Here is a 44128-nt window from a genome sequence, read left to right as displayed (position 1 = left end):
TTGAGATTGACGGTGAAAAAGTAAGTTCCGCCGACCTGTCGCCAACGACGATATTCGGGCATCGAATCATTCTACGCCTCGCGTGGCGGGTCCGCTGCGCTTGACCCACCCTACTTCGCTCGGTGTCGGTCCAGTTGCCGACGAGGTCGAGGTTGTAGCTGCGCGACGTGTCGGCCCCGCGGAGCTTGATTTCGTCGCCGGTGGGGATGGTGATCGTCGAAGGCGGCGACATGCCGGGGTCGAGCTTGCCGCGCTTCACTTCGAGCAGGCGGTTGGCCGAATCGTACTGATCGGCCGGATACAGATGGCTGAAGAGCGGATTATGCAGATGCCGCTCAAACAGCCGGTTCGACGCCTTGTCGTAACCCGCCGTGAAGCCGAGGAGGAGTTGGTTGGGGTTGGGTAAGCTCATGTATTTGTGTCAAAATCAGTGATGACTCTCGATATATTGCTAAAGTATAATGATTGTCGAGACTCGGTTCTTCAGGTTATTTCTGTTTTTATTTCAACTCCTCAGGGAAGATGGAGTTGTATCCATCATCGCGTTTCTCATTTGCGAGGCGATACCTGTAGTATTCGGTTGTCTGGTATAGATATTTTTTAATTGCATATTGCAGTTGGGAGGAAAGCCTTGTTAGCGAAGAAACCGGCGCCTCTCGCAAATAGATATATGCAGAAGTTATCTTGTCAAAAATGGTAGCTTGATCATTATCGACAATGTTGTCAATCGCCTTAGAAATCTCTAGGACTTCGTCGTTTATCGCAATTTGACGAATATCCAATACAATTTTGTACAATTGATTCTCGGAATTTGAAAAATCTACGATTCTCATGATGCAATTCCAATCATTATTCACCCGGACGGGGCACTCGTAATCGATAAAAAGGCTCGACTCCATACTCTTCTGTTACTACTTCGAATTCGCCACCCGTATTGCCACCAATTGGTGGCGCTCGACGAATAACAAACGGCGCATTCGGGCGTACTCTTCCGGCAAGTATCCAATCAATTCGATCCGTCGCAGCGCCATAGCCCTTCAAGAATCCAGGCTCAATCGGGCACCTAAGACCCCAATGTTGTCCTGCGGCACCTTCTACAGTAAATCCATAAGAACCCGCTCGCCATACTACGGCGCCACGTTGAATTGCGGTTCTCAACCCCACCGGAGCATCACAGGGCAAAAACATTTCTTGGACAATTAATTCATGCTTTGTCACAACAAATGGAAGTCCTAAACCCAATTCTTGACCTCCAACCGCAGGGATGCGTAACGCCTCCCACCCCACGGCGATCCCTTCAGCGGCGAGAGAGAGCAAGGAGACAAGCCCGAGCGCGTTCGTCATCCCTTCAATTTGTAAGGCGAGTGCTTTGGCAATATGATTTGTACGATTGTCATATAAACCTGCAAATAAAGGTTGATTGAAGTCTGTGGCAATTCGACTCTCGTGCATGGAACTGCTCCAAAGTACCTGGGGCATCATTCCAAAAATCGCGGTAAGTCTCGGGATTTCACCAGCATAGGCATGTGCACCTCTGTATTCGGGATTTGGAAGAAGGTACCCAGTTTTCGGATCAGTTATAAAGGCGGGCTCGCCCGGAACCAGATGTGGCAATCCGCCCTTAGCATAGAGAGTTGAGTAATGTGATATATCCGTGTTCCACACTGATCCAATATCTGTTGCCTCCAGTTTCAGAGCATCGTAAGCAGCCGCAGCTCCGGGTCCTGATGAGTTTGCTTCATGTTGAAGGTGTGCTATCCAAGGATCACGTTCCTTACCACGTGGATCAGTGTAAATCAGTGGATTTCCGCCTGTGTACCCATACAACCCCATCCCCGAGGTATACCCCCTCGGATCACGGCTGATGAAGGTTCCGAGGGTGGGGTGGTAGTATCGGGCGCGGTAGTAGTAGAGGGCGGGGCGGGGGTCTTCGCCGCGGAGGGCGGTTTCGGGGTCGTAGCGGCGGCCGGTGTAGATGTAGGGGCAGAGGGGGAGGTATTTGCGGCAGTTGCCGGCGAGGTCGTAGAAGAGCTGGGTCTGGCCGTAGGCGTCGGTGTCGTAGGCTTCGACGAGGCAGCCGGCGGAGCAGGTCAGGGCGACGGAGCGGTAGTGCAGGTCGGCGAGCTGATAATAGTCGTCGTAGATGTCGAGGTCTTCGGCGTCGGGATAGTCGCGCTGCTGAATGAGTTCGTCGATGTAGCCCCCGGAATCGCCCCAGACGTACTGTCGGGCGGGGTTGCCTTCTTTGTCGCGTTCCTCGGCGACCTGGTTCTGGTCGCCGGTGGAGAAGTAGGGGAAGTCGGTGACGACGTCGGAGGAGCCGGGGGAGCCGGAGAAAGTGGCGGAGGGGTCGGGGCGGCGTAATGACCTGCTGCACACCATGATGCGTCATGGTAGGCAGGGGTGGTGCCTGCGGCGTCGAACCTCACCCGCGTTAATGGTCGTACGGTGCACGCTCATCGAATAAAAAAACCCCGCCATGATGACGGGGTTTACAAGCGGAGCGGGTGGGATTCGAACCCACGGTACGGTTACCCGTACACACGATTTCCAGTCGTGTTCCTTCAGCCACTCGGACACCGCTCCGGGGGGTTGGCCGGCTGGGGCGATCGGGGGGATCGTGGACCGATATGGTATGCCATACAATCGGGATGTAAAGGAGCGACGATTGAAATATCGAACGCATGATCTGCATGGTTTAATCGTGATCGACAAGCCGGTGGGGGCCAGTTCGATGGCGGTGGTGCGGCGTGTGCGTCGGGCGGGGGGGCATTGCAAGACGGGTCATGCCGGGACGCTGGACCCTTTGGCGACGGGCGTCTTGATCTGCTGCCTCGGCGACGCGACCCGGGCGGTCGAGCGGCTCATGGGGCTCACGAAGGTGTACGAAACGACGATCGACCTGTCGGCGTTCACGAACACGGACGATGCGGAAGGCGAACGGGAGGAAGTCCGCGTTGACACGCCGCCGGATCGCGATGCGGTGCGGGCGGCGCTCGATGCACTGACGGGGACGATCGACCAGACGCCCCCGGCTTACTCGGCGATCAAGATCGACGGGCAGCGGGCGTACAAGATGGCCCGGCGCGGCGAGGAAGTGCAGCTCGCGCCCCGGCCGGTGCGGATCGATCGGATCGAACTTGTCGACTACGACTGGCCGCGGCTCACGCTGATCATCACCTGCGGGCGCGGGACGTACATCCGTTCGCTCGCAAGGCAGATCGGCGATACGCTTTACACGGGCGGACATCTGACCGCGCTGCGTCGCACGGCCATCGGGCCGTACACGATTGAGCGCGCGGTGACGCTCGATGATCTGCCGGAACCGTTGACGAATGAACACCTGCTTCCACCCCCGTAACCGCCGCCGACGGACCCCGTTTAGCGACGCCGCACCTTGCCGTGAGCGCGTCGAACGGGCGGCGTGCTTTTCCTCTCATCAGGATGACACCCATGCAACACCTTCTGCCCGCCTTACTCGTTCTTCTTCTCGTCGCGCTCGCCTTCGCCGGGCCGGATGACGTCAACTATGACGAATCGAAGATTCCGCCGTACACGCTGCCCGAGGCGCTGACGATGGCGGACGGGACGAAAGTCACCGACGCCGCCATGTGGCGCGGCAAGCGGCGGGCGGAGGTGTTCGAACTCTTCGCCGATCAGATGTACGGTCATTCCTTTCCGCGCCCCGATCATCTGCGCACGCAGGTGCTCGAGGAGGACAAGGCGGCGCTGAGCGGCAAGGCGACGCGGCGGCAGGTGCGCGTGTTTTTCTCCGACGGCGACGAGCCGCATGTCGATGTGCTGATGTATCTGCCGAACAAGGCGTCGGGCCCCGTGCCGGCGTTCGTGGCCCTGAATTTTCAGGGGAATCACACGATTTGCGATGACCCGGCAATTCTCAAGACGCCGCGCGATGCGGACGAGGCGACGCGCGCCAAGGCGGAGCACCGCTGGCCGGTCGAGGCGATCGTCGACCGGGGGTATGCGCTGGCGACGGCGTGGTACAAGGACATCGTGCCGGATGCCAACGACTTTTCGACGGGGCTGTACACGATCTTCTACAAGCCCGGGCAGAACCGGCCGGGCGACGGTCAATGGGGCGCGATCGGGGCATGGGCATACGGTATGAGCTGTATTGCCGACGTGCTGCGCACCGACCGAGCGATCGATGCGAATCGCATCATCGCCATGGGCCATTCGCGCCTGGGCAAGACGGCGCTGTGGGCGGGCGCGTCCGATGAGCGCTTCGCGCTGGTGATCTCCAACTGCTCCGGCTGCGGCGGGGCGGCGCTCTCACGCCGGCGCATCGGTGAAACGGTCGCTCGCATCAACAAGTCGTTTCCGCATTGGTTCTGCGGCAATTTCAAGAAGTACAGCGACAACGAAGACGCCCTGCCGATCGATCAGCATGAGTTGATCGCGCTCATCGCGCCGCGGCCGGTTTTGATCTGCAGCGCGGAGGAAGACCACTGGGCCGACCCGCGCGGCGAGTTTCTGAGCGGGCGGAACGCCGACCCCGTGTATGCGCTTTTCGGGCTCAAGGGCATCGGCGCCGATGACATGCCGCCGGTCAACACGATCGTCGGCGACGCCATCGGCTATCGCATCCGCCCGGGCAAACACGATGTGCTGCCCACCGACTGGCAGGCGTACATGGATTTCGCCGATCGGCATCTCGGCGCTTCGCGCTGACTACAATGCAGTGACGGACACAATTCTTGAGCCCTTGAACATGGGAGTCGTTCATGGATCGTTTGCGCGTCGCTTCGCTTCAGTATTGGATTCGGCCGGTCGAGTCGTTTGAACAGTTCAAGAATCAGGTGGAGGGGCTGATCTGCACGGCTCACGACTACAACTGCAAATTGATCGTTTTCCCCGAGTATTTCACGGTTCAATTGCTGACGCTCGAAAGCATCGAAGGCCCGGTGCCCCAGCATGTGCGCAAGCTCTCGAAGCGCACGCCGCAGTTCGTGGAGATGATGACGGGCTTCGCCAAACAGTACAACATTTACATCGTCGCGGGGACGATTCCCGTCATGGACAATGGCAGCGGCGAGGCGGTGTACAACGAATCGTTCTTCTTCGCTCCGAGCGGGAATGTCGCCAAGCAGGGGAAGCTGCACATGACGCGGTGGGAGACGGAGGACTGGCTCGTCTCGCCGCGCAACAAGCTGCGCGTTTTCGAGACTCAGATCGGCAAACTGGCGATCGCCATCTGTTACGACGTGGAGTTCCCGGAGATCGCGCGGACGGCGGCGCGGCTCGGTGTGGACATTCTCGTCGTGCCAAGCTGCACGGACGATCGGCAGGGATTCTTGCGCGTACGCTACTGCGCCCAGGCGCGGTGCATCGAGAATCAGATTTACGTGATTCACTCCTCGACCGTCGGCTCGCTGCCGATGGTCCCGGCGGTGTCGCTCAACTATGGGCAGGCGTCGATTCTGACGCCCAGCGATTTCCCCTTCTCGCGCGACGGGATTTTGGCGGAGGGGCTGCCCAATCAGGAGACGATGGTCATCGGTGAACTGAACATGGAGATCATTCACCACAGTCGCACGAGCGGCACGGTCCTGCCGCTCAACGACAGCGTGCACACCGCCAAACTCATCGCGGACCCGGAGATCGTCAGTTTATGAGTGCCAAGGCCGCCCCGGTCATTGTGCGCAACACACGTCACGCCGACTTCGACGGCATCATCGCGCTGAGCCGGCGGGTTTACCCTGAAATTCTGCCGTGGGGCAAGGACCAGCTCAGCTCGCATTTGCGCATGTTCCCCGATGGGCAGTTCGTGGCGATCGACATCGCAAGCGGGCGCGTCGTCGGCGTGTCGGGGAGTCTGATCGTGCTCTGGGATGACTATCACATGCACACGAACTGGGTCGATCTGACTGATCACGGGATGTTCACCAATCACGATCCGGAGCATGGGCATACGCTCTATGCCGCGGAAGTCATGGTCGATCCCGACATGCAGGGGCGCGGCATCGGTAAGAAGCTCTACAAGGCCCGGCGCGAAGTGTGCCGGCGGCTCGGATTGCTGCGCATCCGGGCCGGGGCGCGACTCCGTCACTATCACAAGTACGCCGACAAACTCACGCCGGAGGAATATGTGCTCCAGGTCGTGCGCGGCGACATCGGCGACCCGACGCTCAGCTTCCAACTCAAACAGGGCTTCCGTGTCATCGGCGTGGCGAACCAGTACCTCCGCCACGACCCCGAAAGTCTCGGCCACGCCGCGGTCATCGAATGGGTGAATCACAAAGTCGCCAACCGCCCCGACTTCGCCGGGCGCGATCCGAAGTATGGAAAACCACGTAAAAAGCCGTCGTCGTTCTGAGCCGATGGATGTTATGGGGCCTGCGCCGAGGTCCCGCCGCGGCAAGTAAAGTCGCCCTCCGATTCCTTCGATAACGGTTGTAACGCCTGTGACGATCGGGCGGCTTTTACCGTATGGAGTTCCGACATGGCGCGTCAGCCCCGCATCAGTGTGATCATGCCGAGTTTCAATCATGCGCCGTTCATCGAGCGGGCGATCTGCAGCGTGCTGGATCAGGGGTATGACAACCTCGAGCTGGTCATCGCGGACGGCGGGTCGGCGGACGGGTCGCTGGCGCTGATCGATCGGTATGCGGACGAGTTGGAATGGTGGACGAGCGTGCCGGACGAGAGCCCGGCGGCGGCGGTGAACCGGGCGCTAAGGAACATCACGGGCGAGCTGGTCACGATCGTACACGCCAATGATGTGCTGTTGCCGTTCGCGCTGCATCGGGTGGCGGACTTCTGCCGGTCGATGCGGATGCCGACGTGGATCGCCGGGGGCGCGACGCTGATCGATGCGTCGGACCGGGTGATCGAGCGCATCGAGGCGCAGGAGCCGGTGTCGCTGGCCAATTATGTCATGGGCGGCGACTACCTGATTCCGGCGACGGCGAGCTTCTACCGGGCGGACGCGTTCGAGCAGTACGGTGTGTTCGACGCATCGCTGCTGCATGCGTATCGCTATGACTTTCACTGCCGCCTGTTGAGCGGCGGGGCGGAGCCGATGATTCTCAGCGCGGCCCTGGCGGGCCAGCGCCGCCACAGCGGTTCGCTCTCATCGCTCGACGGTGTCGGCTGCGGCCGCGAACGGCAGCGCGTGACGATGCAGTACGCCGCGTCGACGGTCATGGCGGCCAGCGGACGCGAGCGCCGCGCGGCGTGAATGTAGTGATGGAGAAGTGCTAAGCCGCGAGCGGCTTCAGCGGGAAGCGCGGCGCTGGGCGGCCTGGGCGTGGCGGATGTGTTTGGGGGGGATGACCTTCTTGGCCAGGCCGAGCCACTTCAAGACGACGATGTGGTAGTACGTCGGATCGATCTGCCACCAGCGATGCTGATTGGACGCGCTGGCCTGATCGTGATGATGATTGTTGTGCCAGCCCTCGCCGGCGGCGAGGAGGCCGACGAGCCAGTTGTTGCGGCTGTTGTCGGAAGTGTCGTAAAGCCGCTTGCCCCACAGATGGGTGATCGAGTTGACGGACCAGGTGATGTGCCACACCGCGACCGTCCGCAGCAGGACGCCCCACACCACGAGACTCAACCCCATGCGGAGCGCTTCGAGCATGGTTCCATCCGCGAGGTACCCGATGACGCCGCCGGCGAGAAAAAACAACAAGGCGTGAATCATGTAAATTCCGGGGGCGAGCCAGAGGTTTTTCTCAAGCCGCATGTAGAACCGGTCGGCGAGAATATCCTTGGCGTAACGGTGATAGGCGGTCATCGTGCGCGTGTCGAAGTTGTGGTAGGTGAGCCATTGAAAATGGCTCCAGAAGAAATTGACGAGCGGGCTGTGCGGGTCCTCCTGCTCGTCGGAGAACTTGTGGTGGTGCCGATGGGCGGTGACCCATTTGCAGGGCGTGTCCTCCATGCAGCACAGGGCGATGATCACCCAGAAATGCTCGATCCAGGCCGGCACGATGAGCGAGCGGTGCGTCAGCAGGCGGTGATAGCAGAAGTTGATGCCCTGTCCGAAGAAGAAGATCCCCACGGCGAAGGCGACGAAGCCGGTCCAACTGAAAAGCCACGGAATCGCCGCGGCGCTGGCCAGCACGTGCATCCCGATCAGACTCACGGCGTAGACCCACAGATACGTGCGAAGCTCGACGGCACTGGGCTTGGGCAAACGCGCCAATCCATCGGCGGGCACAGCCATCTCCGGCGACATCGAATTCGTTTCGGGCGGTTTCAGCGTCGGTTCACATGTGCAAAAGGTCACGCGACATCAGACCGCAGGTTGCGACCTGAGCAGCCATTATACGTCAGGATCGATCCCGCACCATCAAAGGGTGCACTTTTTTCATGGGGGATTGCCCGCAACCGGTTCCCCTTCGTTCTCGTTCCTCGTTCTCGTTCTCGAAATCGCGAGAACGAGAACGAGGAACGAGCACGAGGACGATTCAAAGATCCATCTCCGCCTTGACGGCGCTGAAGGCGTCCATCGCGAAGTGCAGGTCGGCTTCGCTGTGGGCGGCGGAGACCTGGACGCGGATGCGGGCTTTGCCCTTGGGGACGACGGGGAAGAAGAAGCCCACGACGTAGACGCCCTTGGCGAGCATCCGCTCGGCGAACTGAGCGGCGACAGTGGCCTCGCCCAACATGATCGGCGTGATCGGATGCACGCCCGGCACGATATCAAAGCCGCGCTCGGTCATGCCGGCACGGAAGAGTTTCGTGTTCGACTCGAGCTTATCGCGCAGGTCCGTCGACTTGGTCAATAGGTCGATCGCGGCGATGGAGGCGCCGGCGATCATCGGGGCGACGGTGTTGGAGAAGAGGTACGGGCGGGAGCGCTGGCGGAGCAGGTCGATGATTTCGCGCCGGCCGCTGGTGTACCCGCCGCTGGCGCCGCCGAGGGCTTTGCCCAAGGTGCCGGTGATGACGTCGATGCGGCCCATGACATCGTGATGCTCATGCGTGCCGCGCCCGTGCCTGCCCATGAACCCGACGGCGTGCGAGTCATCGACCATGACCAGCGCATCGTACTTGTCGGCGAGATCGCAGATGGCGGGCAGGTTCGCGATGGTGCCGTCCATCGAGAACACGCCGTCGGTGGCGATCATGCGGAATCGCGCGGACGCCGCTTCTTCGAGTTTGGCTTCCAGGTCCGCCATATCGTTGTTGCGATAGCGGAAGCGCTGGGCTTTGCAGAGTCGGACGCCGTCGATGATGGAGGCGTGGTTGAGTTCATCGGAGATGATGGCGTCCTCCGGGCCGAGCAGGGTTTCGAAGAGCCCGCCGTTGGCGTCGAAACAGCTTGTGTAGAGAATCGTGTCTTCCGTCTTGAGGAAGTCGGTGATTTTGGTTTCGAGTTGTTTGTGAAGCTGCTGCGTACCGCAGATGAAGCGGACGCTGGCCAGGCCGTAGCCCCATTGGTCGAGGGACTTTTGCGCGGCGGCGGCGACAGCGGGGTGATCGGCGAGGCCGAGGTAATTGTTGGCGCACATGTTGAGCACATCGGGGCGCTGGGTCGTGGCGATGTGCGCTTTCTGGTGGCTCGTGATGACGCGCTCGGACTTGTAGAGACCGGCGGATCGGATGTCGGCGAGCTGTGCGGCGAGGTGTTGTTTGTAGTTGTCGTACATGGCTGATCCAAGTGGTGAAATGGTGATATGGCGAAGTGGTGATTTTTCACATCACCATTTCACCACATCGCAATATCGCGATATTCATCCCTCGTTCCAGGTGAGCACGACTTTGCCGCTCATGCCCGAGCGCATGACGTCGAAGCCCTTCTGGAAATCTTCGAAGCCGTAGCGGTGGGTGATGACGGGGCTGATGTCCAGTCCGCTCTGAAGCATGACGGTCATTTTGTACCACGTCTCGTACATTTCGCGGCCGTAGATGCCTTTGATGGTGAGCATGTTGAAGACGACGGCGTTCCAGTCGATGGGCATTTCCTTTTCGGGGATGCCGAGCATGGCGATCTTTCCGCCGTGCGCCATGTTGGCGATCATGTCGCGGAACGCATGCGGATTGCCGCTCATTTCGAGTCCGACGTCAAAGCCCTCCGCCATGCCCAGTTGCTTCTGCACCTCGGCGAGCGTCGTCGAGCGCACGTCGACGGCGAGCGTCACGCCCATCTTTTTCGCCAGGTCGAGGCGATACGGATTCACATCGGTGATGACGACGTAGCGAGCGCCGGCATGTTTGGCGACGGCGGCGGCCATGATGCCGATCGGTCCCGCGCCGGTGACGAGCACGTCTTCGCCGAGCAGATCGAAACTCAGGGCGGTGTGCACGGCATTGCCGAACGGATCGAAGATCGACTGCACATCGCGATCGATGCCCGAGTCGTGATACCACACGTTCGTCTGCGGCAGGGAAAGGAACTCGGCGAACGCGCCGGGGCGATTGACGCCGACGCCCTTGGTGTGGGCACAGAGGTGACGCCGGCCGGCCATGCAGTTGCGGCAATGACCGCAGACGACGTGGCCCTCGCCGCTGACGATGTCGCCGACTTCAAAGTCGTGCACGTTGGAGCCGATCTCGACGATGCGTCCGACGAATTCGTGACCGACGACCATCGGGACGGGGATCGTCTTCTGAGCCCACGCGTCCCAGTTGTAGATATGCACATCCGTGCCGCAGATGCCGGTGCGCAGCACCTGGATCAGCACATCGTTGATGCCCACTTCGGGAATCGCCACCTCTTCGAGCCACAGCCCGGGCTCACGCTTGGCCTTGACCAGTGCCTTCATCGTCTTCATGAAAACGTCTTTCGCAGGTTCGGCGGGGATGAAAGCTTAAGCCTGTCGCCGGGCGGAAGCAAGACGCGCGATCGCCACGATAGGGACTCTCACGAAGACAGGGTGTCAGAGCCCTCCCCCGTTGAGGGGGAGGGTTGGGTGGGGGTGAATCACATCAGCCCAACATCCCGTCCGTATCGACATTCATTTCTGATACACGAGCCGCCGCGCGCCACATCACCCATACGGATGCGCCTCACCCGCCCCCAGCCCCGCCCTCAAGGGCGGGGGGTCAATGCATTACGCCCGGGTGCCCTCGGCCATGGCGGCGCGCTGGCTGGCGGCGCGCTGGCGGAGGGTGTCGAGCATTTCGCGGACTTCCTTGGCCATCATGGAGTTGGGGAACTCCTTGATGATCTGTTCGCCGACGACGACGCCGTCGATCCAGTCGCGGTCCTGCACCGCCATCTTGAACCGCACGCCGAGGTTCTGCCGCTTCTTACCCACGACGCCGCGGGCGGTTTCCAGGAACGGCGCCGCCTCTTCGGGCGTCAGGTAGCGGTCCAGTTCCTTGAGCAGCTCCATCGCGCGGTCGTTGTCATCGCGCTCCGCCGCTTCGAGGAATTCGCGCTCCAGTTCGAGCTTGTGCTTGTTGCGGGCCTTCTCGACGCGGTTGGGCAGTTCGAGGATGGACTGAAAATCGGGGTACATCCGCTGGAGCCGGCCCACTTCGTGCCGCGCCAGATCCCAATCCCGCCGCTCGCAGATTTCATCAATCTTCGCGATGGCCTTCTGAATCATCACCTCGCGCTTCTTGGCCTGCACATCCAGAATCTGCTGGCGGAACTGCTCGGCTTCCTCGCGGTATCCGTACGTGTCCGCCATCTCGTTGACGAGCGCCATCGCCGCGTCGTAGTCCTCGAGCCGCAGGTCTTCGATGATCGCTTCGCGCAGGGCGTCGCGGTCCTTCTGACGGAAGGCGATGCGCTTGGCCTGATCGCTGATGAGCATGCGGTCGTTGATCGCGCGCAGGAGGCGGTTCTGCTCCATGACATGAGCCAGCAAATCCGCATTGCCCGAGTCCCGGCCGGACAGGGCGAAAAGCGAAGCGGGCACCACCACGCAAAGCAGCCCCAGCCCCATCGTGACAAACTGCTTGGCCGTCACCGCTTCGTACACGCCCAACAGCAAAAGCGCCAGACCCGCCAGCAGCAGCAGCGTGAAGAGGATCGTCAGCCACACGTCGCGCGATTTGGAGCCGTCTTGCATGTTGGTCCGTCCCACAAATTCAGGAATTTAGAAATGCCCGCAGCACAACCCACTACGCCCGATTATAGCCCTCGCGGCGGCGGGGTGACAAGTGGTGACGGGGCGATGGGGTGATATCGTGAAGTGGTGATGTGAACAGAACCAGCCGACGGGTTGGCTGACATCACCAGATCGCCGCATCGCCAGATCGCCCCTTCCCGCCTCGCCGCTTGTCTTGCGGGGTTGTCGGCGTTAACCTTAGTGTCTACTTCGCCAATGCAACCCGGTGCGCCAATTCGCCCACCGTCATGGAGTCGGTTACCACATGTCCACCGCAAGCTCTGATCTGTCGTCGATGACCTCGCCCGCATCGCCGTCGCCCGCCGCCGCCGAACACTACAAGCACGCCCGCGCCGCCGAGTCGCAGCTCGATCGATGGAACACCATCGTGCATCTGGAGCGCGCTTTCGAAGCGTCGCCGGACGATCCGCATGTGTGCTTCCGTCTCGCATACCACCTCGACCTCGTCGGCGAGGACGGCGAAGCGCTGCATCTGTACGAGCAGGCCTGCGCGACCGGCCCCGCGGCGATCAACGCCCTCGTCAACCTCGCCGTCATGTACGAAGACAACGGCGACTACGCCAAGGCCGAACGCTGCCTCAAGATGGTCCTCGACACCGACCCCAACCACACGCGCGCCCGGCTCTACATGAAGGACGTGCAGGCCTCGCGCAGTATGTACTACGACGAAGACATGCAACGCCTCCGCGACAAGCACGGCTCGCTTCTGGAAACCCCCGTCACCGACTTCGAGCTTTCCGTCCGCGCCCGCAATTGCCTTAAGAAGATGAACATCCGCACGCTCGGCGACCTCCTCCGCGTCTCCGAAGCCGAGCTGATGGCCTACAAAAACTTCGGCGAAACCACGCTCTCGGAAATCAAGACCATGCTCGCCACCAAGGGCCTCCGCCTCGGCGCCGCCCTCGAACAGCAGCGCCACGCCGTCCGGCAGGAAGTTTACGAGCAGCTCAAGGACGCCGGCGACGAGGCGATGAACGTCCTGGACAAGTCCGTTGACGAACTGGAACTATCCGTCCGTGCCCGCAAGGCGCTGGACCTGCTGAACATCAACACGATCGGCGACCTGATCGCCCGCACCGAGGCCGAGCTTTTGGGCATCAAGAACTTCGGCGCGACGAGCTTGGACGAAATCAAGGCCAAGCTCGCGTCGATGGGCCTGGGCCTCCGTACGCTCGACGCCGACTGATCCGCCGCCCGCTTCACCCACGATTGACACCCCATGCTTCGCACCCGCCCGAACGCGCCAAGGATGGCTGGGCCCCGGCACAACACGCCGGTGCCCGCATCGGGCCTCCCGCTTCATTCACTGCGTCCGATAGTTTCAGCGATGCGCTGCGCGATGGGCGTCGCGCTGGCGCTTTGCATCGTCGCATTGCACGGCTGCGAAAAATCCTCCTCCAGCGCCCCCGCCCCCGTCATCACCGCCGAGCGGAAACTGCCCGGCGAGCCGATCATTCGCGTCCGCATCTTGCGCGATGCCGACTCCGTCACCTTCACGAGTCCGACGAAGATTCAGGTCTATCCGCTCACCGACCCGACGCGCAAACAGCTTGTCTCCACGCCGCTGACCGTCAAGCTCAGCGTCGGGCAGTGGGCCGGGGACACGGTCAGCGCGTTCCCGCGCAACTCGGTGCTGGTGATCGATCCGTTGGGGCCTTCGCCTTTGGGCGTGGGCAAGTCGCGCTATCCGGGCGCGCTGCGGCTCTACCCCGGCGCGGCCGGCAATACCTTCGACGTCATCAACCACGTTCGCCTCGAAGCGTATCTGCCGGGCGTACTCGAGCATGAACTGTACGATCACTGGGCCCCCGCGACGTATCTGGCCCAGGCCATCGCCGCCCGCTCCTACGCCATCAGCCGCATGATGGACGACGGCCCCGGCCGATACTACGACGTCGAATCCACGCAGGCCTCCCAGGCCTACGCCGGCGCCGCCACGACCGCCATCTGCACCCAGGCCGTCGCCGACACCATGGGCCTCGTCCTCACCTACCGCGGACAAGTCCTCACCGCCTACTACTCCAGCACGTGCGGCGGCACCGGGCAGAGCGAAGCCGACGCCTTCGGCGCCGCCACGCCCCTCGCCCCCCTCGCCCCCAGGCGCGTCCGATCATGGTGCAGCGCCTCACGCTACTACGAATGGGGCCCGATCACGCGCGACCGCATCGAACTCTCCCGCCGCATCGGAGCATGGGGACAGGCCTACGGGCTCACCATCGGCCAGCTCGGCAACATCCTGCACATCAACACCACCGCGCGCAACGAACTGGGCCGCCCCGTGCAGTTCGAAATCGTCGATGACCGCGGTCACGCCTACAAGCTCCGCGGCGAAAGCTTCCGGATCGCCTGCAACTACGCCAACGCCGACCTGAAGCTCCCGCCCACCGGCTCCGACCGACTCCTCAGCTCGCACGTCGACGTCGAAGTCCGCGGCGAAAAAGTCGTCTTCGCCAACGGCCACGGATTCGGACACGGCGTGGGCCTCTGCCAGTACGGCGCCGAAGGCATGGCCCGCGCCGGCTTCAACCCGCTTCAAATCCTCGATGAGTATTACCCCGGCGCAAAAGTCGAACGCGCCTACTAGTGCGGTTTGAATCAATGTGTCGCCACGCATCCTAACGAGCCGCGCGCGTCAGCAAGCGGTCGAGCCCGCATCCAATCGCGTTCCTTGACCGCTCCCTCACGGTCGCGGCTCGTTGAGAACGCTATTTGATTTGTCAAACCGCTCTAAAGCGACCAAGCACCACGTGACGAACATCGACAACATTCTCACATTCTTGAGAATATGAGAATGTTGTCAGACGCCCAGCGCGACCGGTTGAGGCCGCTGGATCACATGCGCCAGTCGGTCATTGATTCACTTAATCCGCTTCGACCCACGCGATCGCCGCCTGTTCCTCCGAACGGTCGAAGTAGCGGACCTTCGCCTTCGTGAACGGCTTGCAGAACGCCGCCATGCCGTGCTCCCACGCCTTCTCGCCCACCATCGCGATGCGCTCGATGTCATTGAAGTGCCGGAACCCGAACTTCATGTCCTCCCACATCGCCGCCATGTTCCATCCGTGAAAGTCATGCATGTCGAACAGAATCCGCACGGCTCCGTGATCGCGGATGATCGCTTCGATGCGCGGAACGAACTGGGCGTAATCCTCCTTCGTAAGCTTGCCGCTGACGTGAACGTGCAGCACATTGCTCGTCGTCGCCATTTCGGTTTGAACGGTCATGTCGCACCTGGCCTTTCTTGAAACAGGGAGAATGTCACCATTTGATCCTACGTCCCTGCGGCGCGTCGGTTCCACCGGTTTTTCCCGCATATCATGGGCGCATGGAAAATATGACCCCGCAGCAGATTGTCGCTGAACTCGATCGGTTCATCATCGGGCAAAGCGCCGCGAAGCGCGCCGTCGCCGTGGCGATCCGCAATCGCTGGCGGCGACAGCAGCTTGACCCCGCGACGGCGCGCGAAGTCAATCCGAAAAACATCATCATGGTCGGCCCGACCGGCGTGGGCAAAACCGAAATCGCCCGACGCATCGCCCAGATGACCAGCGCCCCGTTCATCAAGGTCGAGGCCTCCAAATTCACCGAAGTCGGCTACCACGGGCGCGATGTCGAATCGATGATCCGCGATCTGCTCGAACAGGGCATCCAGCTTGTCCGCGTCGAATTCGCCGATAAAGTCCGCGAAAAAGCCGAGGCGGCCGTCGAAGAGCGGCTCCTCGATCTGCTCCTGCCCAAAGGGTCGATGATGGTGCATGCCGGCTCCGGCGGCGGCGGCACGGTCGATACCGACGACTCCGTCGAGCGGCGCGAGCAGGCGCGGGCGCGGCTCCTCGAACAGCTTCGCGCGGGCAAGCTCGAAGACCGCCCCGTCACCGTCACGATTCACAGCAAGTCCGTCCCCGTGGCGATGTTCTCGAACATGGGCCTCGATCAGATGGACCCGCAGATGAGCAAGATGTTCGAGAACCTCATCCCCGACCAGACCCAGTCGCGCCGCATGCCCATCGCCGAAGCCCGGCAGGTGCTGCTCAATCAGGAAACCGAGTCGATGATCGACCGCGAGAAGCTCACCGAGGAAGCGATCGCGCGCACGGAGCAGCAGGGCATCATTTTCCTCGATGAAATCGACAAGATCGCCACCGCCGAGGGCTCCGGCAAAGGCGGGCCCGACGTGTCGCGCCAGGGCGTGCAGCGCGATCTGTTGCCGATCGTCGAGGGCTCGGCCGTGACGACCCGGCACGGCATCGTCAACACCGATCACATTCTCTTCATCGCCGCCGGCGCTTTTCACTCCGCGGCCGTCAGCGACCTGATGCCCGAGCTTCAGGGGCGGTTCCCGATCCGCGTGGAGCTGGACGCGCTGACGAAGGCGGACTTCGTGCGCATCCTGCGCGAGCCGCACAATGCACTGACGCGCCAGCAGCAGGCGCTGCTCAACACTGAGGGCCTGGAAGTCGTCTTCGAAGACGGCGCGATCGAAGCGATGGCGGAGCTGGCGGCGCAGGCCAATGAGCAGATGGAGAACATCGGCGCCCGCCGGCTGATGACGATCATGGAACGCCTCTTTGAGGACACGAACTTCGACGCCCCCGACATGGTCGCCCGCGGCGTCACCAAGCTGACCATCACCCCCGACCACGTCCGCCGCTCCCTCGCCTCGATCATCAAGGACGAGGATCTCTCGCGCTTCGTGCTCTGATTCCCACCCCTCGCAGCGGCTTGAACGCGGGCGGTCGATATTGCGGGAGATGAAAATGTGGGAAGTGATCAGGTGTATTTGCGTCGCAAAGCGCACGGGGGCGGCGCGTTTGGCGCATGGGGATGACGCTGCTGCGCGCGGTGTGCGCCGGGGGTCGATGTAAGTCGTTAAAACGCGTCGCACAGGGATGACGGTGTTGCCGCGGCGGTGCGCACGGACCGGCATATGCGCGCGGGGGCGAGCAATTGTGCGGCGAAATCAGGGATTTTGCGGTGAAAACGCGGGGCGCACGGGGACGGCGAAAATTGGGTTGGAGTGCGCGCCGGTGCGCGAGGCGAAGAGCACGCCGCCCGTTCGGCAAGCTCACGGCAAGAAGCGGCGTCGCTAACCGAGGGAAAGGGGGATTACTTTTTGGATTTATTGAGGAGGTGGTCGGCGTGTTCGATCCACTTGTCGGCCCCGCCGGGTTTGTAGCCGGTGGAGGCGAGGACTTTGCCTTCGGCGTCGAGGAACAGGACGCTGGGCAGGCCCTGCACATCGTACTTGTCCTTCAAGCGCATGTTCTGCTTCTTGAGGTCGTCGGACTGTTTTTTCGTGCGGGGGAAATCGATCTTCAGGAGGACGACATGCTCGTCGGCCCACGACTTGAAGGTTTCGGTTTCGAAGACTTGCTGATCGAGTTTGGCGCACCATTCGCACCAGTCGGAGCCGGTGAAGAACGCGAGGATGGGCTTGCCGGTGGATTTGCTTGCGGCGGCGGCGGCGTCGTACTGTTCGAGCCAGGGCAGACTCACATCATTGTCCGCAATGGCACTGCGCACGATCGCCACGGAGAAGCCCAGCGTGTAAAGCGCGATGAGCAAGAGCAGGGGGGACGAACGCATGGATGCCTCCGAACGTGGGAATCCAGCCATGGCGATGGGGCCGTTGCGGCCGCAGTGTGCATCCGTGCAGCAGATATCATATGAAATCACGGCGGGCCAAGTCCACCGTGGGCAAACCCGCAGCGGGGGCGATCACGGGGCGGCGTCGGCGGAGGCGGTCGCGGCGGCGTGCACCTGATGCAGAGCGTCGGCGGTTTCGTCGAGGGGGTTGGACTGGTAATAGTAGCGCTGCGTGTAGAAGTCGCGGCTCATGTTGGCGTCGGCCTGCCAGTCGAGCAGGGCGCTGAGGCGACGGGTCGCGCCGGGGTTGGAGAGCGTGGTGTTGCAGGCGGGCAGCGACGCGAGAAGCGCGAAGGCGGCGGCGCGGCGGAGGGATGGGGCGAAGCGGCGATGCATGAAATTACAGTACGGCTGGCGGGGCATGCTGGCAAGCCCTAACCGTTGTGATTTGCCTGTGATGCGAATTGGCCGCATAATAGGGGGACGGTTTCGGCGCGGCTCAGCGACGAGGCCGGGAGAACCCGCCCATCTGGAGTTGATATGGCAAGAAGTCGCAAGAAAATCGGCGAATACCTGTTGCGCTGGGGCATCATCACGGAGCAGAAGCTCGAAGAGGCGCTGAAGGTCGCCGCCGGTTCACGCAAACGCATCGGCGAAGTGCTCGTGGAGCTCAATTACGCGTCGGAAGACGACGTGGCGCGGGCGCTGGCCAGCCAGTTCGGGCTCGAGTACATCGACCTGGACACCGGGGCGGCGGTCACCAAGGAAAACCTTGAGCTGATGCCGAAGGACATCATGAAAAAGTACCTGGTGCTGCCGCTTGAAAAAGCGAACGGGCGGCTCAAGGTGCTGGTGCATGATCCGTTGAATCTGGACCTGCTGGACACATTGCGATTCCGCATGAACTGCGAAATCGACGTGGCGCTCGGCGCCCGCAACAAGATCAAGGAATACATCGAGCGATTCGTCAAGGACATCCAGTCGTCCATCGACGAAGTGCGCGACAAGTCGATCGACTCGGCGACGTTCCAGCTCGAAGGCGGCGAGGAGCAGAAGCTCACGCTCGAAGAGCAGGAGGACAAGGAAGCGGGCGGCAAGGACGAGGCGGACGACTCGCCGATCGTTCGGCTCGTGCACCGGCTGATCGGCGAAGCGGTGCTCGCCCGCGCGTCGGATATTCACATCGAGCCGATGGCGGACCGCGTGCGACTGCGCTACCGGATCGACGGCGTGTGTCATCAGCGTGACAACATCCCCAAAAGAACGCAGGCCCCGATTCTCACACGCCTGAAGATCATGGCGGGCATGAAGATCGACGAACGCCGCATTCCGCAGGACGGCCGCATCAAGCTGCGCATCGGCGGCAAGCAGGTGGACTTCCGCGTGGCGTGCTGCCCGTCGTATCACGGCGAGTCGATCGTCATGCGTATTCTGCGCCCGGACTCGGTCAAAATCGGTCTGCCCAATCTCGGCTTCGAGCCGGACACGCTTGATCGTTTTAATCAGGCCATCCGCCGCCCCAACGGTATTTTCCTCGTCACCGGGCCGACCGGCTCGGGTAAGACGACGACGCTGTATTCGGCGCTGGACGTGCTCAATCGACCCGACCGCAAGATCATCACGGCCGAGGATCCCGTCGAATACAACTTCGCCGGCATCAATCAGTGTCAGGTCCGCGAGGACATCGGCCTGAGCTTCCCGATCATTCTCAAAGCCATGCTCCGTCAGGCGCCGAACATCATCCTCGTGGGTGAAATTCGAGACAAGGACGTGGCGGACGTGGCGATTCAGGCGGCGTTGACGGGTCACCTGGTGTTCTCGACGCTGCATACCAACGACGCGCCGTCGGCGATTACGCGACTCATCGACATGGGCGTCAAGCCGTTCCTTGTGGCCAGCTCGATTCAGGCGGTCATGGCGCAGCGGCTCATCCGCGTGCTGTGCAAGGAATGCAAGGAACCGGACCCGGAGCCCAATCCGTTCCACCTCAAGCTCATCGGCATCACGCGTCAGGACATGGAAGGCAAGAACGTGTGCCGCCCGGTGGGCTGCCCGGCGTGCGGGAACACGGGGTACCGCGGACGAAAGGGCATCTACGAATGGATGACGATGAACGCGCAGTTGCGCGAACTGGCGTTCGCCCGGGCGTCGGCATCGCAGCTTCGTGCGGCGGCGGTGGCGGGGGGCATGCGGACGCTGGTGTCCGACGGCCGCATCAAGGTGCTCAACGGCGTCACCAGTGCTGACGAAATCGCCCGCGTGGCGCAGGTCGAAGGACTGGTCACCATGGACGACGAAACCGAGTCGCCTTCCGGCGGCGAGGCGGCGGCCTGATCGAATCCGAATCCTTGAATCATCGTTTGTGAAGGGATTGGCTCTATGTCCACAGCCGGCTCCAATACCGGTCCCACCGTCCAGATCGACCGCCTGCTCGAAACCATGGTCAAGCAGGGGGGCTCCGACCTCCACCTGACCGTCGGCAAGCCCCCGACCATCCGCCTGCACGGCCATCTGCGCGAGCTGAAGACCAAGATCCTCGAACCCGATGACACCGTCGCGCTGATGAAGTCCATCTCCCCCGAACGCTCCCAGCAGGAGCTTCAGGAACTGGGCGGCTGCGACTTCGGGTTCGCCTTCGGCGACAAGGCCCGCTTCCGTGTCGCCATCTTCCGCCAGCGCGGCAATCTCGCCCTCGTCCTGCGCCAAATTCCCAATAAGCTCCTTGGGCTGGACCAGATCGGCCTGCCCAAAATCTGCCGCGATCTGATCCGCCGGCCGCGCGGTCTGTTCCTCGTCACCGGGCCGACCGGCTCCGGGAAATCGACCTCGCTGGCCGCCATGATCAACAACGTCAACGAGACCCTCGACCGGCACATCATCACCGTCGAGGACCCGATCGAATACTACCACCCGCACAAAATGTCCATTGTCAACCAGCGCGAAGTCGGGGCGGATGTCCCCAGTTTTTCGGAAGCCCTGCGTCGCGCCCTGCGTCAGGACCCCGATGTGATCCTCGTGGGTGAAATGCGTGACCTTGAGACGATTGAGGCGGCTATTCGAGCGGCGGAAACGGGACACCTTGTATTCGGGACGCTTCATACTAATTCGGCCGGTGGCACCATCAACCGCGTCATCGACGCTTTTCCGACGAACCAGCAGGCGCAGATTCGTGTGCAGCTTTCGACGAGTCTGATGGCGGTGATCAGCCAGGCCCTGATGCCGCGCTGCGACACGGCGGGCATGGTCGCCGCGTACGAGTTCATGCTTGTGACCCCCGCGATCGCCAATCTGATACGTGAAGGCAAGCCCGTCACTTATATCGACTCCGCCATCCAGACCGGCCGCAAGTTCGGCATGCAGCTCCTCGATGACCATCTCTGGAAGCTGTATACCGAAGGCAAGATTTCAGCGGAGGATATGATCGACAAGGCCCGCGAGCCGGGGTCGCTGGTCGATAAAGTCCACCGGGCGGGCGGAACCATCAACCGCGCTGAGCTCGATGAAGAAGCGGGCGGGGCGGATTAAACTGACAAATTGACTGTGTAAAACATGATCACCCGCGCGCCGACGTTCGCGGGCGATTTATTATTTTGAATGCATATCATGGCAATATATGAACCGAAAAATAAATGTCTACCTTGTTTTTGGGTCAAAATGGGTATTGTGTGAGGGCTGCAATCTGTTAATAATGGGTTGTGGGAATCGAGAGGGTGGGAACGAGATTTGCGTGGCCGGCCGGATCCCCTGCGGCCGGCGGCGCGTGAAACCTGAGCGGCGAAGCGTCCAACCGATGAGAGGTCGTCGCCCCAATCGCCAGTTGCGAGAAGGCGGATCGGGCACGAAGTCGGAGAGGTGGTTGGACGCGAGGGCGCTTGACTCAGGCAGCGGCCCCAGCGGACGTCGGCCAGGGAAGACCGACCTTCGCGGGGCCGACCCGGCGAATTTTGACCCGCTCCAGGAGTGGGTGAAATTCCCCAGGTCGGCGCCGCGGAAATCCGACTGCGGGCGGCGGGAAACGATCCACCGGTTGGGCCTGAGCGCAGGCCCGATCGAAGCCGCGGCCGTGTGAAGGAGTTCCCGATGGCGGAAGAAACCAAATCCCCCAAGCCCCAGGCGGCCGCACCGGCCGCCGGTGGTAAAGCCCCCAAACCCGGCATCGACGAGCTGCGCGGGCGGAAGATCGGCCGCATCTTGATCAAGATGGGCAAGGTCACGCGCGAGCAGGTCCACGAAGCGCTGGGCATTCAGGGCCAGCGTCAGCGTCTGCCGCTCGGGCAGCTTCTGGTCGAACTCGGGTACGTGACCGCCGAGGACGTCAACGCCGCGCTCGCCTCGCAGGCGGGCATGGAGACGCTCAACCTCGACAATCTGGAAATTCCCGCGTCGGTGCTCGAGCTTCTGCCGGCCGAGACCGCCCGGGTGTATCACGTCGTTCCGCTCAAGTACGACGAGACGACCAAGACGATCACCATCGCGATGAAGTCCGCGGACAACTTCCGCGCGGTCGACGACCTGCGCCTGCTCATGGGCTTCAAGAACGTCAACACCGTCGTCGCGCCCGTCAAGCAGATCGACGACTACATCGCCCGCCATTACGGTCAGGACAGCGAATCGATCGCCGGGCTGATCAGCCAGATGTCCGGCACGCTGACGGAACTGGAAGGCCGCGGCGAGTCGATCGACCTGGAGACGCTCATTGCCGCCGCCGAAGACAACATGGTCAAGCGGCTCGTCAACCTCGTGCTGCTTCAGGCGATCAAGGACAAGGCGTCGGACGTTCACTTTGAGCCGTTCGAGCACGAGTTCAAGATGCGATACCGCGTGGACGGCGTGCTGTACGAGATGATTCCGCCGCCGCGGCATCTGTCGATGGCGATCACGTCGCGCATCAAGGTCATGTCGAACCTGGACATTTCCGAGCGGCGCATGCCGCAGGACGGGCGCATCGAGCTGGTCGTGCAGGATCAGCCGGTCGATCTGCGTGTGAGCGTGTTGCCGACGATCTTCGGCGAAAGCGTCGTGATGCGCGTGCTGGACCGGTCCAACGTGCAGCTGGATCTGGAGCGCGTGGGACTGCGCGAAGACGATCTGGAGCGCTTCCGGCAGCTCATGGGCAAGCCCAACGGGATCGTGATCGTCACCGGGCCGACCGGTTCGGGCAAGACGACGACGCTCTACGCCGCGCTGAACGAACTCAACGACATCGAAACGAAGATCCTCACCTGCGAAGACCCCGTTGAATACGACATCGACGGCCTGGTGCAGGTGCAGGTCAACGTCGATCAGGGGATGACGTTCGCCAAGGCGCTGCGAAGCTTCCTGCGACTGGACCCGGACATCATCCTCGTGGGCGAAATGCGCGACCTGGAGACGGCGCAGATCGCCGTGCAGGCCTCGCTGACCGGTCACCTGGTGTTCTCGACGTTGCATACCAATGACGCGCCGTCGTCGATCGCGCGGCTTTTGGATCTGGGGCTCGAGCCGTTCCTTGTGACGGCGACGCTCGAAGGCGTGGTGGCGCAGCGGCTGGTGCGGCGCGTGTGCGTGCGTTGCCGCGAGGAGTATCACCCGACGGAAGAGCAGCTCATGGAGCTTCAGCTTTCGCCGGAGGACATCGCGGGCAAGACGTTCTACCGCGGCAAGGGCTGCGAATACTGCAATCAGACCGGCTACCGGGGCCGCCTGGCGATCTTCGAGATCATGGTGCTCGATGACGAGGTCAAGGAACTGGTCATGGAGCATGCCTCGACGAACGTGCTGCGCGCCGAGTCGCGCAAGCGCGGCATGCGGACGCTGCGCCAGTCGGGCCTCATGGGCATCTTTGAAGGATTGACCACGATCGAGGAGGTCGTGCGTGAGACCGTGATGGAAGAGGAATGACGCGTTGGTCCCGCCGGGACCGCTTGGCGACGCCGCTCGCGGCGTGTTTTTTGGAGCACACCCATGCCTTCCTATCAGTTCGAAGCACTCGATCAGACCGGCAAGCCGCAGAAGGGCACCGTCGACGCCCCCAGCAGCGAAGATGCGATCAACCGCATCAAGGCGCAGGGCTTCTTCCCCACCAGCGTGCGCGAAAAGAAAGTCCGCAAGCGCAAAGGCGGCGCCCCGGCTCCCAGCGGCGCCGCGGAAAAGGCCGGCAAGAAAAAAGCCACCGAAATCACGATCACGATCGGCGGCGTCTCCAAGAAAGTCCTCACGCAGTTCACGCGCCAGCTTTCGACCCTTCAGGACGCCGGCCTGCCGATTCTCCGCTCCCTGCAGATCCTCACCGATCAGCAGAAGCCCGGCAAACTCAAGAACACCCTCTTCGACATTCAGGGCGAAGTCGAAGGCGGCTCGTCGCTGTCGGAGTCGATGGCCAAGCATCCGAAGGTCTTCGATCGGCTCTACTCCAAGATGATCGCCGCCGGTGAAGTCGGCGGCGTGCTGGACATCATCCTCCAGCGCCTGGCCGACTTCATGGAAAAGGCCCAGCGCTTGAAGCGCAAGATCATCGGCGCCATGATCTACCCCTCCGTGGTCATCACCGTCGCCGTGCTGATCCTCATCGGCATCATGATCATGGTCGTGCCCAAGTTCCAGGAAATCTTCAAGGACTTCGACACGGAACTGCCCGCGCCGACGCAGTTCCTGATCAACCTCTCCAACTGGATCGCCGGGTCCAACGAGGGGCAGTTGATCCCGGGTTGGGCATGGATCATCTGCTCGCCCGTCATCTTCCTGTTCATCACGAAGATGATGCGCAAGACCAAGGCGGGCAACGCCATCCTCGACATTTCGATGATGCGCATCCCCGTCATCGGCAACCTGATCCGCCTCACCGCCATCGCCCGCTTCACCCGAACGCTCGGCACGCTCATCAGCGCCGGCGTGCCGATCCTCGAAGCGATCCTCATCGCCCGCGACACGGTCGGCAACTGGGTCTTCGAGCAGGCGCTTCAGAAAGTGCACGACTCAATCCGCGAGGGTGAATCGTTCGCCGCGCCGCTGCGCGAGGCCCGCGTGTGCGACTCGATCGTGGTGAACATGATCGACGTCGGCGAAGAGACCGGCGACCTGGACAAGATGCTCATGAAGATCGCCGACAACTACGACGACGAAGTCGATACCGCCGTCGGCGCGCTGATCAGTCTGCTCGAACCGATGATGGTCGTGTTCCTGGGCGGATCGGTCGGCTTCATCGTCGTCGCGCTCTTCCTGCCGCTCGTCAAGCTGATTCAGTCGGTGTCGAGCTGAGACAAAGGAACGAACCCATGGAATGCGGAATGTGGAATGTGGAATGCGGAGTGAAGAAGGACGGCGGACGCGGCGTGCGCGGAGCGGCATGGTCTTCCTTCCGCACTCCCCGCTCCAAACTCCGCACGGGCTTCACGCTCGTCGAAATGCTCGTCGTCATCGCCATCATTCTGCTCCTGCTCGGGCTGGTCGTCGGCGCGGTCGGGCAGTTCTCCAAGCAGGGCGTGATCACGGCGACCAACTCGTTTCTGAACGCCATCGCTATCGCCGCCAGTGCCTACGAACGCGACTGCAAGGGCTACCCGCCCAGCGACTACACGCAGATCACCGGCAGCGCCAACGCCACGACGTTCGGCTCCGCCAAGGGCAACTACGCCAACTGGAACGGCGGCGAGCTGCTCACGCAGGCGATCCTCGGCTCGATGACCGCCGGCAAACCGTCCGCGGCGTACGACGACGGCAAGCCCGGCGCCGGATTCAAGATCGGCACCGTGACCTATGGTCCCTACCTGAAAATCAACAACGATCAGACGGTGCAGGCGCGCTTCGACGCCGACGCCAGCGGCGGGCAGACGAGCGGTGAAGTCTACAACACCTCGACCTTCCCCAAACGCGACGGGGCCTACGTGTTGACCATGCCGTCCAGCGGCGTGCACGCGCCGATTCTCTACTACCGCAAGAGTCTGACCGGCAAGCTCGGCCTGCTCAACGACAGCACCGAAGCGAACCGCATCTGGGGTACCGCCGGGGCGTTTAATCGCACTGAAAACGACACGCTCATCAACGTCGCCATCGACACCTCCGACAACGCGTCGACGCCCTCCCCGCGCATCGAAAACAATCCGAGCATCATCATCGAGGGCTATTGGGCGCTGGCCAACTCCAGCGGTGGTCCGACGACCGGCGCGGTCGAGGGATTGACGTTGAGCATGCGCACCGCGGAATTCATCCTCGTCGCCGCGGGACCGGATGACAAATTCGGCACGGCCGACGACATCGTCTGGCCCGGCCCCTGACCGGATCGCAAGAGAGCAGGGCATGATTCATGTGACTTGGACAACCCGCCGGCAAACCGCATCGCATCGGATGCATCCGATGCGCCGCGTCGCCGGCATGACGCTGCTGGAGCTCGTCGCGGCCGTGGTGGTCATCACGCTCGTGCTCGGCGTGCTGGTGGGCGTGTCCGATGCGCTCGTCAATGACTCGGCGCAGCGACAGACGCTCGCTACGCTCCGCACGCTCAATCGGTGCATTGAAGTGTTCCATCAGGCGCACGGCGAATACCCCGGCCTCGGCGAGCCGCGCCACATCAAAACCGCCATGGGCCGCTGCATCGCCGACCTGCGATCGAGCCCGACGACCGGGTCGCTGGTGGCGGACCTGCCGGGGCTGACCTACGGCGCGGACGGCTGGTTCACCGTCGTCGACGGCTTCGGCCAGCCGCTCCTGTACGTCGATCCCAACGCCGCCGACCCCGACGCCGCGGCGACCGTCAAACGCTTTCAGACTTCCCCGAACCTGCGGCCGTTCGTCGTCTCCGCCGGACCCGACGGGCAGTTCGGCAACCTCGACTCGAACGATCCGCAGCAGCGCACCCTGTCCGCGGACAACCTCTACAGCTTCGATCTGGAGAGCTCCAAATGAAAACGAAAAACAAATTGGGAATGTGGAGTTCGGAGTGTGGAGTGAAAACCGATCGGAAGCGTTCCGCGGGCGTGGAAGCTGCATCTGCACTCCCCACGCCGCACTCCCCACGCCGCACTTCCCGTGCCGCGTTCTCGCTCGTTGAGATCCTCGTGGTCATCGTGATCATCATGATCCTGCTGGGCATCGGCATCGCCTACGGCCCCGGCACGATCCAGCCCGCCGAGAAAAACCAGACCCGCACGACACTCAACGCGCTCGAAGGCGTTAACGCGGAGTTTGAACGCCTCACCGGCAGCCCCGTGGACATCAGCGGCAACAGCACAACGTACGTCTCCTCCGCCCCGCCCATCGGCGGCGCCAACAGCGCGCTGACGATCAATAACGCTAGCACCTGGGAGTCGTACACCATTCTTCGGTTCGTCTCTGTGATCGTGTCGTCCGGCAGCAGCAGCGCGCCTGCCAAGTTGCTCTCGAGCTTGAGCGAGAAGGTGTATCGCGTCAACAGTAGCCCGAACTGGCTGGAAGTTGATGATGCATGGGGCAAACGCATCGTCTATGTGCAGACCGGCGTGAGCTATTCGGGCACGCCTGAAGCCGTCATGCCCAAGAAGCCCTTCTCATACTTCGCCTCCGCCGGTCCCGATGGCAGCTTCGGCGATTATCGGCAGCTCGCGCTTCAGATGCAGGGTAATACGCTGACCGCAGCCAACGCCGCGCTGGCCAAAGCCGCGGCGGACAACATCTACAGCTATGAAGGGGCCAGCAAGTGAACACGAGTCGCCGCTCCATCATGAAAACCGATCGCCGCCGCGCTTTCTCGCTGGCGGAACTGTTGATCGTCATCTCGATCATCGTCCTGCTATTGGCGATCGCCACGCCGAACCTCAAGTCGCTGACCGGCAGCGGGCAGGTCGCCGTCGGCGTCAACGCGCTCTCCGCCGCCGTGTCCAGCGCCCGCAGCTTCACCGGTAACACGCCTGTGTTCGCCGGTGGAACATACGACGGAGTCGCCGTGCTGGTCACGCCGCAGGGCGAATTGCGCATCATCGAAAACGTCGACCCGACCACGATCAGCGGTTTCAACGTGGCGCGGCATCCGTACAAGGATGTCGTCGGCCGACCCTACGGATACCTGCCGCGCGGCGTCGGCGCGGTGGGCATCATCCGCGGCGGCGGCGCCATCGGCAGCGGGACCGTCAAGCTCCTCTCCCCGCCGTTCTGCCTCCGCTTTGATCGTAACGGTGAAATGGTCGTCCGCAACACCGGCTCCACGATGAGCAGCGAGCTGCGGGCCGTGTACTACGATGCCAATGGCGACAACGCCTATCAGGTCAGCAGCAGCCGCACCAGCACCATCAGCGGCAACCCCTATTACGCGGACGCCTACGAGCCCACCAGCCCGATGTTCGTCAAAAGCAACTTCGACTCGACCAATCAGAAATATCGTGCTGGCGACTTCGACAATATCGAGACTGTGGCGGGCGTGATTCTCTACAACATCGAAACATTCCGGCAGGTCTTCGCGAGCATCTCCACCGGCTCGCCCCTCGCCGCAGAGAACAACTCCACCACGTCCAACACCTTCGCGGCCAACTCGCAGGGTGACTGGCTCATCAACAACGGAACGACGATTTACTTCAATCGTTACACCGGGGCGGTGATCCCACAGTGAACAGACACACTCAACATCCCGGCTTCACTCTGCTTGAGATCATGTTCAGCGTGATGATCCTCGGCGTGGGGCTCATCGCGCTCTCGAGTCTCTTCCCCGTCGCCTCGGCCGTGCAGAAGTCGACGTTCGACGAACTGATGGCCCAGCAACTCACCACCGCCGTCGACGCCACCCTCCGCGCCCGCGGCGTGTCCAAGGCCGACCTCATCGCCACGCCCAGCTACAACGACGGCGCCGTGCATCGCCTGCCTGACCCGACCGCGTCGCCCTACACGCAGGGGACCAATATCCCCTGGATTCTCAACGACCGCAGTTACCCCGCGAGCAAGCCGCGGACCTATTCATATGGCGGCGCGCTCGGCAACGCAGAGAACCGCGACTTTTACTGGGAAATATTCTTTCGTCGCGATTCGACGACCGGCGACTGGCAGATCTTCGTGATCGTCATGAAGCGCGTGCCCAATCCGGCGGCTCCGGCGGTGCCGCCGCAGACGATCTCCGACGCGAACCTCTCGCTGGGCGAGCCGGGCATCAACGCCGCCACCGGCGCGATCGTCGTCAAGGGCACCGCCGCGCTGACCGGCAACTACTTCCATGGCGCCCCGATCAACAACACCGTCACGACCGCCCGCATTCTCCAGTTCGGCAACGAGGTGGTGCGATGAACAAGCGACGCGGACAAGCCGCTTTCACCATGATCGAGATGCTCGTGGCGATGGCCGTCGCGACCATCATGATTCTTTTCGTCAACCAGATCTTCAACACAGCCCGCAGCGCCGTCAGCTCGGGACTGGGCGTGAGCAAGATCATTCAGCACGCCCGCATCGCCAACGACCAGATCGACCGCGATGCCGAGGAAATGGTCGGTCCGACCGCCGGCGGCATGCTCATCATCGGCAACAAGACGATCACCGGCGTCAAGCTCAAGTCGTCGGACATCCAGACCCCGCCGACGCGCAACATCGATCAGCTCATGTTCATCCGTTACAAGAACGACATCGAGCCGGTCTGCCCCAGCAATGACAACTCCGTCGCCAACACCTCCGGCGCGCCGTTCGTGAAAATCTGGTACGGGCAGTGCCAGCGGACCACCGCGGCGGGTACGGACGATGGCGCGCTCGGTGCCGCCGGAACGTCCAATCAGTACGCCCTGAACTGGATCCTCGGCCGGCAGGCGATGTTCCTGGAAGGCGGATCGGTGTCGGGCAACTCCTGCACCGATGCGACGGAGACGTCGAACGTCGGCGGGGCGGCGGCAGGGTTCTACACCGGCGGCGTGACGAAGCAGGCGTACACGGCCCTGGCCGACGTGTGCAAATGGTCGCTGGGCGACATAAACAAGAACGCCACTTCCGATACCGTCGCACTGACCTACACCTACGGCACGCAGCGCCTGCGCGTCAACGCGACCTCCCCCGGCGGCGCGCCCTCCGGTTCGCAGCTTGCACAGATGCATCCGCTCTTTGTCCCCAATGTGAGCGAATTGCAGATCGAGTTCGCAGGCGACTACGCCACCGGCACGACCAACAGCGCCCCGCCCGATGGGGCCGTCGACACCGATGCGTCGGGCAATATTAAGTGGTACGGCATCTCGCTTTCGCCTCCCGGTGTGACAGCGCTGACGGCGACGAACATCGCCAAGGGCTGGGTCTTCCGCAAGACCAACGCCGCGATGTGGCCCTACATGATCCGCATCCGCTACCGCATGCACGACGACAAGGGCGTGGTGCCCGGGTCCGACAATCAGCCGGGCCGGTGGTTTGAACAGGTCATCCGCGTCAATCGCAGCTAGGCGTCAACGAAACGGCTTCGAGAGAGGACATGGTCATGAACAGTTCTGAACATCGGCAAACCCTGGCGCTCCGCAGCGCCGCCGCGCATCGTCGCGGGTCGATTCTGCTGCTGGTGGCGGCGGTGCTGGTGCTGATCTTTCTGATCGGGTTGGCGCTGTTGGATGTGACGCGGCGGGACCAGGTGGCGACGACGCAGATTCGCAAGGTGCGCGACATGGACGAAGTGTCGCGCGCCGTGATCGGACAGATTCGTGAAGTGCTCCGCCGATCGCTGGGCATCAACGACAACGGCACGCCCAACAATTTTACCGACGACCGCTTCTTCACCGGATCGGCGAAATACTACGACTACGCCGGCGCGAGTAGTCCCTGGCTCGCTTCGACGGAGCCCAACGCCTCGGGCGTGTTCGATCAGATTTCCAACATCGTCGACAATACGCAGATTCTCGGTTCGACCGCCGATGCCGATGCGTCCGGCGACGGGATCAACGACGCCAAGTGGAAGCCGGCGATCATCCCTTCGCTTCAGAACCTCAACTACTGGATGGCCGTGCGCATCATCGACAACTCGGCGATGATCAACATGAACGTGGCGACGAGTCTGCTCAAGGCCGACGGCACGTACAGCGCGGCGGCGGACGCGCCGCGGGCGTGGTACCCGACGGACATCGACCTGGGGACGTTTTTCCTGAGTTTCGCCGGCGTCGATGTGACGGAACTCAACAATACCTTGAGCTATCGCCTCGGCAAGACGATCAACGTCTCCGCCGCCCCGGTGACGTTCGCGGATCGCGGGCTTTTCTGGCTTAACGGCGCGTCGATGTACAACAACTACCCGGCGAACTATCCCGCCGCCTCGCCCAATAACTACAAGAAGTACGACATGGGCGTTGAAATGGCGCTGCGCTATCGCAACGGCCTGAAAAATCCGACGACGGAGACGGAGCTTGAATTCAACGGCAACGGCATGCTCAAGTTCACGCGCAATCTGAATCTCAGCGGCACGACGCCCAACAACTACACGCTGACGACCAAGCCCATCGAGACCAAATACGCCGACGCGATGAAAAACATCAACGCGGTCAACAGCACATCGTACGGCTCCACCATCGCCGACTACTATGCCTACGAGCCGCGTCACCAGATGACGACGATCAGTGGTCATGCCTGCTGGGGCATGCCGATGACGGCGGACACGAATCTCGTGCGCCAGCGCGATATCAACAAGCTGCTGGCCAACGACGCCAAGCGGATCGAGCTGGCGACCGAGATCGCCAAGGTGCTCAACGAGGGCGGCACGTTCGCGCTGCCGACGGGTTTCGCGTCGGTCAACGACTACGCCTCTCAGCTCGCCGCGGCGATCAACGATTATGCCGATTCGGACAACGCGCTGACAAGCGTCAACGGGCGCTTCGGCATGGAGGCCCTGCCGTTTGTCACAGAGGTGTACGCGCAGCGGTACTACATGGTGACGGCGTCGACGGAGAATCCGGTGGGCAGCGGCAACTGGGACGTGACATGGACGCAGCAGGCGACGGCCGGTTACGCCGTCGAAATCAAAAATCCCTTCCGAAAGCCGGCCGACGTGCGGAACGTGCAGCTTTGGGTCAACGGCGTGAACGTCGGGGCGCTGACGGCGCTGGGCGCGCCGGCGTCGATGGCGCCGGATGAGACGATCGTGCTGTACGTCAACTCCGGCGATGCGGGCGGCAGTCAGGATGTCAGCGCCCTTGTGGCTGGCACGGCGACGAAGACCGTCATCGCCACTCCCTTCGCCTGGCCGGCGGTGGATGGGAACATCACCGTCGAACTCCGCGCTCCGGCTCAGGCGGGCGGGAACTGCACGTGGGGCTACAGCAAGACGACGAACGCCGGCGGCATGCCCGATACGTATGACGAGAACGGCGTCGCGTCGGCGGGCGATCCCAAGAACACGCTGACCGGCTACAAACAGATCACCTCGATCGGCAATTCCGAGAAGCTCAACGTCATCACCGTGGCGTCGGGCGGATTCGTGCAGCGCTCGCACGGTGCGTCGATCGCCGCCTATGACACGACGCTCGAAAACCTCGGCGACTCGCCCAAGCCCAACGGCGCGGCCGGCGCGATCGCCGCCGGCAGTCTCATCAATAATCAGTTGCTCTTTTCCGACACCGGGTCGATCGTGCACATCGGCGATCTGGCGATGATCGCCGTGCTTCCGCTCGACGGGACCAAGAGCGTCGGCGATGCATGGGGCGCCGCCACGACAGCCGGGGCGCATATGCTCAATATCTCCCCCAGTGCCGCGCTCGCCAACGCCACCGCCACCAACGACCGCGCCTTGCCGCATTCGCAACTGCTCCTTGATCGTTTCACCACGCTCAGCCCGTACGAAGACGGGTTCGACAACGACGGCGACGGCGTCATTGATAATCCCGAAGAGCAGCTCATCGTCGGCACAGTCAATCTCAACACCGCCTCCAAGGCCTTCCTCAATAAGGTCCTGCCCATCCCCGATGCGACGATCCGCTCGACGATCGTCGACAACATCGTCGCCTATCGCGACGGCGCCCGTCCCGCCGGATTCCGCAGCGCCAAGGGCATCGCCTCCATCGGTGAACTTCTGAACATTATCACGCCCCTCGAAAGCGATGCGGCTGACAACTATCAGACGACCGCCGGCACCCCGATCGACTTCGACTCCAACCCCTCGACCACCGCTCCGTCGGCCGACGGCATCGTTGACGACCGCGAGGAAACGACGCTTTTCGCCCGTTGGCTCATGCAGGTCTGCTCCACCCGCAGTGATGTATACACCGCCTACATCAACATCCGCGCCACGACCGGCAACAGCGCCACCGCCAACATCGTCGGCGAACGTCACATTGTCGTCGTGTTCGATCGCTCCAATCTCACCTACGCCACCGGCACCGTCCGCATCCTCGGCATGCTTCAGTACTGAGCATTTCTCCCAACGAACTCTCCCCCGGCCCGCCCCGCTTCAGCGGGGCGGGGTCTTTTATCATGAGTGATGCACATCACCGAAGCGCAGTCATCACCGCGCGACGAGCGCATCATGAAAGATGCACAACCGCGATGCTCGATGGTTACTGCTTTTCGCTCAGCACGGCGTTGGCGTGTTTGGCGAACAGGCCGCGCAGGTCGGTGGCGTACGATTCGAGAATCTTGCGGGCGATGCCGTCCTGATCGCCGCAGCGGTAGAGCGCTCGGGCGAGGATGATCTCGCGCAGCGGCTCGGAGCGCATCTCCTGACGCGTGTACTCGGAGTCGGCCTTGACTTCGTGAATCGAAAAGCCCGTCATGCCCGGCTTGGAAAGCATCTCCGCCAGCACCGGCGCGGCGGCCGGGTCCTTGAGCGCCTCCAGCGCCATCGCCACCGCACGGTAGTGCGAGAAGGCCATCGACGGCTCGAGCGATCGGGCCTTGGCGATGAGCACGGGCAGGGCGGTGGAGTGATCGCCGCTGCGGCCCAAAGCGATGATCTGCGAGTCGAGCGGCGAGATCGACCCGCCGAACTGCCCCATGCCCCGGAAGTTCCAGCCCTCGTCCCACTTCGCCGACTGCACATGCGCCGCGAGCGTCGCAGCGCCTGCTGCATCGCCGAGCATGCCCAGCACGTTGGCGTACACGAGCTTTTTCGCCGGATCGTCCGTCTTGGCATGCGCCTCGCGCAGCATCGGAATCGCCTTCGCCGGCTCGGCCATGAGCAGCGCCAGCCCCTTGTAATCATCCGTCACCGTCTTTACCGCCTCAGCGATCCGCTTGTCGGAAATCGGATACGAATCCTTCGCGCCGATGACTTCCTGCGGCAGCGAGCCGATGGCGACAAGATGTTTCTGCAACGCTTCGAGGTCGATGTCGCGCGTCGCCTTGTCATACTTGGCGGACATCGCCGCGGCGCATCCGGCGGCGTAGCCCTGATTCTGAATGCACGCCTGCATGCGCAGGATCGGCATGGCGTCGCGATGAGCGCTGATGCCCAGGCCCGTCACGAGAATGCGATCCAGTCCCTTCGGCAGCAGCGCGCGGTAGGGGACGTTCGCCTCCATCTCCTTCTTGTCCGGGAAGTCGATGAGGAAAAACGGATGCACGGTGTAGCCGTGCGTATCGAAGTTGCTCTTGTGGATGGCGATCGTGTCGGGGTAGGTGCGCTGATTGATCAGGTCGAGGGGCGTGATGTAAAAATCGCCGACGATGCGTCGCCGCTCGCGCGAGTCGATGAACGGTGAAAGATCATAAGCCCCCGCGAATTTCCGCCGTGCATTGACGATCATGCGCCACTGGTCCACCGGGTCCGACTCGTCGGAGAACGAGTAGTCGGTGTTGGTGTAGCCGGCCCCGAGATTGACCGGGCCGAGGCCCGTGCCCTGCATGGCGATGTTGTCGGCGTCGACGGTCATCGTCTGCGCTCCGGCGGCGGCGGCGATGTCCGTGTTGCCCGTCGAGTCGACGACGCAGCCCGTGAGCACCACGCCGCGGCCCATCGGCGTCGTGACGATCACGCCCTTAACCACGCCGTCCTTGACCAGCGCCCCGCAACCGAGCGTCGAGAACCACACATCGCCGCCCGCCTTGCGAATCTCGCGGCGCCACCATTCGGTCTTCGCCTCGATGTTCCATCCATTGAACTTCGGACCGCCCATCGCTTGCACGCCCGCGTCGACTTCGGAGGTGAACCCGTGGCGATAGCCGTGATAGTAGATGCTGACCATGCCCAGCGTGCCGACGCCGCCGAGTCCGTCCTGGTATTCGACGACGAGCGTGCGGGCGCCCTGACGGGCCGCGCCGATCCCGGCCGGGGCGCCGCCAGTCCCGCCGCCGACGACCACCACGTCATACTCGCCCAGCACCGGCAGCGCCCGCGCCGGCGATGGCAGCGTCGTCTTGTCGCGATCAGTCGGGCGGACGCCATTGAGAAATTCGCCCACTTCGCCCATGTTGTCGCTCGGGGCGTCGATCGTGACCAGCTTGATCTTCTGAGCGTCGGCAGTCGGCGCTTTGGCGGCCAACTCCGCTGCGGTGTGACCGACGCGCTTGCCCAGTCGGATCAACGAGAGCGGGCGCATCAACTGCGCCGCCGCCTCGCGCGACACGTCGGCGTAACCGTCCAGCACGAAGAACCGGCTCGAACCCTTCGGCTGTAGCGACGCCAGATCCAGCGACGCCGCATCGAAATTCGCGGCCGGGGCGCCGGCGTTGGAAATCAGCGGATTCGTCGGTAAAAAGTACAGCGTGTCCGATGCGTCCGACTCATCGACCCGAAACGTCAGATCGCGCGCGACCTGCTCGGCTTTTTCGAAGGAGACGATGTCGTCGGCTTTCATGTCGATGTTGAGCGTGTACTCATAGACGGGCATCGGGCCTTGCTTGGTATTGAAGCGCTCGCCGATGTCGCGGCGCGTGACGTTGTCGGGGAGCTTCGCGTCGTCGGGTTTGACTTCAGGGTGAACGATGACGCGCGTGAACCGCATCGGGCCGGGCGTGAAGTCGCGCAGTTTCGCTCCGGCGAGGCGGGCGACGGTGGCGTGCGGCGTGGCGTCGATAATGACCTTTGCACGAACGACCTGCCGCCCCGAGCGATTGACCATCACGATCCCCGCCGGATTCCCGTCCGCATCGACCAGTACATCCGTCGGCATGCATCCATACAGGAACGTCACTCCCGATGAGATCAGCGCCGTATCCAACGCCTGCTTGACATGCATCGGCGTCGGCAGCGGCAGGGCCTCCTTCTTCTTGGGCGCTTCGACCGCACCCGCTGGCGCGTCCTCCGCGATCACCAGTTCGCCCAGCAGAATGCGCTTGGCCCCCTTGCTGGGCGTTACCGTCACCTTCATGTAACGCGCCTTGTGAAACACATCCATGTCGATCGCGAACGAGTTTTCCTCAAAGACGCCTTCGGACAGATGCTTGTTGGCCATCGTGCCGACTTCTCGCCAAATCTCTCCCGTCGCGCTGGACCAGACCTTGATCTCGCCCACTTCAAAATCATTCGGGCGCTGATAGGCGAGCAGATGAATGCTGCGAATCTTGCGGCTCGAACCCAGATCCGCCTCGATCGTGACCGGCCCGTCGAACTGCACCGAATCCTTGGCGGAATTGAGCCATTTGCCGTCGGTCAGTCGATCGTGCTTGGGAGTCTCGCCATGCGCCGCCGCCGGTTTGACGTCGGTCTTGTACGTGAACGGGACGCTGCCTTCGATGCCCTGCTTTTCCTGACGGGGCACGACGAACAGCGCCTTCTCCAGATCGCCCGTCGGCTCCTCGCCTTCGTTGAGCCAGAGGCGCAGCGTCCCCGTCACATCCTCCCCGAGATACGGGCGCGGCGCCGCCAGAAAGACTTTCGCGCCGCTCGCCGCCGCTTCGCACGCCGCCGACACCGCCCCCGTCGATCCCCCGATCACCACCACATCGACGTCATACGCCACGGGCAACTGACGCGCCGATTCCGTCACATACGTCGCCGCCGCGGCCGGACCCAGCAGCGCGAACATCATCATGGCCGCGCAGAATCCCGCCGTCCAAAGTTGCCGCATTTGCATGACAAATCTCCGTGAATTGCAGCGCGATGGCGCCCTTCGTCCGAGTTGCCGTCGCATCGGTGTTCGATACCGCCTCAGCCCGCGATGTCGCGGGGCATCTGAACTGAAAATTGTACACACTCGCTCCTCGCCGACCAAGCGGCGTCGTGCGCGATGCGCGGGTGCATGCAACGACGACGACCCGCCATCGGGTCAGACGGCAACGGCCCGGACGAATCACGATGGCGGAATATGCGATAGGTTTGTCGCATATCGAAAGTACCCCCGCAGGCCGCACCGCGGCGCGACCGCTATGCTTTGCCATGGTGTCGCAGGACGCAATCGTTCGCCACTTGATTGGGCCGACCGCGGCGTGGACAGGCGGTCACGCCAGCACGACGTCACGACTTCAGAGGCCTCATTCATGAGACATGCACCAGTCCGAATCGGCGGCTTCGACAGCGTCGTCCTTGCCGTCGTCTGCGCCCTGGCGATGACCAGCGCAGCGCGGGCGGAGGAACAGATCAACCTCTGGCCAGACAACTCGGCGGAACTTGTGGGCGTGGATGCCAAACATGTGCCGACGCTTCATCTATTTCCGGGGCCGACGGTCGAAGGGAAGAAACCCGTCGTGCTGATCTGCCCGGCGGGCGGATACAAGGCGCACTCCGATTCGCATCGGCAGGTCGAATGGCTCAACAGCTTGAGGATCGCGGCGTATGTTGTGATGTATCGTCTGCCTGGCGATGGCTACAAACATCCCGCGCCGCTGCACGACGCCCAGCGCGCCATGCGCATCATTCGACAGAACGCCGACGCATGGCATCTGGATGTCAGACGAATCGGCGTGCTCGGCGGGTCGTCCGGCGGGCATGTGGCGACGACGCTGGCGACGCACTACGACTCGGGGAACCTCCCTGGTCAAAACAGATTTCATAACCACTCTCTCTTTGTCGCGCAAGAGAATGATGTAAAGCATGAATTGTCAGCAGATTGGGCGATTCGGGGTGACGGGTCGAAAGTTCGCGATTCAGCAGAGGCATCTGATCGAAACAGATTTCAAAGCTCTTCAGCTCTCTAATTCTGTCAACCCCCAGGTACCAGTTCCGAAGCGGTACACGCGGGTACGCGCGGTTAACACGATGCGCGTTTTTTTCAGTGCCACCGCACTCCCACAGCGCCAATACATAGCGCCAACGATCCGGTGCAAGTGACTTGCCATCTCGGGCCGGAGTTGGCTTAATCTGGTCGACACCACATTCAAGACAGATTGGAGATGGCATGACAGAAAAGCACGAGTCCGAACCCACAGCCGACGAACAGAAACGACTTGAGTCAATTTGCGAATTGCTCGCAAAAGGCATTCTTCGTCTTTCCGCTGATCGAAAGCGAGGTCGTGCCGTCGATACAGCGTCGACATCACACAGCGTTGCAACCCGCAACTGATCATGACGAAGACTTCCGAGGCGTCTGGGTCGGCAGACTCGGCAGTTCATCGGGCATGACACGAATGATCTGACCGTCACGCCAGAGCAACAGCGGTTGGTGGTGTTGCCTGGCCAATTCTGCGGCGCGACGTGCAGCACGAATCATCGCGACGCGACTACCCTCAAAATCACGAGGTGATGCCGGTTGCTGAATCATGGGTTCACTCCCTCATCGAGGAGAATCGGCGGCCACTGGCCGGCATCGAACACCTGCCAGGCATTGACGATGTACCTGTATCGCTTCTGAAAATTCTCAAGCCCACGATTGAAACGGCGACGGATATCGGTTTCAGGAACATCATGACCGCCTTGTGCGACGCGCTGACGAACGCGCTCGATTGCGAGTTCAACGGACGGCAATTGGAGGAACAGGAGTTCGACTCGATATCCTATCGACCGCCAGTTGCGAATCAGATTTGCATAGGTCCGCCCGGCCAGTGTGGATTCGACGGCGAAATCCTGACGCTCAGCGACACATTCTCGGATTCGTTCGGCCATCAACCGCATCGCGGTGATATTAGCGCTCTCCGGCGCGAACGGCGACAGGCCGGCGGCAATCAGATCGGCGTTGATGAACGTCGGACAGTGGCCTTCAGCAGGCAGGAACTCGCGTGCAAAGGTGGTCTTGCCCGCGCCGTTGGGCCCGGCGATGATCAGGGCACGCGGGACCGGACTGGTCACGGATTGGCTCATGCGGCTGTTGTTCCGCGAACGCCGACGGTCGTCCACGAGCGAGTCCAATCCCGACGCAACGCCGCCATTTCTGATAAACTCACATCGTCAGCGGTGTTCAAAATCATTGTCTATTCCATGGTATTCCAGTAGTTGCGAGCATAACACAGATGACGGCATTGTTCCATCGGTTGCTGTTGGTGCTGGCCCAGTTTGGGCGGGATGAACTGGTCAAGCAGATCGAGTACCTCAAGATCGAGAACGAGATTCTGCGGAGCCGGTTGCCGAAGCACATCCGAACGACGCCGGCCGAGCGGGCCGGGCTGCTTGAGTACGGCAAACGTCTCGGCGACTCGATCAAGGAACTGATCACAATCGTCACACCGCACACGTTCATGCGGTGGGTGCAGGATGAGGACAAGGTGGTGCCCAAGCGAGTCAGGAAGGGTGGTCGCTCGCCTATCCCGGACACGATCCGTGAACTGGTGGTTCGCATTGCCCACGAGTCGGGCGTGGGTTATTCGAAGATCCTGGGCGAGTTGAAGAAACTGGGTATCCGCATCAGCCGAACCTTCATCCATAACATCCTCAAGGAAGAAGGTATCCATCCGGACTCGAGGCGAGTGACCGGGACGTGGGACCATTTCCTCAAGCGTCATGCGAAGACGCTTTGGGCCACAGATTTTGCCGTGAAGAAAGTCTGGACCGTCACCGGCCTGATCGACTACTACATTCTCTTCTTCATCCACGTCGAAACCCGTCGTGTTATCGTCTGTCCGGTGACGGCTCACCCGGATACCGAATGGATGAAGCAGTAGGCCCGCAACTTTTTCGTCGAGCTAGCGGACCTGGGCCTGTCGATCACACGCCTGCTGCATGACTGGGACACCAAGTACATGCGGGCGTTCGACGCGATCTTCGAATCCGAGGGCGTGATCGTGAAAAAGGTCGGCCCGTTGGCGCCCAATATGAACGCCTATGCCGAACGATGGGTACAGTCGTTGAAACACGAGTGCCTGAACCACTTCGTCGTATTCGGCGAGCGGCATCTTCAACGCCTGGTCGACGAGTACGTCGCATATTACCAGGAACTGCGCCCGCACCAGGCCATCGGCAATGTCGTGCTTGATCCGAATTCATCCTCGCCGCTGGCGTACAACGACGAGACGGTGGATTCCCAAGACATTCTCGGAGGGCTCATCAAGCACTACTACCGCAAGGCAGCGTGAAACTGGCATCGACAGCTTGGGCCTCGTTCAACGTCGGCGCGATTACTGCGCGACGCGGGTGAGGCAGGCCGAGTTCCAGCCGATCTCATTGGATCAGCTGCCTGAATCTTCACTTTTCAAAGAGCTACGGGCTCGATCTTATCGAGCGCCAATCAATTTGAACAGCGCGGCGACATGTTTGGCATCCGATCGGCGCAAGAAAAAAGCCCGCATCGCGCTCGATACGGGCTTAAAGCTCCCCGAGTCGAACGGATTTCAAACAATGGCTACGCGATAAACTATTGAGAGAGCTTTGGTTGCGATTTTGACAAGTAGCGAGCACGGGCTCTCGCCCTGAACGACCAAATTGCGAACACGTCGGCGCTCTCGCAACCGGCCGGTTAACACGCCGATGTCAGCGAAAACTTGCCACGGCAGCCCCGCGCGGCTAAACTTTGTACGGTGATTGACCGTACATATGGGTAGCAGGAGAACACCCATGGCCACGCAGCATTCGACAACCCGAGATGCCCGCCTGGATTTCCGCCTCAGCCACGAGCACAAGCGGGTCATTGAGCAGGCGGCCACCGTGACAGGCCAGTCGCTGTCCGATTTCGCTGTCGCCAACCTGGTGCAGGCGGCGCAGCGGACGATCGATGAAGCCACGGTCACCCGGCTGTCAATCCGCGATCGCGACACGTTTCTGAAGCTCATCGCATCCGATGCCAAGCCCAACAAGGCGCTGAAGGCCGCCGCCGAGCGGTACAGGAAGCGCCGTGCCTGACGCATCGTCGTGGGTTATCGAGAAGCTCCACAAGCGCCACGATCGTGCCGCGTTTTCCTGTGGCGTCGTCGAGCTCGATGATTACCTGCACCGCTTCGCGGGTCAGAACGAAAAGACGGGAATCAGTCAGCACTTTGTCGCGGTGGCCACCGCCGGCGACAGCAGGATTCTCGGGTACTATGCGCTCTCGGCCGGCTCCGTCGCTTTCGATCTGGTACCGGATGAACTGAGGAAGCGCCTGCCGCGCTACCCGATCCCGGTGGCGCACATCGGCCGACTGGCTGTTGATCAGTCGATGCAGGGCCAGGGTCTCGGCGAAGACCTGCTGATCGACGCCCTGGTGCGTATCGTCCGTATCGCCGACGAACTGGGCATTCACGCTGTCGAGGTCGTCGCGATCAACGACAGCGCCCAACGGTTCTACCTGAAATACGGCTTTACCCCGTTGGCCGATGATGAGCGGCACCTGTATCTGCCGTTGTCGGCGGCTCGGAAGCTCGACTTTGGCTGAGAATCGAACCGATGGCACACGATTTCGACAAGCTGCGGAACAGAATGACCCCTGAGCGTCGGGAATGTATTGATCGCATGGCTCAGGAAATGTTCGCGGCAACGATCAACGGCCGGGACGAGTACCTCGATGCGGTTCGACGTTTGGCGGAAGCGAATGCGCGCATCGCGCAGCGAGAGAAGGAGCTCGAAGAGACGGGCCTCTCACCCGACGAGATCAAGCGCGTGCTCGACCCGATACGGTCGTTCTACCTGCAGCTCGGGGAAGAGATCGAGCGGTACAAGGGGCGAGGATAGCTTTACGATTCGGACATCCGTCGGGCTTGAGCGACTATCGGCCAGATGCGGTCGCGGATGCCCGCCACGACCTCGGCGAACTCGCCGGCTGCATCCTCGATCTGTAGTCGGCGAAGAAACTCGCGCCACAGGCGCTGCGTCCCGGGATCGTTGCCGAACTCATCCGAAAGCCCCGGCGGCACGTCGGCCGGCAGCGCCGTCTGCCTGCGCTCAAATGTCGCTGCGATGGCCCTGGCCACGGCTTCGTCGGCGAGCTCGTAGGTACGGAAGATCACGAGCAGGTCGTAGAAGTCCTTCATCCGGCTGTTGGTCATGCCCAGTGTGACAGCCGCTTCGAGCTTTTCAGCGACGACAGTCTCGGGCGGATACATCCGCACCCGTGGCGCGTCCATGCCCAAGAGCGTCGGATAGGGATGAACTTCCGCGTCGGGCGTGATCGCATCGCCGAAGCCCACATCGATCTGCATCGGAATCCGGGCGCTACCCAGCATGGCCACGAGTTTGACGCGGATGCCGCCGTATTCCTGCTCCTCGCGAATCTCGGCGGCCACCACGGCGTCGGGGTCGAAGGTCAGCCCATCGTCCGGCACCGGCGCAACGAGAATATAACGCACCGCGTCGGCAACAGCGTCCGGGGTCGGCGCTCCGCGACCGAGCAGATCGACGTCTTTGGTGGGGCGGTGCATCGCTCCAGACCAGACACGGAACAGCATCGCGCCCTTGAGGACGAAGCGGTCAGCCAGGTCGGACTTCGACAGCCGGTACAGAAACCGCTCGATGGCGTACTGCATCAGCAGCGCGTTGTAATCTTCGCCACTGGACTGCCGGAGATTCAGCAGCCGCTGACGCACCGACGCCGCCATGTTCGTCGTGGGCTTGTCGGTCATGTCAGCGCCTCGAGGTATGGTCTCACCGACTTCGCCACGCGATCGATCTTCGCCATTTCATATATCCGGCTCGGTGTGGCCTTGCGCTGACGCAGGCAATCGCGCAGCGCCTCGATGGCCACATCGTGGCCGACATGATCGCGATACTTGAAGCAGTCCGCCACTGTCTTGGCGGGATCGGTGATCGGCACCCGGACACCCTCGATCTGGTGGGTTACGACGCCGGCGGTCAGCGACTCACCCGACGCATATACGATCTCGATCGGCGGGTGGTCGATCTTCGGCGGCCGCGCCTTGCGATCGATCATGATCCACACAGCGTGGGCGATCTGCGTCGTCAGCTCGTGAAAGTCCAGCGCCGAGATCAGGCACACGGTAGCGCTCGGGGCGCGGGCGCAGACCTCTGCCATGCTCGTGTGGCGGGTCAGTTCGTGGTCCGGCGTGGTGTACACCCCGCGCGAGCGGCGCACAAGCTCGCCGCGATCGACAAGACGCTTGAGCACGCGCCGATCCACGCCGGTGCCCGCCAGATCGCTCGCGCGCACGATGCCTCGGCGTCGAATGTACCTGATCAGTCGATCTGTTTGTGTATCAGCCACTATACCGTTGTCTCGTAATGACGGTCACGTTGACATATCGACCGACGTTATGAGACACCTTAGCCGAGCCGGCAGTGCGTTTCAAGGTCTGACCCGAGCCACCGGGCAACCCGCCGGTTAACAGGTGCGCGATAATTGGCTGTATTCACAAGCGCTTAACAGCAAGAGAATCGATCAGAAATCTGTGGACAGCGCCGTGGCCTGATGATATGCTCTTTGGAAATCGCCAAGCCGAATGGGACCGGCGACTTGCTGCTGCGACGGGTGACTGTTAACCCACCCACACAAGCAGCGAACATCAAATCGCCATGTTCTATGTTTGTAAGTGCTTTATTGACAAGCACTTGCGTTGATGCGTATCCCTGTCTCGAACGAGTTTCAAACCTCGGGAGAGTTTCAATTACATTGCCGACAGCATTTTACGCTGTTAACACCAAGATTGGCAAGGGGCTCGGTTGGGACGATTGTGGATGGCTATCGACTCTGCATCTGGGGGCGGTGCCGAAAGACACCATCGTACCGGGCTTCAAGTTAGGGCCTTAACTTGTCCACGTATCCGGCCGCGTGCATCGTCGCGGGTCAAACCGGGCTGACCATGCTTCTCACACGCGTTCTCAAACTCATCCGACTCAAAAGATTCAGAAAGGCGCAGACCGAAGGAGCAAGCGGATACGAGTGTCGATGTGATCGCGGCACTGACGGCTCGTCGAGCGTGCGTCTTTGACTTTTTCGAGCAACGTCACCATCGACTCGGTTGGAATCCCACATCGCTGAAGCAGACAACATCCCAACGCATCGGCTCGAATCTCGGGGTCATCTTCGTGCAAACCGGTCAGGGCTACGGGGCTGGCGAGGTATCCATCATCGAGCAAATGACCAAGCTCATGCGCAACTGCGGCGGCGATTTCCTGGTCGCTCGCCAGCGTGACGAGCCCATGCGTCAGGTATACCGCTCTCTCAGGCCTCGCATAGGCGGCAACGGCGTCCGAATCTAAAACGTACACTCGAACATCATGCGATTGCGCGACATTCCAAAGGGTCATGTCCTAAACTTGCTGTAAATTGAGAAGGGGTGGACCCTATCGGTTGGACCAACAACCCACAAGGAGCCACCCCATGAGTCAGAGAGTACCACCGAGCGTGCGAACGGGCCAGAAGATTCGGGATTTGATCGCC

40 protein-coding genes and 1 tRNA gene are annotated in these 44128 nt (G+C 61.9%); 25 read left to right on the top strand and 16 right to left on the bottom strand.

The window, feature by feature from the left end; genetic code table 11:
- The 4 genes from GC162_19920 to GC162_19905 form a co-directional block, all read right to left on the bottom strand.
- The coding region (locus GC162_19920; protein ID MBI1370907.1) for a hypothetical protein at positions 1 to 412 on the bottom strand (412 nt) is incomplete at its 3' end.
- Between the two features lie 88 nt (positions 413 to 500).
- A complete protein-coding gene (locus GC162_19915; protein MBI1370906.1) occupies positions 501 to 833 on the bottom strand; it encodes a hypothetical protein in 333 nt (110 codons plus the stop codon).
- A gap of 16 nt (positions 834 to 849) precedes the next feature.
- Entirely contained in the window at positions 850 to 2382 is a 1533-nt protein-coding gene (locus tag GC162_19910) for a hypothetical protein (protein MBI1370905.1), read from the bottom strand.
- A 117-nt stretch (positions 2383 to 2499) separates the two neighbouring features.
- Positions 2500 to 2586, bottom strand: a tRNA-Ser gene (locus GC162_19905).
- Positions 2587 to 2635: 49 nt separating this feature from the next.
- Between GC162_19905 and truB the strand changes: the two genes are divergently transcribed.
- From truB to GC162_19880, 5 genes are all read left to right on the top strand, one after another.
- On the top strand, positions 2636 to 3361 hold the full coding sequence (truB, locus tag GC162_19900) for a tRNA pseudouridine(55) synthase TruB (protein ID MBI1370904.1): 726 nt from the start codon (positions 2636 to 2638) through the stop codon (positions 3359 to 3361).
- Between the two features lie 92 nt (positions 3362 to 3453).
- Complete coding sequence (locus GC162_19895; protein ID MBI1370903.1) at positions 3454 to 4692, top strand: acetylxylan esterase; 1239 nt, start codon at positions 3454 to 3456, stop codon at positions 4690 to 4692.
- 53 nt (positions 4693 to 4745) lie between these two features.
- Positions 4746 to 5636, top strand: coding sequence for a hypothetical protein (locus tag GC162_19890; GenBank protein ID MBI1370902.1), 891 nt, complete (start codon positions 4746 to 4748; stop codon positions 5634 to 5636).
- Entirely contained in the window at positions 5633 to 6337 is a 705-nt protein-coding gene (locus GC162_19885) for a GNAT family N-acetyltransferase (GenBank protein ID MBI1370901.1), read from the top strand. Before GC162_19890 ends, GC162_19885 begins: the two co-directional genes overlap by 4 nt.
- A gap of 126 nt (positions 6338 to 6463) precedes the next feature.
- Positions 6464 to 7201, top strand: a complete 738-nt coding sequence (locus GC162_19880) for a glycosyltransferase (GenBank protein ID MBI1370900.1) — start codon at positions 6464 to 6466, stop codon at positions 7199 to 7201.
- A gap of 36 nt (positions 7202 to 7237) precedes the next feature.
- Here GC162_19880 and GC162_19875 read toward each other — a convergent pair whose 3' ends face one another.
- The 4 genes from GC162_19875 to GC162_19860 all read right to left on the bottom strand — a co-directional run bounded on the left by GC162_19875 (position 7238) and on the right by GC162_19860 (position 11990).
- Complete coding sequence (locus GC162_19875; GenBank protein MBI1370899.1) at positions 7238 to 8200, bottom strand: acyl-CoA desaturase; 963 nt, start codon at positions 8198 to 8200, stop codon at positions 7238 to 7240.
- A 232-nt stretch (positions 8201 to 8432) separates the two neighbouring features.
- The gene (locus GC162_19870; protein ID MBI1370898.1) at positions 8433 to 9617 is read right to left on the bottom strand and encodes a glycine C-acetyltransferase; all 1185 of its coding nucleotides are present in this window, start codon (positions 9615 to 9617) and stop codon (positions 8433 to 8435) included.
- A gap of 84 nt (positions 9618 to 9701) precedes the next feature.
- A complete protein-coding gene (locus GC162_19865; GenBank protein ID MBI1370897.1) occupies positions 9702 to 10733 on the bottom strand; it encodes an L-threonine 3-dehydrogenase in 1032 nt (343 codons plus the stop codon).
- Between the two features lie 288 nt (positions 10734 to 11021).
- Positions 11022 to 11990 (bottom strand): hypothetical protein, encoded by a 969-nt coding sequence (locus GC162_19860; GenBank protein ID MBI1370896.1) that lies wholly within the window; start codon positions 11988 to 11990, stop codon positions 11022 to 11024.
- A 304-nt stretch (positions 11991 to 12294) separates the two neighbouring features.
- On the opposite strand from GC162_19860, the gene GC162_19855 reads away from it, so the two are divergent.
- Together GC162_19855 and GC162_19850 are read left to right on the top strand one after the other, a co-directional pair.
- The gene (locus GC162_19855; protein MBI1370895.1) at positions 12295 to 13236 is read left to right on the top strand and encodes a tetratricopeptide repeat protein; all 942 of its coding nucleotides are present in this window, start codon (positions 12295 to 12297) and stop codon (positions 13234 to 13236) included.
- 33 nt (positions 13237 to 13269) lie between these two features.
- Positions 13270 to 14634 (top strand): SpoIID/LytB domain-containing protein, encoded by a 1365-nt coding sequence (locus GC162_19850; protein MBI1370894.1) that lies wholly within the window; start codon positions 13270 to 13272, stop codon positions 14632 to 14634.
- A 277-nt stretch (positions 14635 to 14911) separates the two neighbouring features.
- Here GC162_19850 and GC162_19845 read toward each other — a convergent pair whose 3' ends face one another.
- Positions 14912 to 15274, bottom strand: a complete 363-nt coding sequence (locus GC162_19845; protein ID MBI1370893.1) for an STAS/SEC14 domain-containing protein — start codon at positions 15272 to 15274, stop codon at positions 14912 to 14914.
- 101 nt (positions 15275 to 15375) lie between these two features.
- Here GC162_19845 and hslU point away from each other — a divergent pair, with 101 nt between their 5' ends.
- Positions 15376 to 16752, top strand: coding sequence for an ATP-dependent protease ATPase subunit HslU (hslU, locus tag GC162_19840; protein MBI1370892.1), 1377 nt, complete (start codon positions 15376 to 15378; stop codon positions 16750 to 16752).
- A 404-nt stretch (positions 16753 to 17156) separates the two neighbouring features.
- On the opposite strand, the gene GC162_19835 is transcribed toward hslU, so the two are convergent.
- The gene (locus tag GC162_19835) at positions 17157 to 17666 is read right to left on the bottom strand and encodes a thioredoxin fold domain-containing protein (protein MBI1370891.1); all 510 of its coding nucleotides are present in this window, start codon (positions 17664 to 17666) and stop codon (positions 17157 to 17159) included.
- Positions 17667 to 17768: 102 nt separating this feature from the next.
- Positions 17769 to 18032: a hypothetical protein gene (locus tag GC162_19830; GenBank protein ID MBI1370890.1), complete on the bottom strand. Its 264-nt coding sequence runs from the start codon at positions 18030 to 18032 to the stop codon at positions 17769 to 17771.
- Between the two features lie 144 nt (positions 18033 to 18176).
- Between GC162_19830 and GC162_19825 the strand changes: the two genes are divergently transcribed.
- The 11 genes from GC162_19825 to GC162_19775 all read left to right on the top strand — a co-directional run bounded on the left by GC162_19825 (position 18177) and on the right by GC162_19775 (position 32928).
- On the top strand, positions 18177 to 19970 hold the full coding sequence (locus GC162_19825; protein MBI1370889.1) for a type II/IV secretion system protein: 1794 nt from the start codon (positions 18177 to 18179) through the stop codon (positions 19968 to 19970).
- Positions 19971 to 20015: 45 nt separating this feature from the next.
- Positions 20016 to 21161, top strand: a complete 1146-nt coding sequence (locus tag GC162_19820; GenBank protein ID MBI1370888.1) for a PilT/PilU family type 4a pilus ATPase — start codon at positions 20016 to 20018, stop codon at positions 21159 to 21161.
- Between the two features lie 555 nt (positions 21162 to 21716).
- Positions 21717 to 23516 (top strand): pilus assembly protein PilB, encoded by a 1800-nt coding sequence (locus GC162_19815; GenBank protein MBI1370887.1) that lies wholly within the window; start codon positions 21717 to 21719, stop codon positions 23514 to 23516.
- A gap of 63 nt (positions 23517 to 23579) precedes the next feature.
- Positions 23580 to 24872 (top strand): type II secretion system F family protein, encoded by a 1293-nt coding sequence (locus GC162_19810; protein ID MBI1370886.1) that lies wholly within the window; start codon positions 23580 to 23582, stop codon positions 24870 to 24872.
- Positions 24873 to 24901: 29 nt separating this feature from the next.
- Positions 24902 to 25888 carry a prepilin-type N-terminal cleavage/methylation domain-containing protein gene (locus tag GC162_19805; protein MBI1370885.1) on the top strand — a complete coding sequence of 329 codons (987 nt, stop codon included), beginning with the start codon at positions 24902 to 24904 and terminating at the stop codon, positions 25886 to 25888.
- Positions 25889 to 25910: 22 nt separating this feature from the next.
- Positions 25911 to 26516 carry a hypothetical protein gene (locus tag GC162_19800; protein ID MBI1370884.1) on the top strand — a complete coding sequence of 202 codons (606 nt, stop codon included), beginning with the start codon at positions 25911 to 25913 and terminating at the stop codon, positions 26514 to 26516.
- Complete coding sequence (locus GC162_19795; GenBank protein MBI1370883.1) at positions 26513 to 27289, top strand: hypothetical protein; 777 nt, start codon at positions 26513 to 26515, stop codon at positions 27287 to 27289. The genes GC162_19800 and GC162_19795 overlap by 4 nt, the downstream gene beginning before the upstream one ends.
- A complete protein-coding gene (locus tag GC162_19790; protein MBI1370882.1) occupies positions 27286 to 28191 on the top strand; it encodes a prepilin-type N-terminal cleavage/methylation domain-containing protein in 906 nt (301 codons plus the stop codon). Before GC162_19795 ends, GC162_19790 begins: the two co-directional genes overlap by 4 nt.
- Positions 28125 to 28856 carry a prepilin-type N-terminal cleavage/methylation domain-containing protein gene (locus GC162_19785; protein ID MBI1370881.1) on the top strand — a complete coding sequence of 244 codons (732 nt, stop codon included), beginning with the start codon at positions 28125 to 28127 and terminating at the stop codon, positions 28854 to 28856. The genes GC162_19790 and GC162_19785 overlap by 67 nt, the downstream gene beginning before the upstream one ends.
- On the top strand, positions 28853 to 29983 hold the full coding sequence (locus GC162_19780; GenBank protein MBI1370880.1) for a prepilin-type N-terminal cleavage/methylation domain-containing protein: 1131 nt from the start codon (positions 28853 to 28855) through the stop codon (positions 29981 to 29983). The genes GC162_19785 and GC162_19780 overlap by 4 nt, the downstream gene beginning before the upstream one ends.
- A gap of 35 nt (positions 29984 to 30018) precedes the next feature.
- Complete coding sequence (locus GC162_19775) at positions 30019 to 32928, top strand: hypothetical protein (protein MBI1370879.1); 2910 nt, start codon at positions 30019 to 30021, stop codon at positions 32926 to 32928.
- Positions 32929 to 33073: 145 nt separating this feature from the next.
- Here GC162_19775 and GC162_19770 read toward each other — a convergent pair whose 3' ends face one another.
- Positions 33074 to 36586, bottom strand: a complete 3513-nt coding sequence (locus GC162_19770; protein MBI1370878.1) for an FAD-dependent oxidoreductase — start codon at positions 36584 to 36586, stop codon at positions 33074 to 33076.
- 346 nt (positions 36587 to 36932) lie between these two features.
- Here GC162_19770 and GC162_19765 point away from each other — a divergent pair, with 346 nt between their 5' ends.
- Entirely contained in the window at positions 36933 to 37589 is a 657-nt protein-coding gene (locus GC162_19765; GenBank protein MBI1370877.1) for an alpha/beta hydrolase fold domain-containing protein, read from the top strand.
- Positions 37590 to 38148: 559 nt separating this feature from the next.
- On the opposite strand, the gene GC162_19760 is transcribed toward GC162_19765, so the two are convergent.
- Positions 38149 to 38688: an AAA family ATPase gene (locus tag GC162_19760; protein ID MBI1370876.1), complete on the bottom strand. Its 540-nt coding sequence runs from the start codon at positions 38686 to 38688 to the stop codon at positions 38149 to 38151.
- 149 nt (positions 38689 to 38837) lie between these two features.
- Here GC162_19760 and GC162_19755 point away from each other — a divergent pair, with 149 nt between their 5' ends.
- The 5 genes from GC162_19755 to GC162_19735 all read left to right on the top strand — a co-directional run bounded on the left by GC162_19755 (position 38838) and on the right by GC162_19735 (position 41466).
- Entirely contained in the window at positions 38838 to 39485 is a 648-nt protein-coding gene (locus GC162_19755; GenBank protein ID MBI1370875.1) for a hypothetical protein, read from the top strand.
- A 78-nt stretch (positions 39486 to 39563) separates the two neighbouring features.
- Positions 39564 to 39896, top strand: coding sequence for a transposase (locus GC162_19750; protein MBI1370874.1), 333 nt, complete (start codon positions 39564 to 39566; stop codon positions 39894 to 39896).
- Positions 39897 to 40353: 457 nt separating this feature from the next.
- Positions 40354 to 40659: a DUF1778 domain-containing protein gene (locus tag GC162_19745; protein ID MBI1370873.1), complete on the top strand. Its 306-nt coding sequence runs from the start codon at positions 40354 to 40356 to the stop codon at positions 40657 to 40659.
- On the top strand, positions 40652 to 41170 hold the full coding sequence (locus GC162_19740) for a GNAT family N-acetyltransferase (GenBank protein MBI1370872.1): 519 nt from the start codon (positions 40652 to 40654) through the stop codon (positions 41168 to 41170). Before GC162_19745 ends, GC162_19740 begins: the two co-directional genes overlap by 8 nt.
- 11 nt (positions 41171 to 41181) lie before the next feature.
- Positions 41182 to 41466 carry a hypothetical protein gene (locus GC162_19735; GenBank protein ID MBI1370871.1) on the top strand — a complete coding sequence of 95 codons (285 nt, stop codon included), beginning with the start codon at positions 41182 to 41184 and terminating at the stop codon, positions 41464 to 41466.
- Between the two features lie 2 nt (positions 41467 to 41468).
- Here GC162_19735 and GC162_19730 read toward each other — a convergent pair whose 3' ends face one another.
- The 3 genes from GC162_19730 to GC162_19720 form a co-directional block, all read right to left on the bottom strand.
- Complete coding sequence (locus tag GC162_19730; protein ID MBI1370870.1) at positions 41469 to 42353, bottom strand: nucleotidyl transferase AbiEii/AbiGii toxin family protein; 885 nt, start codon at positions 42351 to 42353, stop codon at positions 41469 to 41471.
- Positions 42350 to 42952, bottom strand: coding sequence for a transcriptional regulator (locus tag GC162_19725; GenBank protein ID MBI1370869.1), 603 nt, complete (start codon positions 42950 to 42952; stop codon positions 42350 to 42352). Before GC162_19725 ends, GC162_19730 begins: the two co-directional genes overlap by 4 nt.
- A gap of 638 nt (positions 42953 to 43590) precedes the next feature.
- Positions 43591 to 43995 carry a M48 family metalloprotease gene (locus GC162_19720; protein ID MBI1370868.1) on the bottom strand — a complete coding sequence of 135 codons (405 nt, stop codon included), beginning with the start codon at positions 43993 to 43995 and terminating at the stop codon, positions 43591 to 43593.
- Positions 43996 to 44128: the final 133 nt, after the last annotated feature.

Source organism: Planctomycetota bacterium, from assembly GCA_016125255.1.
Lineage (GTDB): Bacteria > Planctomycetota > Phycisphaerae > Phycisphaerales > Zrk34 > RI-421.
Note: the sequence above shows the minus strand (reverse complement) of the source record. Positions and strands in the feature narration are given on the sequence as shown.

Coding starts and splice junctions, on each gene's coding strand:
- GC162_19915 (MBI1370906.1), bottom strand. CDS start 833: ATGAGAATCGTAGATTTTTCAAATTCCGAGAATCAATTGTACAAAATT.
- GC162_19910 (MBI1370905.1), bottom strand. CDS start 2,382: ATGGTGTGCAGCAGGTCATTACGCCGCCCCGACCCCTCCGCCACTTTC.
- truB (MBI1370904.1), top strand. CDS start 2,636: ATGCCATACAATCGGGATGTAAAGGAGCGACGATTGAAATATCGAACG.
- GC162_19895 (MBI1370903.1), top strand. CDS start 3,454: ATGCAACACCTTCTGCCCGCCTTACTCGTTCTTCTTCTCGTCGCGCTC.
- GC162_19890 (MBI1370902.1), top strand. CDS start 4,746: ATGGATCGTTTGCGCGTCGCTTCGCTTCAGTATTGGATTCGGCCGGTC.
- GC162_19885 (MBI1370901.1), top strand. CDS start 5,633: ATGAGTGCCAAGGCCGCCCCGGTCATTGTGCGCAACACACGTCACGCC.
- GC162_19880 (MBI1370900.1), top strand. CDS start 6,464: ATGGCGCGTCAGCCCCGCATCAGTGTGATCATGCCGAGTTTCAATCAT.
- GC162_19875 (MBI1370899.1), bottom strand. CDS start 8,200: ATGTCGCCGGAGATGGCTGTGCCCGCCGATGGATTGGCGCGTTTGCCC.
- GC162_19870 (MBI1370898.1), bottom strand. CDS start 9,617: ATGTACGACAACTACAAACAACACCTCGCCGCACAGCTCGCCGACATC.
- GC162_19865 (MBI1370897.1), bottom strand. CDS start 10,733: ATGAAGGCACTGGTCAAGGCCAAGCGTGAGCCCGGGCTGTGGCTCGAA.
- GC162_19860 (MBI1370896.1), bottom strand. CDS start 11,990: ATGCAAGACGGCTCCAAATCGCGCGACGTGTGGCTGACGATCCTCTTC.
- GC162_19855 (MBI1370895.1), top strand. CDS start 12,295: ATGTCCACCGCAAGCTCTGATCTGTCGTCGATGACCTCGCCCGCATCG.
- GC162_19850 (MBI1370894.1), top strand. CDS start 13,270: ATGCTTCGCACCCGCCCGAACGCGCCAAGGATGGCTGGGCCCCGGCAC.
- GC162_19845 (MBI1370893.1), bottom strand. CDS start 15,274: ATGACCGTTCAAACCGAAATGGCGACGACGAGCAATGTGCTGCACGTT.
- hslU (MBI1370892.1), top strand. CDS start 15,376: ATGGAAAATATGACCCCGCAGCAGATTGTCGCTGAACTCGATCGGTTC.
- GC162_19835 (MBI1370891.1), bottom strand. CDS start 17,666: ATGGCTGGATTCCCACGTTCGGAGGCATCCATGCGTTCGTCCCCCCTG.
- GC162_19830 (MBI1370890.1), bottom strand. CDS start 18,032: ATGCATCGCCGCTTCGCCCCATCCCTCCGCCGCGCCGCCGCCTTCGCG.
- GC162_19825 (MBI1370889.1), top strand. CDS start 18,177: ATGGCAAGAAGTCGCAAGAAAATCGGCGAATACCTGTTGCGCTGGGGC.
- GC162_19820 (MBI1370888.1), top strand. CDS start 20,016: ATGTCCACAGCCGGCTCCAATACCGGTCCCACCGTCCAGATCGACCGC.
- GC162_19815 (MBI1370887.1), top strand. CDS start 21,717: ATGGCGGAAGAAACCAAATCCCCCAAGCCCCAGGCGGCCGCACCGGCC.
- GC162_19810 (MBI1370886.1), top strand. CDS start 23,580: ATGCCTTCCTATCAGTTCGAAGCACTCGATCAGACCGGCAAGCCGCAG.
- GC162_19805 (MBI1370885.1), top strand. CDS start 24,902: ATGTGGAATGTGGAATGCGGAGTGAAGAAGGACGGCGGACGCGGCGTG.
- GC162_19800 (MBI1370884.1), top strand. CDS start 25,911: ATGATTCATGTGACTTGGACAACCCGCCGGCAAACCGCATCGCATCGG.
- GC162_19795 (MBI1370883.1), top strand. CDS start 26,513: ATGAAAACGAAAAACAAATTGGGAATGTGGAGTTCGGAGTGTGGAGTG.
- GC162_19780 (MBI1370880.1), top strand. CDS start 28,853: ATGAACAAGCGACGCGGACAAGCCGCTTTCACCATGATCGAGATGCTC.
- GC162_19775 (MBI1370879.1), top strand. CDS start 30,019: ATGAACAGTTCTGAACATCGGCAAACCCTGGCGCTCCGCAGCGCCGCC.
- GC162_19770 (MBI1370878.1), bottom strand. CDS start 36,586: ATGCGACGGCAACTCGGACGAAGGGCGCCATCGCGCTGCAATTCACGG.
- GC162_19765 (MBI1370877.1), top strand. CDS start 36,933: ATGAGACATGCACCAGTCCGAATCGGCGGCTTCGACAGCGTCGTCCTT.
- GC162_19760 (MBI1370876.1), bottom strand. CDS start 38,688: ATGAGCCAATCCGTGACCAGTCCGGTCCCGCGTGCCCTGATCATCGCC.
- GC162_19755 (MBI1370875.1), top strand. CDS start 38,838: ATGACGGCATTGTTCCATCGGTTGCTGTTGGTGCTGGCCCAGTTTGGG.
- GC162_19750 (MBI1370874.1), top strand. CDS start 39,564: ATGCGGGCGTTCGACGCGATCTTCGAATCCGAGGGCGTGATCGTGAAA.
- GC162_19745 (MBI1370873.1), top strand. CDS start 40,354: ATGGGTAGCAGGAGAACACCCATGGCCACGCAGCATTCGACAACCCGA.
- GC162_19735 (MBI1370871.1), top strand. CDS start 41,182: ATGGCACACGATTTCGACAAGCTGCGGAACAGAATGACCCCTGAGCGT.
- GC162_19730 (MBI1370870.1), bottom strand. CDS start 42,353: ATGACCGACAAGCCCACGACGAACATGGCGGCGTCGGTGCGTCAGCGG.
- GC162_19720 (MBI1370868.1), bottom strand. CDS start 43,995: ATGACCCTTTGGAATGTCGCGCAATCGCATGATGTTCGAGTGTACGTT.